Origin of the sequence: Bacillus norwichensis, from assembly GCF_014836955.1 — a bacterium.
GTDB classification, from domain to species: Bacteria; Bacillota; Bacilli; order Bacillales; family Bacillaceae_C; genus Siminovitchia; species Siminovitchia norwichensis.
The window spans coordinates 94,937-152,607 of record NZ_JACSPV010000004.1 but is presented as its reverse complement, the minus strand read 5'-3'; the positions used below and the strand labels follow the sequence as shown (position 1 = coordinate 152,607).

General features: G+C 40.9%; 54 protein-coding genes (1 of these 54 cut by a window edge). 42 read left to right on the top strand and 12 right to left on the bottom strand.

All coding sequences use genetic code 11. The features are described 5' to 3' along the window. The 14 genes from H9631_RS03945 to H9631_RS03880 all read left to right on the top strand — a co-directional run. Nucleotides 1–906 carry the 3' portion of a PLP-dependent aspartate aminotransferase family protein gene (locus H9631_RS03945; RefSeq protein WP_191810138.1) on the top strand. Its footprint begins 900 nt before the window's first position, so only the last 906 of its 1,806 coding nucleotides appear in the window; its start codon lies off the left edge, out of view; it ends in the stop codon at nucleotides 904–906. Between the two features lie 27 nt (nucleotides 907–933). After that, nucleotides 934–1,923, top strand: a complete 990-nt coding sequence (locus H9631_RS03940) for an aliphatic sulfonate ABC transporter substrate-binding protein (RefSeq protein ID WP_191810137.1) — start codon at nucleotides 934–936, stop codon at nucleotides 1,921–1,923. Between the two features lie 22 nt (nucleotides 1,924–1,945). Next, a complete protein-coding gene (locus H9631_RS03935) occupies nucleotides 1,946–2,791 on the top strand; it encodes an ABC transporter permease (RefSeq protein ID WP_191810135.1) in 846 nt (281 codons plus the stop codon). A 16-nt stretch (nucleotides 2,792–2,807) separates the two neighbouring features. Continuing rightward, nucleotides 2,808–3,557: an ABC transporter ATP-binding protein gene (locus tag H9631_RS03930; RefSeq protein WP_191810133.1), complete on the top strand. Its 750-nt coding sequence runs from the start codon at nucleotides 2,808–2,810 to the stop codon at nucleotides 3,555–3,557. Nucleotides 3,558–3,571: 14 nt separating this feature from the next. Continuing rightward, a complete protein-coding gene (gene acsA, locus H9631_RS03925; protein ID WP_191810131.1) occupies nucleotides 3,572–5,251 on the top strand; it encodes an acetate--CoA ligase in 1,680 nt (559 codons plus the stop codon). Between the two features lie 17 nt (nucleotides 5,252–5,268). After that, nucleotides 5,269–5,973, top strand: a complete 705-nt coding sequence (locus tag H9631_RS03920; RefSeq protein ID WP_225220837.1) for an isochorismatase family protein — start codon at nucleotides 5,269–5,271, stop codon at nucleotides 5,971–5,973. 17 nt (nucleotides 5,974–5,990) lie between these two features. Next, on the top strand, nucleotides 5,991–6,476 hold the full coding sequence (locus tag H9631_RS03915; RefSeq protein ID WP_191810129.1) for a GAF domain-containing protein: 486 nt from the start codon (nucleotides 5,991–5,993) through the stop codon (nucleotides 6,474–6,476). Between the two features lie 342 nt (nucleotides 6,477–6,818). Further along, nucleotides 6,819–7,103, top strand: coding sequence for a hypothetical protein (locus tag H9631_RS03910; RefSeq protein WP_191810127.1), 285 nt, complete (start codon nucleotides 6,819–6,821; stop codon nucleotides 7,101–7,103). A gap of 38 nt (nucleotides 7,104–7,141) precedes the next feature. After that, nucleotides 7,142–8,536, top strand: a complete 1,395-nt coding sequence (locus tag H9631_RS03905; protein ID WP_225220836.1) for an LLM class flavin-dependent oxidoreductase — start codon at nucleotides 7,142–7,144, stop codon at nucleotides 8,534–8,536. Nucleotides 8,537–8,830: 294 nt separating this feature from the next. Further along, entirely contained in the window at nucleotides 8,831–9,991 is a 1,161-nt protein-coding gene (locus H9631_RS03900) for an MFS transporter (RefSeq protein ID WP_191810125.1), read from the top strand. Nucleotides 9,992–10,515: 524 nt separating this feature from the next. Next, on the top strand, nucleotides 10,516–11,196 hold the full coding sequence (locus H9631_RS03895) for a response regulator transcription factor (RefSeq protein ID WP_191810123.1): 681 nt from the start codon (nucleotides 10,516–10,518) through the stop codon (nucleotides 11,194–11,196). Next, complete coding sequence (locus H9631_RS03890; RefSeq protein WP_225220835.1) at nucleotides 11,138–12,595, top strand: HAMP domain-containing sensor histidine kinase; 1,458 nt, start codon at nucleotides 11,138–11,140, stop codon at nucleotides 12,593–12,595. Before H9631_RS03895 ends, H9631_RS03890 begins: the two co-directional genes overlap by 59 nt. 282 nt (nucleotides 12,596–12,877) lie before the next feature. Continuing rightward, nucleotides 12,878–13,996 (top strand): S1C family serine protease, encoded by a 1,119-nt coding sequence (locus tag H9631_RS03885; RefSeq protein ID WP_191810121.1) that lies wholly within the window; start codon nucleotides 12,878–12,880, stop codon nucleotides 13,994–13,996. Between the two features lie 452 nt (nucleotides 13,997–14,448). Next, the gene (locus tag H9631_RS03880; protein ID WP_225220849.1) at nucleotides 14,449–15,744 is read left to right on the top strand and encodes a short-chain fatty acid transporter; all 1,296 of its coding nucleotides are present in this window, start codon (nucleotides 14,449–14,451) and stop codon (nucleotides 15,742–15,744) included. Nucleotides 15,745–15,908: 164 nt separating this feature from the next. Here the strand turns inward: H9631_RS03880 and H9631_RS03875 are convergent, their stop codons facing one another. Next, nucleotides 15,909–16,223, bottom strand: coding sequence for an AzlD domain-containing protein (locus H9631_RS03875; protein WP_191810119.1), 315 nt, complete (start codon nucleotides 16,221–16,223; stop codon nucleotides 15,909–15,911). Next, nucleotides 16,216–16,908 (bottom strand): AzlC family ABC transporter permease, encoded by a 693-nt coding sequence (locus H9631_RS03870; protein WP_191810117.1) that lies wholly within the window; start codon nucleotides 16,906–16,908, stop codon nucleotides 16,216–16,218. The genes H9631_RS03875 and H9631_RS03870 overlap by 8 nt, the downstream gene beginning before the upstream one ends. Before the next feature lie 106 nt (nucleotides 16,909–17,014). Here H9631_RS03870 and H9631_RS03865 point away from each other — a divergent pair, with 106 nt between their 5' ends. Next, on the top strand, nucleotides 17,015–17,575 hold the full coding sequence (locus H9631_RS03865) for a helix-turn-helix domain-containing protein (RefSeq protein WP_191810115.1): 561 nt from the start codon (nucleotides 17,015–17,017) through the stop codon (nucleotides 17,573–17,575). A gap of 4 nt (nucleotides 17,576–17,579) precedes the next feature. On the opposite strand, the gene H9631_RS03860 is transcribed toward H9631_RS03865, so the two are convergent. Then, a complete protein-coding gene (locus tag H9631_RS03860) occupies nucleotides 17,580–17,921 on the bottom strand; it encodes a DUF2294 domain-containing protein (RefSeq protein ID WP_191810114.1) in 342 nt (113 codons plus the stop codon). 228 nt (nucleotides 17,922–18,149) lie between these two features. Between H9631_RS03860 and fdhF the strand changes: the two genes are divergently transcribed. Both fdhF and H9631_RS03850 read left to right on the top strand, forming a co-directional pair. Further along, on the top strand, nucleotides 18,150–21,086 hold the full coding sequence (gene fdhF, locus H9631_RS03855) for a formate dehydrogenase subunit alpha (protein ID WP_191810112.1): 2,937 nt from the start codon (nucleotides 18,150–18,152) through the stop codon (nucleotides 21,084–21,086). A 5-nt stretch (nucleotides 21,087–21,091) separates the two neighbouring features. Beyond that, entirely contained in the window at nucleotides 21,092–21,592 is a 501-nt protein-coding gene (locus H9631_RS03850) for a DUF1641 domain-containing protein (protein WP_191810110.1), read from the top strand. Between the two features lie 151 nt (nucleotides 21,593–21,743). On the opposite strand, the gene H9631_RS03845 is transcribed toward H9631_RS03850, so the two are convergent. Together H9631_RS03845 and H9631_RS03840 are read right to left on the bottom strand one after the other, a co-directional pair. Then, nucleotides 21,744–22,259, bottom strand: coding sequence for a hypothetical protein (locus tag H9631_RS03845; protein ID WP_191810108.1), 516 nt, complete (start codon nucleotides 22,257–22,259; stop codon nucleotides 21,744–21,746). A gap of 32 nt (nucleotides 22,260–22,291) precedes the next feature. Then, on the bottom strand, nucleotides 22,292–23,398 hold the full coding sequence (locus H9631_RS03840) for a nitric oxide synthase oxygenase (RefSeq protein WP_191810106.1): 1,107 nt from the start codon (nucleotides 23,396–23,398) through the stop codon (nucleotides 22,292–22,294). Nucleotides 23,399–23,653: 255 nt separating this feature from the next. Here H9631_RS03840 and H9631_RS03835 point away from each other — a divergent pair, with 255 nt between their 5' ends. After that, nucleotides 23,654–24,082, top strand: a complete 429-nt coding sequence (locus H9631_RS03835) for a MarR family winged helix-turn-helix transcriptional regulator (RefSeq protein WP_191810104.1) — start codon at nucleotides 23,654–23,656, stop codon at nucleotides 24,080–24,082. A gap of 232 nt (nucleotides 24,083–24,314) precedes the next feature. Here H9631_RS03835 and H9631_RS03830 read toward each other — a convergent pair whose 3' ends face one another. Continuing rightward, the gene (locus tag H9631_RS03830; protein WP_191810102.1) at nucleotides 24,315–24,485 is read right to left on the bottom strand and encodes an aspartyl-phosphate phosphatase Spo0E family protein; all 171 of its coding nucleotides are present in this window, start codon (nucleotides 24,483–24,485) and stop codon (nucleotides 24,315–24,317) included. A gap of 278 nt (nucleotides 24,486–24,763) precedes the next feature. Between H9631_RS03830 and H9631_RS03825 the strand changes: the two genes are divergently transcribed. From H9631_RS03825 to H9631_RS03815, 3 genes are all read left to right on the top strand, one after another. After that, nucleotides 24,764–25,189 carry a GNAT family N-acetyltransferase gene (locus H9631_RS03825; protein WP_225220834.1) on the top strand — a complete coding sequence of 142 codons (426 nt, stop codon included), beginning with the start codon at nucleotides 24,764–24,766 and terminating at the stop codon, nucleotides 25,187–25,189. A gap of 102 nt (nucleotides 25,190–25,291) precedes the next feature. After that, nucleotides 25,292–25,807 (top strand): YbaK/EbsC family protein, encoded by a 516-nt coding sequence (locus tag H9631_RS03820; protein ID WP_191810100.1) that lies wholly within the window; start codon nucleotides 25,292–25,294, stop codon nucleotides 25,805–25,807. Nucleotides 25,808–26,468: 661 nt separating this feature from the next. After that, nucleotides 26,469–28,361 carry an ABC-F family ATP-binding cassette domain-containing protein gene (locus H9631_RS03815; RefSeq protein ID WP_191810098.1) on the top strand — a complete coding sequence of 631 codons (1,893 nt, stop codon included), beginning with the start codon at nucleotides 26,469–26,471 and terminating at the stop codon, nucleotides 28,359–28,361. A gap of 176 nt (nucleotides 28,362–28,537) precedes the next feature. Here H9631_RS03815 and H9631_RS03810 read toward each other — a convergent pair whose 3' ends face one another. Continuing rightward, nucleotides 28,538–29,872 carry a nucleobase:cation symporter-2 family protein gene (locus H9631_RS03810; RefSeq protein ID WP_191810097.1) on the bottom strand — a complete coding sequence of 445 codons (1,335 nt, stop codon included), beginning with the start codon at nucleotides 29,870–29,872 and terminating at the stop codon, nucleotides 28,538–28,540. Nucleotides 29,873–30,039: 167 nt separating this feature from the next. Here H9631_RS03810 and H9631_RS03805 point away from each other — a divergent pair, with 167 nt between their 5' ends. The 6 genes from H9631_RS03805 (at nucleotide 30,040) to H9631_RS03780 (ending at nucleotide 36,652) form a co-directional block, all read left to right on the top strand. Next, nucleotides 30,040–31,014 (top strand): aromatic ring-hydroxylating dioxygenase subunit alpha, encoded by a 975-nt coding sequence (locus tag H9631_RS03805; RefSeq protein WP_191810094.1) that lies wholly within the window; start codon nucleotides 30,040–30,042, stop codon nucleotides 31,012–31,014. A 455-nt stretch (nucleotides 31,015–31,469) separates the two neighbouring features. Further along, nucleotides 31,470–32,183 (top strand): class I SAM-dependent methyltransferase, encoded by a 714-nt coding sequence (locus tag H9631_RS03800; RefSeq protein WP_191810092.1) that lies wholly within the window; start codon nucleotides 31,470–31,472, stop codon nucleotides 32,181–32,183. Nucleotides 32,184–32,660: 477 nt separating this feature from the next. Further along, nucleotides 32,661–33,344, top strand: coding sequence for a response regulator transcription factor (locus H9631_RS03795; RefSeq protein WP_191810090.1), 684 nt, complete (start codon nucleotides 32,661–32,663; stop codon nucleotides 33,342–33,344). After that, nucleotides 33,337–34,431, top strand: a complete 1,095-nt coding sequence (locus H9631_RS03790; RefSeq protein WP_191810087.1) for a HAMP domain-containing sensor histidine kinase — start codon at nucleotides 33,337–33,339, stop codon at nucleotides 34,429–34,431. The genes H9631_RS03795 and H9631_RS03790 overlap by 8 nt, the downstream gene beginning before the upstream one ends. A 72-nt stretch (nucleotides 34,432–34,503) precedes the next feature. Then, complete coding sequence (locus tag H9631_RS03785; RefSeq protein ID WP_191810085.1) at nucleotides 34,504–35,340, top strand: M15 family metallopeptidase; 837 nt, start codon at nucleotides 34,504–34,506, stop codon at nucleotides 35,338–35,340. A 298-nt stretch (nucleotides 35,341–35,638) separates the two neighbouring features. Beyond that, nucleotides 35,639–36,652, top strand: coding sequence for an AI-2E family transporter (locus tag H9631_RS03780; protein WP_160707640.1), 1,014 nt, complete (start codon nucleotides 35,639–35,641; stop codon nucleotides 36,650–36,652). 427 nt (nucleotides 36,653–37,079) lie between these two features. On the opposite strand, the gene H9631_RS03775 is transcribed toward H9631_RS03780, so the two are convergent. After that, nucleotides 37,080–37,778: a universal stress protein gene (locus H9631_RS03775; RefSeq protein ID WP_160707601.1), complete on the bottom strand. Its 699-nt coding sequence runs from the start codon at nucleotides 37,776–37,778 to the stop codon at nucleotides 37,080–37,082. Nucleotides 37,779–38,500: 722 nt separating this feature from the next. On the opposite strand from H9631_RS03775, the gene H9631_RS03770 reads away from it, so the two are divergent. The 12 genes from H9631_RS03770 to H9631_RS03715 all read left to right on the top strand — a co-directional run bounded on the left by H9631_RS03770 (nucleotide 38,501) and on the right by H9631_RS03715 (nucleotide 50,730). Further along, nucleotides 38,501–40,912: a Na+/H+ antiporter subunit A gene (locus tag H9631_RS03770; RefSeq protein ID WP_160707599.1), complete on the top strand. Its 2,412-nt coding sequence runs from the start codon at nucleotides 38,501–38,503 to the stop codon at nucleotides 40,910–40,912. Further along, the gene (locus tag H9631_RS03765; protein ID WP_160707597.1) at nucleotides 40,899–41,321 is read left to right on the top strand and encodes a Na(+)/H(+) antiporter subunit B; all 423 of its coding nucleotides are present in this window, start codon (nucleotides 40,899–40,901) and stop codon (nucleotides 41,319–41,321) included. The genes H9631_RS03770 and H9631_RS03765 overlap by 14 nt, the downstream gene beginning before the upstream one ends. A 4-nt stretch (nucleotides 41,322–41,325) precedes the next feature. Continuing rightward, nucleotides 41,326–41,664, top strand: a complete 339-nt coding sequence (locus H9631_RS03760; RefSeq protein ID WP_160707595.1) for a Na(+)/H(+) antiporter subunit C — start codon at nucleotides 41,326–41,328, stop codon at nucleotides 41,662–41,664. Further along, nucleotides 41,657–43,141, top strand: coding sequence for a Na+/H+ antiporter subunit D (locus H9631_RS03755; protein ID WP_191810084.1), 1,485 nt, complete (start codon nucleotides 41,657–41,659; stop codon nucleotides 43,139–43,141). Before H9631_RS03760 ends, H9631_RS03755 begins: the two co-directional genes overlap by 8 nt. Before the next feature lie 28 nt (nucleotides 43,142–43,169). Next, entirely contained in the window at nucleotides 43,170–43,652 is a 483-nt protein-coding gene (locus H9631_RS03750; RefSeq protein ID WP_018706896.1) for a Na+/H+ antiporter subunit E, read from the top strand. Continuing rightward, on the top strand, nucleotides 43,652–43,936 hold the full coding sequence (locus H9631_RS03745; RefSeq protein WP_160707591.1) for a Na(+)/H(+) antiporter subunit F1: 285 nt from the start codon (nucleotides 43,652–43,654) through the stop codon (nucleotides 43,934–43,936). The genes H9631_RS03750 and H9631_RS03745 overlap by 1 nt, the downstream gene beginning before the upstream one ends. Continuing rightward, nucleotides 43,914–44,279: a Na+/H+ antiporter subunit G gene (locus H9631_RS03740; protein WP_160707589.1), complete on the top strand. Its 366-nt coding sequence runs from the start codon at nucleotides 43,914–43,916 to the stop codon at nucleotides 44,277–44,279. Before H9631_RS03745 ends, H9631_RS03740 begins: the two co-directional genes overlap by 23 nt. A gap of 525 nt (nucleotides 44,280–44,804) precedes the next feature. Next, a complete protein-coding gene (locus H9631_RS03735; protein ID WP_191810082.1) occupies nucleotides 44,805–46,403 on the top strand; it encodes an amidohydrolase in 1,599 nt (532 codons plus the stop codon). 728 nt (nucleotides 46,404–47,131) lie between these two features. After that, on the top strand, nucleotides 47,132–47,809 hold the full coding sequence (locus tag H9631_RS03730) for a PspA/IM30 family protein (protein ID WP_191810080.1): 678 nt from the start codon (nucleotides 47,132–47,134) through the stop codon (nucleotides 47,807–47,809). 97 nt (nucleotides 47,810–47,906) lie between these two features. Beyond that, entirely contained in the window at nucleotides 47,907–48,935 is a 1,029-nt protein-coding gene (locus H9631_RS03725) for a TFIIB-type zinc ribbon-containing protein (RefSeq protein WP_191810078.1), read from the top strand. Continuing rightward, nucleotides 48,929–49,729 carry a TPM domain-containing protein gene (locus tag H9631_RS03720; protein WP_191810076.1) on the top strand — a complete coding sequence of 267 codons (801 nt, stop codon included), beginning with the start codon at nucleotides 48,929–48,931 and terminating at the stop codon, nucleotides 49,727–49,729. The genes H9631_RS03725 and H9631_RS03720 overlap by 7 nt, the downstream gene beginning before the upstream one ends. 20 nt (nucleotides 49,730–49,749) lie before the next feature. Beyond that, the gene (locus H9631_RS03715; protein ID WP_191810074.1) at nucleotides 49,750–50,730 is read left to right on the top strand and encodes an SPFH domain-containing protein; all 981 of its coding nucleotides are present in this window, start codon (nucleotides 49,750–49,752) and stop codon (nucleotides 50,728–50,730) included. 57 nt (nucleotides 50,731–50,787) lie between these two features. Here H9631_RS03715 and isdG read toward each other — a convergent pair whose 3' ends face one another. From isdG to H9631_RS03695, 4 genes are read right to left on the bottom strand one after another with little or no spacing between them, the layout of a single operon-like run. Further along, the gene (gene isdG, locus H9631_RS03710; RefSeq protein WP_191810072.1) at nucleotides 50,788–51,111 is read right to left on the bottom strand and encodes a heme oxygenase; all 324 of its coding nucleotides are present in this window, start codon (nucleotides 51,109–51,111) and stop codon (nucleotides 50,788–50,790) included. A gap of 1 nt (nucleotide 51,112) precedes the next feature. Further along, entirely contained in the window at nucleotides 51,113–51,901 is a 789-nt protein-coding gene (locus H9631_RS03705; protein ID WP_191810070.1) for an ABC transporter ATP-binding protein, read from the bottom strand. After that, entirely contained in the window at nucleotides 51,901–52,902 is a 1,002-nt protein-coding gene (locus tag H9631_RS03700; RefSeq protein ID WP_191810068.1) for a FecCD family ABC transporter permease, read from the bottom strand. Before H9631_RS03700 ends, H9631_RS03705 begins: the two co-directional genes overlap by 1 nt. Continuing rightward, nucleotides 52,902–53,846 carry an ABC transporter substrate-binding protein gene (locus H9631_RS03695; protein WP_191810066.1) on the bottom strand — a complete coding sequence of 315 codons (945 nt, stop codon included), beginning with the start codon at nucleotides 53,844–53,846 and terminating at the stop codon, nucleotides 52,902–52,904. The genes H9631_RS03700 and H9631_RS03695 overlap by 1 nt, the downstream gene beginning before the upstream one ends. A 581-nt stretch (nucleotides 53,847–54,427) precedes the next feature. Here H9631_RS03695 and H9631_RS03690 point away from each other — a divergent pair. The 3 genes from H9631_RS03690 to H9631_RS03680 form a co-directional block, all read left to right on the top strand. Then, the gene (locus H9631_RS03690) at nucleotides 54,428–55,147 is read left to right on the top strand and encodes an NEAT domain-containing protein (protein WP_191810064.1); all 720 of its coding nucleotides are present in this window, start codon (nucleotides 54,428–54,430) and stop codon (nucleotides 55,145–55,147) included. After that, a complete protein-coding gene (isdC, locus tag H9631_RS03685; protein WP_191810062.1) occupies nucleotides 55,144–55,818 on the top strand; it encodes a heme uptake protein IsdC in 675 nt (224 codons plus the stop codon). The genes H9631_RS03690 and isdC overlap by 4 nt, the downstream gene beginning before the upstream one ends. A 30-nt stretch (nucleotides 55,819–55,848) precedes the next feature. Further along, nucleotides 55,849–57,671 (top strand): NEAT domain-containing protein (locus H9631_RS03680; protein ID WP_191810060.1); only part of this gene is annotated, 1,823 nt, incomplete at its 3' end.

The window sequence follows — 57,671 nt, the reverse complement described above, 5'->3', positions numbered from 1 at the left end:
CATAATGAAAATGCCGCCAAGCTTGCGGAATACCTTGAAAACCATCCAGCAGTGGAATGGGTCACCTATCCGGGACTCGAGAGCCATCCTTCACATGCTTTGGCAAAAAAAATATTCAATAATGGATTCGGCTCAATCATTGTTTTTGGCATCAAGGGTGGAAAAGAAGCTGGAAAAGATTTGATCAACAATGTTTCACTATGGTCACATGTAGCAAATGTTGGTGATGCAAAATCTCTCATCATTCACCCGGCTTCTACGACACACCAGCAATTGACGAAAGAACAACTGGCAGAAACAGGTGTAACCGAGTCACTCGTCCGTTTGTCAGTTGGAATTGAATCTTTGCGTGATATTCAGAACGATCTGGATCAGGCTCTGACCAAAGCAACTGGTATTGGTGAAGGAGAAGAGAAGTCTGTCCTGATCAATGATGAAGGCGTAATTCGCTGGGCACTGAACTCTGCTACTGAACTTGTATTGGAAAATGGACAGGAGATTACCCGCCAAAAGACTTTAGCTATTGTTGGATTAAGTGGGAAAGAAGCGAGGCCAAGCTATCGATTGGCCCGTAAGATGCAAAGGCTTGGTTATAAAGTGATCCCAGTCAATCCGAGGGAAACGGAAATCTTGGGTGAAAAAGCTTATCCGGATTTAAAAAGCGTTCCATATCCAATCGATGTAGTTCAAGTATTCAGGACTCCAGAAGCAGCGATTGGTGTCGCGAAAGAGTCAGCGGAAGTGAATCCAAAACCGAAAATCTTTTGGCTCCAGGAAGGTGTCATTTCTCCTGAAGCTGCAGAAATAGCAAGTGAAGCAGGAATTCCAGTCGTCTACAACAGATGTACGTATAAAGAAGCACAAAGATTACGCGGAAGCATTTCCACGTATGCATGTGAACTTTAAGGCTTTAGGAGAGGGAGAAAAACGACAATGAGAAAATTAAGATCAGTTTTGGCCATTGGCCTTTTGGGGATTGTTTTACTAATATCTGGTTGTTCTTCGAATGCTAAATCGGAAGGAAAGCCTGAAAAAATCAGACTGGATTATGCTTATTATTCGCCCGTAAGCTTGGTTTTGAAAAAATTCGGCTACTTGGAAGATGAGTTTAAAGACGATGGTATTGCAATCGAGTGGACATTAAGTCAGGGAAGCAATAAAGCCCTCGAATTTTTAAACAGCAACAGTGTCGATTTTGGATCAGCTGCTGGAGCGGCTACATTGATATCCAAAGCCAATGGAGCGCCGATCAAAAATGTATATATTGCCAACAAGCCGGAATGGACAGCACTTGTAAAAAGCAAGGATTCCAACATTCAATCAGTGAAGGATTTAAAAGGAAAAAAAGTTGCAGCAACTCTTGGAACTGATCCTTATATCTTTCTCCTTCGTGCTTTAGATAAAGAAGGTGTGGCAGTGGATGATGTGGAGATTGTAAATCTGCAGCATGGCGATGGAGCTACTTCACTGACAAACGGGTCAGTAGATGCGTGGGCTGGACTTGATCCTCATATGGCTCGCCTTGAAATCGAAACAGGTGCTGAATTATTTTACCGTAATCCCGATTTTAATACGTATGGATTTTTAAACGTAAGGGAAGATTTTGCCAAAAAGCATCCTGAATATGTACAGCGTGTCATCAAAGCCTACGAGAAAGCTAGGCAATGGATTCTTGATAATCCGGAAGAAGCAGTGAAGCTTCTAGGGGAAGAGGCAAGCATACCAGAAGACGTAGCGCGTATTCAGCTTGAACGCAATGATTTTACAGAGCCAGTGCCAGGTGATGTTCAACGTAAAGCATTAATCGAGGCAGGTAAAATTTTAGTAGAGAGTGATGTGATCGATTCAGGAGCTGATCTTGAAGAGTTAACGTCAAATCTCATTGACCCATCATTTGCAGAAAAAGAAATTGAAGGCAAATAAACTCAGGTAGGAGCGAAGTGAAATGGCAAAGCATGAAGGGGAGCTAGCATCCGTACTCGTTGCTGAAAGACCGGCAGATAAGAAAAAAGTCCGGACAGAGAAGAGAAATTTTCAGCCAATCATACTTGGAAGTTTACTGCCAATCATTCTTGTGGTTACGTGGGAGGCATTAAGCCGGCTGGGAGTATTTCCGTCTTACCAACTTCCAGCTCCGTCCACGATACTGGCGGCCATTCAAAAAATGGCGCAGGACGGTTCTTTGTGGGGGCACGTAGGCATCACAACCTACCGCGTATTTCTGGGATTCATATTAGGATCGGCTGTTGCAGTAGTTTTAGGTTCGTTTGTCGGTTTTTATAAAAAAGCTGAATACCTTTTTGATCCAATGATCCAAGCATTTCGTTCCATTCCTTCATTGGCTTGGGTTCCTTTATTCATTCTATGGATGGGAATTGGCGAACCCTCCAAAGTGACGATGATCGCAGTCGGAGTTTTTTTCCCAGTTTACTTAAATATTGTCAGCGGAATTGCAGGAGTTGACCGTAAGTTGATTGAGGTCGGAAAAATGTATGGATTAAGTACATTCCAATTAGTGACGAGGGTGATTTTGCCAGCATCTTTGCCATCTTTCCTAGTAGGTCTGCGCAGCGGTTTGGGTTTGGGCTGGATGTTCGTTGTTGCTTCAGAATTGATGGGTGCTAGTCAGGGCTTAGGGTACTTGCTTGTCCTTGGACAGAACACACTTTCACCGGAGACGATCATTGCTAGTATCATCTTATTCGCTATCATTGGCAAATTGACGGACTGGATTCTCAAAGTCATTGAAACACGTACATTGCATTGGCAAGATCGCCTTGTAAAGTCGTAATTCGGAGGGGAAAAAGATGGGCTTGGAATTGAAAAATGTCAGTCGGACATTCGCTGGAAAAACAGCGGTTCGGAATATCACTCTATCTGCAAAACCGGGTGAAATCATCGGAATACTAGGTACAAGTGGTTGTGGAAAGAGTACTCTATTACGGGCAATTTCCGGACTGGATGATGAGTATGATGGAGAAATAGCTATCAATGGCAAAACTTCAAAAGATGTTCATGATACAACAGGTTTCATTTTCCAGGAACCGCGCCTGTTTCCTTGGATCACTGTGTTGGAAAATGTCATTTTTGGATTGAAAGGCAAAAAGGAAGAAAAAATCAGCCTTGGAAAGCGATACTTGGAAAATGTCGGCTTAGGAGACTGCGAAAATCTGTATCCAAGGCAATTGTCAGGTGGGATGGCACAGCGTGTTGCTATCGCGCGCGCTCTTGTCACATCACCGGAAATCCTGTTGTTGGATGAACCATTCAGTGCATTAGATGCTTTTACAAAAATGCAATTGCAGGATTTGCTGCTTGATATTTGGAAGGAGCACAAAACGACAATCGTATTGGTTACACATGACATTGACGAAGCGACGTATTTATGTGATCGGATCGTTATCCTTCGAGGACAACCAGGGGAAATCGCCAAAGAACTGACAGTCGATGAAAGCCGGCCTAGATCGAGGGGGAGCAACGTATTAGCGGAACTGAAGACAGAGATATTGGAAAGCCTTGATTTGAATAAAGCGGGCAAGGCGCTGATCACATCGTAATAGGAGGATAGATAATGGCTGTTTTAGAAAGGGAAATAATAGCGCCGATTCCAGGTACGTACAATCTGGAAAACTATGATGCGCTACGACATACATTCTCATGGGAAGACGCAGCAAAAGAATTAAGTTTTACGAAGACTGGAAAATTGAATGCTGCCTATGAAACGATTGACCGGCATGTTGATGAAGGATATGGAAATAAGGTTGCCCTTCATTACGTAAACGGCGATGAAAGAAGATTGCTTACATTTCAAACAGTAAAGGACAAAACAGATCATTACGCAAGAGTTTTAAAAAGCCATGGGGTTAAAAAGGGAGACCGAGTGTTTGTATTCCTTCCGAAAACTCCGGAATGCTATATCTCCATTTTGGCGATTATTAAAATTGGGGCCATTGCAGGGCCTTTGTTCGAAGCTTTTATGGAAGATGCAGTCAAAGACCGGATTAATGATTGTAAAGGGACTGTACTAATCACAGACAATGAAATGGTGAAGCGGGTTCCACAGAATGACATACCTTCCCTGCAAACCATTTTAGATGTCGAAGAGATTGAAAATACAACTTTTGATGTTAAAAATGATGGTGAATTAGTTGAGTGGGTGGATCAGGAGGACGGGATGCTCATTCACTATACAAGCGGATCAACTGGCAAGCCAAAAGGTGTTTTGCACGCCCATCGTGTTGTGACTCATCATCATGCTTCAGGCAAATGGGTGCTTGATGTGAAGGACGAAGATGTATATTGGTGCACGTCTCATCCAGGATGGGTGACAGGTAGCGTTTATGGGCTGTTTGCACCATGGCTGAACCGGGCGACAATTGTGATTCAAGGGGGCCGGTTCAAGGCAGAAAACTGGTACCAGCTTATCCATGAATTAAAGGTAACGGTTTGGTATAGTGCACCGACAGCTTTCAGAATGCTGCTCTCACAAGGAGAAGTGATAAAAAACTTTGACCTTTCCTCTTTGCGCCACGTACTAAGTGTCGGAGAGCCATTAAATCCTGAAGTGATTTACTGGGCTTGGGAGCAATTAGGTGTCCGTATTCATGATACGTGGTGGATGACCGAAACAGGGGGACATTTGATCGTTAATTTGCCAGCTGAGACGATTAAACCAGGCTCAATGGGACGTCCATTCCCAGGCATTACTGTCGGCATTTTGGATGAAGAGGGTCAGGAACTGCCGAGAGGCTCTGTGGGACAGCTGGCTGTTCGTACACCTTGGCCTGGGTTGATGAAGGAAATTTGGGGAAATAAAGATAGATTTAATGCTTATTTTAAATATGATGGATGGTATGTTTCAGGCGACTTGGCTTATCAGGATGAAGAAGACTATGTGTTCTTTCAAAGTCGAGATGATGACATGATTAACTCAGCTGGAGAACGGATTGGACCTTTTGAAGTGGAAAGCAAATTGATTGAGCATCCTGCTGTCGCTGAAGCAGGAGTGATCGGAAAACCTGATCCTATTCGTGGTGAAGTAGTAAAAGCTTTTATTACCCTAAGACCTGGCTTTTCAGAATCAAAGGAGTTGCTCGAAGAAATCCGGATCTTTGTCAGAAACAATCTAGCCGCACATTCCGCGCCAAGGGAAATAGAAGTATTGGATGAGCTGCCTAAAACAGTGATCAGCGGGAAAATTTTACGCAGGCAATTAAAAGAGCTAGAGATAAATAGAACGAAGTCTTCTTAAAACGGGAGGAGATTGGATTGACTGTTATTGCTCAAACTGAAATTGGTGGGATTCACGCAATTCCAGAGCTTGCCCCTCAATGGAAAAAGCTGAACTTGGCGGAAATATTAAAAAGGAAAGCCGCATTCGTTTCTATTAGTCAGAATAAATGTCTCTATGAGCATAACGGTGCCCTTGGATATGAAAATCACCGTGAGCGTGGCAGTTTGCCTGCAACAATCAAAACATTGAAAGCTGCAAGAAAAGCAAGCAATTTTGTCTCGTTCAATTGGATCGGCTACAATATTTATCGTGGAAATGATCCGCAAAATATTTTTGATAAGGTTCAATATGAAACATGGGTCGAGGGCTTGAACGTCAATGAAGATAAGATCAACTGGGACAATGAATTGGTGGATGAATTGAAGGAATTGGTCGAGCCGGAGGATCTTCAATTTCATGAATGTGCACTGCAAACCGCTTTTATCGGGACACCGTTTCCCCTGGAATTAGTGCGAAAAAGAGTGGAAGTCATTGTATTTACAGGTGTTCATCTTGATTGGTGCATTGAAGGGAACGTTCGTTTGGCACGCGACAACGGCTATTTGCCTATTGTCATCGGCGATGCGACAGGATGCGAAAAGCCCGAACAGGAAGCAGCTGCCATGGAGCGAATCAACAATATTTTTGCCCCTGTCATTTCTTCTGATGACTTTGTGAAATATCTGGAACAACCGATTTGAAAGGAGGCTGAATGACTATGTTTCAAGTTAAAACATACTCTGGAAATAAACAAGAAGCCTATCAATTGCTTCTCAAGCAACTAAAGGCCCTTCTTGACGGAGAAACAGATGAAATAGCGCTATTATCCAATGCATCAGCACTATTGAACCAATTTTTGGATGAAGTCAATTGGGTTGGTTTTTATGTGTGGAAAGATGAAGAACTGGTCCTTGGGCCATTTCAGGGATTACCGGCATGCACAAGAATCACTTACGGAAAAGGTGTGTGCGGCACTGCTGTCAAAGAACAGACGACACAGCGAATAGCTGATGTCCATCAATTTCCAGGACATATTGCTTGCGATGCAGCAAGCAATTCCGAAATTGTAGTCCCCATTTTTGCGAATGGAAACATATATGGGGTGCTTGATATCGACAGCCCTATCACCGACCGATTTGATGAAATTGATCAAAAATACCTTGAGGAATTCGTAACAATTATTGAAGAACATCTAAAAGAATAATTTACATTAAAGAGCTGACTAGACCACTAGAGGCACTTTGTTTCATCTCATCAGATAGAACGAAGTGTCTTTTTTTATAAAATTTGTTGGGGATTGGGGATTGGAGGATTGTGCGAAATCTGAGGTTATTGTGCGAAAATCGGAATAATCGTGCGAAACCTGAGATAATCGAGCGAATTCCGCGATTATTGTGCGAATCCGGAAATAATTGAGCGAACTCTGGATAATGGTGCGAAACTCAGGAAAATCGAGTGAATTCCAAAATAATGGTGCGAAACCCTAGATAACCTTTCGCACCCCCAGGTTATCGCACGAAATCAGTTTTTAGATTGAGGTGATAGAGTGGGAATTCCAATTTTGAACAAAGAAATATTCAGTTTGCCTGATTTGCAATTTTACAGGTGGTGCGGTTTAAAGTATGGGATCAACCGTGGAATATATAATACGATCGAAGCGCTTCTTTTCGAAAAGGGCTATATCGATGTGTACGAACGCCGCTTTGCTTTAATCAAGTTTCTTGAATATTCCTTAAAGGAGGATCTATACGACGAAAAAGCTAAGGCGATCAAGTTTGGCCGTGGAAATTTAACGTTGTTGGTAAATGAATTTGTGGATGAGCGAGCTTAAAGAAATATGAATATTCAATGTAAAGGGGGGAATCTGGTTTGACGAAAAAAAGAATCTATTTGAATGCCTTCGAGATGAATTGCGTTGGGCATCAGTCGCCAGGTTTATGGAGACATCCGGAAGATCAGTCTGAGCGGTATAAAGATCTGGATTATTGGGTTGACCTTGCAAAGACTTTGGAAAAAGGGCGGTTTGACGGAATTTTTATCGCTGATGTAATCGGCATTTACGATGTATATGGTGATGATCAGGCGGTTGCCTTGAAGGAGGCAATACAGGTTCCGGTTAATGACCCGATGATGCTTGTTTCGGCAATGGCTTATGCGACAAAACATTTGGGCTTCGGCATTACTTGCTCTACAACATTCGAACATCCTTATACTTTTGCCCGACGAATGTCGACGCTGGATCATTTGACAAAAGGACGGATTGCTTGGAATATTGTCACTTCTTATTTGGAAAGCGGCACCAAAAATATTGAAATTGGTGATAAGTTCCAGCATAGCGAACGCTATGCTATTGCTGATGAGTATATGGAAGTTTGCTATAAATTATGGGAAGGAAGCTGGGAGGAAGACGCTGTCAATAGGGACAGAAATCGAGGTGTCTTTACTGATCCAGAAAAAGTGCATGGAATAGAGCATCAGGGAAAATATTTTAATGTTCCAGGGATCCATTTATGTGAACCGTCTCCACAGAGGACACCTGTTTTATATCAGGCAGGCGGCTCTCCTACTGGCAGAAATTTTGCAGCAAAGCATGCGGAATGTACCTTTATTACAGGTCCAGCCAAGGGTCCGATTGCTTCATATGTAAAAAATGTTAGGGAGCTCGTTCAAAATGAAGGCAGAGATCCGCAAAGTATAAAAATATTTGCGCAGATGACGCCGATTGTGGGTCGGACACCTGAAGAGGCTCAAAGAAAATATGAAGAGCTCACAAAGTATATTAGCTATGACGGAGCGTTAACATTGATAGGGGGATGGACTGGCGTTGACTTTTCGGTGTATCATCCTGATGACGAAATAGAATATATTGAAACGAAAGCTATTAAGTCAAAGCTGAAAATGCTTACTGAATCCAGTCATGATAAAAAATGGACGGTTCGCGAGCTAGCGAATTTTGTAGGTGTAGGAGGAATGGGTCCGGTTGTTGTTGGGACACCTGAACAAATTGCAGATACATTGGAAGAATGGGTAGAGGAAACAGATATTGATGGCTTCAATCTCGCATATGCACAGGCACCTGGAACTTTCAAAGACTTTGCTGAACTGGTTTCTCCTGAATTGCAAAAACGGGGAGTTTTGAAGAAAGAATACACGGAGGGGACATTTCGAGAAAAGTTGTTTGGGATAGGGAAGGCACGATTACCGAAAGAACATTCGGGTGCAGAATACCGCAGAGCAGATTTGCCTGTTTCAGATATTCAATAAACTAATTTAGGGCTTCGCGGATGCGAAGCTCCTATTTTTTGCGCAGGCTGTTAACTTCATTCAGCAAAAGTGTCCTACTTCTGAAAAAGAAAATTGGTATTCCGTTCAGTGGGGGCAAACCCCGTCTGAAAAAAGTTAAAATCATCAACGGATACCACAAATTTTCAGAGCGAATTTATCGCTCAATAAAATCTGGGCGCAAAAATGCAAGGCGCATTCGATAAATATTGACTTGGATATGGTTAACAGATTATATTGTTTGATATATCTCCATACATAGGAGGAGAGGATAAGATGAATAAGTCTAATATGACGTTAACCATATTGCTGGGCAACCTCTTTATTGCCTTTTTAGGAATCGGTTTGGTCATTCCTGTATTACCAACAATCATGAACGAATTGAACTTATCGGGCTCCGTTGTTGGAAATCTTGTTGCAGCGTTTGCTATTATGCAGCTTATTGTATCTCCAATTGCTGGACGCTGGGTTGATAAGTTTGGGCGGAAAAAAATGATTGTGTATGGTCTGTTGATTTTCAGCCTCTCCGAATTATTATTTGGGCTTGGTAAAACAGTGGAAGTCCTATTTGTTTCTCGATTTCTCGGTGGTATCAGCGCAGCTTTTGTAATGCCAGCTGTAACAGCATTCATTGCAGATATCACGACAATGGACACACGCCCAAAAGCGCTTGGCTATATGTCAGCTGCCATTTCAACGGGGTTTATCATTGGGCCTGGCCTAGGGGGATTTTTAGCTGAAATTGGATCTCGCGTCCCTTTTTTCACCGCCGCAGGGTTTGCGTTATTTGCAGCAGTTCTATCCATTATTACGCTTCGGGAACCGGGACGGGATCATGAAGATGTAGGGACGGGGCAAAAAGCAGGCATCAAACGTATTTTTATACCGAAGTATTTTTTTGCTTTTATGATAATTTTGATCACATCATTTGGCTTAGCTGTATTCGAGTCGCTGTTTTCTTTATTTGTTGATCACAAATTCGCTTTTACTCCAAAGGATATTGCGATTGTTATTACGGGTGGAGCCATCATAGGGGCTATTGCCCAGGTTATCTTTTTTGACCGATTAACAAAATATCTGGGAGAAATCGGTCTGATTCGTTATTGCCTGATTCTTTCGGTAGTCCTTGTGTTTTTAATGACTACTGTAAACTCGTATTATCATATTCTTTTGGTCACTTTTATCATCTTTGTTGGTTTCGATCTGATTCGGCCGGCGGTCACATCTTATTTATCAAAAATCGCTGGCAATGAACAAGGCTTTGTAGGTGGCATGAACTCGATGTTTACGAGTATCGGCAATGTTTTGGGGCCCGTCATTGGCGGCTTTCTATTCGATATCGATTTGGATTATCCTTATTATTTTTCATCCATCTTTTTATTGGCTGGGGTTGCCCTCTCGCTTGCTTGGAAAAAGCCAACCACATTGAAAGGCTGACCGGACTCTTTATTTGATTGTCCGGCCAGCTTTTTTTCACCTATTCAGCAGAAGTCTCCCACTTCTTTAAGTGGTGAGATCAAAGCAGATTGGGATTTCATCAGTGGGGATTTCAAACCCTGGCTGAATAAAGTTAAAGCCACCGCGGATGCCACTGATTTTCGGGGGGAAGTTATCGCTCGATAAAATATGGGCAAAAATATGCAAGGCGCATTTGATAAAAAGTAAGAAATTATAAAAGATTAGCTGAAATTTCAGTTAGCTGGGACAGGCATGACATCGCGATTTGGGCCTGCAGATGCTAATGTAAGCGAAGCGACAGGATTTCGCAGCTTGAGCTAGCCGGCGTACACGAAGTAAAACGAAGGTTGTCTCACTCTGAGCTAATTGGTAGTGTCACCAAAGCCGCACGGCTCGGCGCAGAGACAAAGTCAAATCGCCCTGGGCTTTTCGCAACTTGACATCTGACTGACATCTTTTCATGATAAAGTGAGTAGCAGTATTTTTCTCAAAGGGTGACGAATATGACAACAATTTTAATCGTCGAAGATGAGTATCCCATCAACCAAGTGTTGAAGGTTTATTTAAGAAAAGCAGGTTTCCAAACTGAATCTGTTGCAAGTGGAACAGATGCGTTGAAGCAATTTGAGGTAGTCAAGCCTACGCTAGTATTGCTTGATGTCATGCTTCCTGGTTTGAGCGGTTGGGAAGTTTTACAGGAAATCAGGAGGAAAAGTGATTGTCCCGTTATTATGTTGACGGCTCTCGGAGAAGTAAATTACAGGCTCGATGGTTTAAATAAAGGTGCCGATGATTATATTTCCAAACCGTTTGTAGGGGAAGAGGTTGTCGCAAGAGTTAAAGCCGTTTTGCGCAGGTCTGAGAAAAAGGAACCTTCTATCAAACAGTACGGAGGATTAGAAATCGATTTTCAAGGTCATCGTGTGATATTGAATGGTGAAGAAGTCCACTTGACTCCACGGGACTTATCACTGTTGCTTTTTCTTGCAGAGCATCCAAATCAAACATTCACAAGAGATCAGCTCATTGAAAAGATTTGGGGATGGGATTATGAAGGAAGCGACCGTGCAGTGGATTTGTCGATTAAGAGGCTGAGAAAGTCTCTGAAAGGGTGGCCTGCAAAAGATGGAAAAATCCGGACACTCCGGGGATTGGGGTATCAACTCAGTGTCCAGCATGAGTAAGAGGAAAATATCGCTGCAGCGGTATTGGACAACACGGTATTTACTTACGATTTTAATCGGGTTGGTGATAATGGCAGTCATTTCAGCTTTATGGATTCGACATACGACATTGGAAAACCGACTGAATATGCTAGAGTTTATGGCTGAAGAAACCGCAAACCGGTTGGTGACCAACGAGGAACCGGTTATCCCTCCATTGAATGAAATTCCCGGTTTATTCTCGGAGCGTGGACGCTTGTTGAATATGGAGAGCAATCCTACTATATATGTTGCTGATCCAGCAGGGACCATCTTAGCTAGTAACCGCCAACAGAGCTCTTTAAAACAGTTTGATGCATCCTTGCTAGATAGCACAAAAGCAGTGATCAAGCTTTCGGAAAAAGGGTATGCACCGTTCTATGTAGTAAAAAAGCCGATTGAGTTTGAATCTATGCGGCTTGGCTGGGTTGTCATCACAGAAACGGAAGCAAACCTGTCAAAGGTGAACCAGGAATATCAGCAGCTTACTATTATGATTGTCAGTCTGGCTCTTATTGGCTGGGGAGCGGTTTATATTTTATCAAGGAAGTTATCCAAACCGATTAAGAAAGTATCAAAAGCTGCTGAACAGGTGAGGAAAGGGAACTATCAAGTGGACCTCCCGAATGACGCAAAGGCAGAAGAAGTCGACGAATTGATCCGTTCCTTTAAAGAAATGTCACAGCAATTGCAGAAGCTTGAATCCCTTCGTACAGAATTACTTGCAGGAGTTACTCACGAATTAAAGACACCGGTCACTTCTATTACGGGTCTTTTACAGGCTATTGATGATGAAGTGGTAAGCGGTGAAGAGGCCAGAGAGTTTTTGAAGATATCTTTAAAAGAAACAGCCAAAATGAGAACGATGGTAGAGGATTTACTTGCTTTCAATTCATTTGCAGCTAATGCTGTTCCTTTAACAATGGAGAAGCATTCTATCAACGAGCTTGTTAAAGATTCCATCTACCAGTGGGAGGCAGGGCAGGCGGTTGAAGGACTTACCGTTGAAGTTAAGCCTCTCCAAGACGATGCTGGTGTGCGGGTGGATGCTGTCCGGCTGCAGCAAATCTTGACAAATCTTTTGAACAACGCACGGCAGGCGATTGCCTTTCCGGGGAAAATTAAGGTGACTATCACAGAGTCCCAGGATGAGCTTATGATTGATATTGAAGATACAGGGACGGGAATCTCTGAGAAGGAACAGTCTCTCATTTTTGAAAGGTTCTATCGAGGTCATGAGAAAAAATATAAGGTAGGTGGCCTTGGACTTGGATTGCCTTACAGTAAAATGATGGCTCAGGCAATGAGTGGAGATTTAGATTTGATCGAAAGCACGTCTTTAGGAACGACATTTCGGATCAGCTTGCCGAAAATTGATTAACTGCCGTAGGATACGGCAGTTTTTTTGTTAGTAAATTAAAGTAATGCTGCGTCCAGCTCCAGCGCCTATCGACTAGCAGACTTCGTGCCTCCTCCTACGATAAGTCAACATCGGCTCCTTCGTCGCCGTGTTTCCTTTATCTCGTTGGAGTCACTCCAGTCTGTACGTCGATGAACAGGCGCTTGCGCTTTTGTTCTTGGAGAAAAAGATCTGACATCTGTCTGACATACTGATCCCTTATAGTTCTATATAAGAAGCAGACGATGAAAGGGTGAAAGAAATATGATTAAACGTTTCTTATCAATGCTTTCCGCAGGTGTTATCGGTTCGGTTATTACTTTGGCTTCAGTCCAGTATTTTGATACTAACCAAACGAAAACAGAGCCGTTATCCGAAACTGCGGAGAATATCGATGTTCAAAAGGTAGCAGCAAGTTCAAATTCAATTTCTGACATCGTTGAGCAGTCATCTAAAGCCATCGTAGGTGTGGTCAATAAGAAAAATCAGAGTGATGGATTTCAACCTTCGGAAGCTGTGACGTCAGGAACGGGATCAGGTGTTATTTATAAAAAAACAAATAAAGAAGCTTTTATTCTGACAAATAATCATGTAATTGAAGGTGCTGGGCAGATTGATATTTCTCTATATAATGGAAAAGTGGTCGAAGCAGAGTTGATTGGAACAGACCCTTTAACTGATATTGCTGTACTTAAAATGAAGGGGAACTATGACATCGACCCCATTAAAATCGGTGATTCTGATGCTCTGCGTGCCGGTGATCAGGTTATTGCTATCGGAAATCCGCTGGGGCTTGATCTGTCAAGAACAGTGACACAGGGAATTGTTAGTGCGGTCAATCGGACGATTGAGGTGACAACTTCAGCAGGAGATTGGGATCTTGATGTTATACAGACAGATGCCGCCATCAACCCTGGAAATAGTGGCGGGGCTTTGATCAACGCATCTGGAGAGCTTATTGGGATCAACAGCTTGAAAATTTCTGAAAGTGGTGTAGAAGGACTGGGATTCGCCATTCCAATTAATGAAGTTACAAGCATCGCCAAGCAAATCATTAAAGATGGTCAGGTTGTCAGGCCATATTTGGGAGTAAGTGTCATCGGTCTAGATAAAATCCCGCCATTTTATTTGAAGGATATTCCGGAAAAAGTAAAAGAAGGTGTGATGGTCGCTTCAGTTGATGAGAACTCAGAAATCGCAAAAGCAGGGATCAAAGTCCAAGATATCATTGTTTCTATCAATGGGGAATCGTTAAAGGATGAAGGAGAACTGCGAAAGTTTTTATATACAAAACTTTCAGTTGGTGATCAGGTAACGTTGAAAGTTTTTCGTGATGGAAAAGAACAGACCTTTACTGTGAGACTAGCCAGCAATAAAAGATAGAGAAGAGCCTGGAAAGTGGTTTATACAACACTCTCCGGGCTCTTTTTTAGTTTCTCTGAATGAAGCTTGTTTAACTCCATTCAGAAGAAGTCTCCCACTTCTGTTTCTGTAAGGGGTGGGATGAATGCATATTGGTATTTCATTCAAAACTCCAGATGAATAAAGTTAAAACCACCGGTGGGTGCCACAGACTTTCAGAGGAAATGTATCGGGTGGAGCTCGACAAAATTTGGGCGTAAATGGGTCTTGGCGTATTTGATAATGGAATGTGCACTATTCCCTCTTCAAATCGTATTTACGAGCGTTCACTTTTCATATATCGCTTTCTCGGTAGCCTCCTCTTATTCAATAAACCGTATAATGTTTGTCTGCGCTGAATAATATGGTAGAAAACAGTGGAGAAAAAGGAGAGGATAACGATTTTAAAATCACTCACTAACTTTTTCGACCGGATGGTGCAGCGTTTTTTACCGGATGCTTTTTTGTTCGCTATTATTTTGACACTTGTCGTCTTATTGATGGGCCTCCTTTTTACAGATAGCACACCCGTTCAAATGGTCGAATATTGGGGCAGTGGTTTTTGGGATTTGCTTGCTTTTGCGATGCAGATGTCTATGATCGTTGTAACAGGCTATGTGTTAGCGAACACATCAATTGTTAAAAAGGGGTTAGCGAGGATCAGCACCCTTGCTAGCACGCCTGGGCAAGCAATTATGTTGGTTACGTTTATTGCGGCAATTGCTTCTTTGATTAATTATGGGTTCGGTCTTGTCGTTGGTGCTTTACTGGCAATACAAGTTGCCAAACGGGTTAAATCCTTGGATTATCGTCTATTAGTCGCAAGTGCGTACAGCGGTTTTTTAGTTTGGCATGGGGGTTTATCAGGTTCGATCCCTTTGCTGATTGCTACGCCCGATCACTTTTTGGAAGAAACGATGGGAACTATTCCGATAACAGAGACTTTATTCAGCGGTTTTAACCTGTTTATCGTGGCTATTTTAGTTATTACGCTACCTTTATTGAATCGGATGATGCTGAAGTCTAGGGATGGCCTGGAAATTTCCACAGCCAAAAATTGGGAGATTGATTCGTTCGAAGATCAAGAAACCGAGCCAGTCGAAAACATAACCTTTTCAGGTAGATTGGAAAATAGCCAGATTATTTCGCTCTTAATCGGCTTATTGGGACTTTCCTTTATCGTTTATTACTTTATCAAAAATGATTTCGACCTTAATATAAATATAGTCAACTTTATTATGCTTTTCCTTGGCATTCTTCTGCACCGGACACCAAGGCGCTTTTTAGCAAGCGTCAATAATGCAGTAAAAAATGTTGGCGGGATTATCGTGCAATTTCCGTTCTATGCGGGGATCATGGGAATGATGGTTTCTTCAGGATTATCTGAAAGCATGTCACTCTGGTTTGTCAGCATTTCGACTGAATTTACTTATCCGCTATTTACATTTATCAGTGCTGGCATTGTGAACTTTTTCGTTCCATCTGGGGGCGGACAATGGGCTGTGCAAGGCCCGATTATGATCCCGGCAGGAATTAAAATCGGCGTTGAATCAGCCAAGACGGCGATGGCTGTTGCATGGGGAGATGCGTGGACAAATATGATCCAGCCGTTCTGGGCACTGCCATTGCTTGCGATAGCCGGGCTTAAAGTCCGCGACATTATGGGATTCTGTGTCATCATTTTACTATACAGCTTTTTCCCAATCGCTATCGGTCTATTATTCTTTTAAAAGGGATCCTCATGGGGCCCTTTTAATATTTGAGCTTAGATTTTTTTATCGGCAGCAAGTCACGTTAAGTTTGTTGAATTGTAGGTTTCACAATCTATCGACAGAAAGACTCCTACCTATAAGGCTCTAAAACGCCTAATCTCTAACTTCATGCAGGGAGTGTTTCAAAAGAAATACCGCATTAACAACCCAGAGACAATCCCGATAATGACTGAGGGCAGAAACATTTTTGATAGCTTTATGGTGATAGCAGCCGCTAGGCATCCAAAAAGGACAGGGAGTGAAACAGATGGATGACCGTTTGTCGTTGTTAACATTTGATTAATAATCAATGCTGTCATAATAGCAATTGGAACATAGCTGAAGTATAGGCGCAAAGTCGGATTCATTTCTTTACCCGCCATAAGTTCCAAGCCGATCATCCTTGATAAAAATGTAGAAATGGCTAGTAAGCCAATGAGTATCCAATCGTTAAGCATGGCGCATCCTCCTTGCTACATATAAGCCTGCCAGTGGTGCTAAAACACCTGTGATAACAACCTTTAAATCATTACCAGGCCAAAGGTATTCCAGCAAAATCACAATAACTGCAGCGGCGAAAGCAGTGGTGATAATCGGTCTTCCCTTTAACGAAGGGATGAGCAGGGCTGCAAAAGTGACCGGGAAAGCTAAGTCGAGGCCAAACCTCAAGGGGTCAACCTGGTCACCGATGAATGCTCCGAAATAGGAAGAAAGAAGCCAAGACAAATAAAATGTGGCGGAGATTACCCCAAAGTAGAGGGGATCAGGTCCATACTTTTTGAATCTAGCGCTCCCCAGGACAAAAGGTTCATCCGATACACCGAAGGCTAACAGCCATCTCCACTTCTTTTTGGCAGGGGCAAGACCTTCGGCGAGAGCTGCTCCGTATAATAGGTTTCGTAAATTTAGTAAAATGGAAGTGAAAAGGACACTCGGCAATGCAGCCCCCGCTGCCAGCATGGCAACAGTCACCAATTGGACTGACCCTGAAAAAACTAGCGCGGACATGGTCACAGTAGCAGCCATACTAAAATTAGCTTGGTTTGCGAGTACCCCATAAGATAATCCATACGCGGCAATGGCGATGGCTAATGGAAGAGCTTCAATGAAACCAGTTTTGATTGTATGCTTAAATTCACCCAAATTTCAGTCCTCCTTGTTTAATAGAATTATTGAATTGTATAATTAAATTAACTTTTGGTATATTATAATATATAATAAGTAAAAAAAGAAGCTTGGAGGAGAAAGAATGGCTAAAGATTATCCTGAAGATGCAGGGAAGAAAATAGGAGCGAACTTGAGGCAGTTCCGGCTTAGTAAGGAATTGAGTATAGAGGCTTTGGCCAAACAAGTCGGTGTCAGTAAATTAACATTGATTAAAATAGAGCAGGGAGAGGCAAACCCTACATTGTCTGTTATCTGGAAAATTGCCAGCGGCTTAGATATTCCAATCACTTCACTCTTGGCGATTGAATCGGATGTTGCTATTGCAAGAACAACAGATGGGCTAAAATTAAAAAGTTCAGACGAAGTGTTTATCGCTGAACCTTTGTTTCGTTCTCACGGGTTTGAATTATATCGAGGATACCTGAAGCCACATAGTGAATATGTGTCGGAAGCACATCAGTCAGGGGTGATGGAATTTGTGACAGTAATGTCTGGACAACTAAGTGTGGAAGTGGATGGAGATGTACTTCATTTGGAAGCGTACGATTCTATTCGTTTTAAGGGAGATCGACTTCATAAATACGCAAATCCATCTTCTGACTTAACGATTTTGCATTTTGTCATTTCTTATAACCATCTCTGAAACGTTAAATTTTTTGGTCGAAAATAAACACAGATACAGCGATGTCTTCATCCACTTTTAAATCGGAAAATAAATGTACAAGCTTGGCGCCGACAAGTTCTTCCAGGCCCTCTGGAGGGGACTCTTTATATAAATCTTGTATCATGCGTGTTCTGGCGATTAGAATCATTTCCTTGCCATCGGGGGTGTCAGCAATAAATCTTTCAGTAGGTGTTAAGTTTCCATAGAGAGTGGAAATGGCCATATGATCTACGAACGTAGTCTCGATCCGATCCGGTCCTTTTCCAAAAAGGTCTTTCCGCAGCTTTCTAATGATATTATTGAATTCGTGAATCTTTTTAGACATTCTCATCATCACCTCTTATTGATTACTCTGATAAAAACAACTATACTATATAGAAAGAAATGGTGTTGTTGCATGCCCTGCAACCATACTATTTATTGTTTATCATAGTGTTGGATTGGTTGTTTAGCAAGGTCTGTTAAAAAACTATTCCACCATGAAAAAATCGCCTGTAGGCCAGGTGTTTTTCATGGTGGATTTTTTATTTTGAAAGTGGAGGTGCACAATTAGATGATTAAGATCAACGGATCCAGTTATGATTTTCAAGAAGGTAAAACCATTCTTGAAATCATCAATGAAAATCAAATTCCTCACCCGCAAATTTGCCATCTGCCAGAAGTTGACCCAATTCAAACGTGTGACACCTGTATTGTGGAGGTTGATGGGCGTCTTGTGCGTTCCTGTGCGACGCCGGCAGCCCAAGGGATGGATGTATCTCTATCCTCGCCAAGTGCAAAAGCAGCGCAAACGGAAGCGATGGACAGGATTCTTCATAACCATCTTCTTTATTGCACCGTATGTGACAACAATAACGGGAACTGTAGAATCCATAACACTGTTGATCTGATGCAAATCGAACATCAGAAATATCCGTATGAACCAAAAGTTCCGGTAGAACAGGTTGACTACTCACACCCTTTTTACCGATATGATCCAAACCAGTGTATTACCTGTGGTCAGTGTGTTGAAGTGTGCCAAAATCTTCAGGTGAATGAGACGTTGTCAATCGACTGGGAAAGAGAGCGGCCTATGGTTCTTTGGGATGGAGGCTCAAGCATTAATGACTCGTCCTGTGTGGGATGCGGGCATTGTGTTACTGTATGCCCGTGCAATGCACTGATGGAAAAATCAATGCTTGGAGAAGCGGGGTTCATGACAGGGTTAGAGAATGATTTGCTCACTCCGATGATTGATCTGGTTAAAGAGGTCGAACCGGATTACGGCAGTATCTTGGCTGTGTCGGAGGTTGAAGCGGCTATGCGTGACACTCGGATGAAAAAGACGAAGACAGTCTGTACATTTTGCGGTGTCGGTTGTTCATATGAAGTGTGGACAAAAGGCCGCAAGATTCTAAAAATCCAGCCCGTCTCCGAAGCTCCGGTGAATGCTATTTCCACCTGTGTCAAAGGAAAATTTGGATGGGATTTTGTAAACAGTGAAGAACGGATCACTACTCCGCTAATTCGCAAAGACGATGCTTTTGTTGAAGCGACATGGGAAGAGGCATTGGATCTTGTTGTGAAGAATCTTGGCTCTATAAGAGAAAAGCACGGAAAAAATGGAGTGGGATTTATTTCTTCTTCCAAGATTACAAACGAGGAAAATTATGTGATCCAAAAATTGGCTCGCCAAGTGTTTGGAACGAACAATGTTGATAACTGTTCGCGCTATTGCCAATCTCCTGCGACAGATGGCTTGTTTCGGACAGTAGGTATGGGCGGTGATGCTGGTACAATTAAGGATATCGCGAAAGCCGGCTTAGTGATCATTGTCGGGGCGAATCCTGCAGAAGGACACCCGGTTCTTGCCACACGGGTGAAACGAGCCCACAAGCTGCATGGACAGAAGCTGATTGTTGCAGACTTGCGGAAAAATGAAATGGCCGAGCGCTCCGATATTTTTATCAGTCCAAAACAGGGAACCGACCAAGTATGGCTGATGGCGGTCACGAAATATATTATTGATCAGGGCTGGCATGATCAATCTTTTATCGATGAAAACGTGCATCACTTCGGAGAATTCAAAGAAATTCTCGAAAAATATACGCTGGACTACACTGAGAAAATCACAGGCGTGTCAAAAGAAACCTTAATTCATATAGCAGAGATGGTCCGTGATGCTGACGGTACTTGTGTGCTCTGGGGAATGGGAGTCACCCAAAATACAGGAGGCTCCGACACTTCAGCGGCCATATCGAATTTATTGTTGGCTACTGGAAATTATCGCCGTCCAGGAGCAGGTGCTTATCCACTCAGGGGACATAACAATGTGCAGGGAGCTTGCGACATGGGAACTCTTCCAGGATGGCTTCCAGGCTATCAGCATGTGACGGATGATATGGCCCGTAAGAAATTTGAAAAAGCATACGGGGTGGAAATTGAAGGCAATCCGGGCCTTGATAATATCCAAATGCTTCAGTCCATCGATGAGGGTAAAATGAAGGCAATGTATGTGGTTGGAGAGGATATGGCACTTGTTGATTCGAATGCGAACCATGTAGGTGATATGCTATCCAAACTAGATTTTTTGGTTGTTCAGGATATTTTCTTTTCGAGGACTGCGCAGTATGCCGATGTGATTTTACCGGCAGTTCCATCATTGGAAAAGGACGGAACTTTTACCAATACAGAAAGACGCGTACAGCGATTGTATCAGGCACTGCCAGAGCTGGGGCAGGCGAAAGCGGACTGGCGAATTGTTCAGGAGATAGCTAACCGGCTTGGAGCCGATTGGAACTACAGCCATCCAAGTGAAATATTTGCAGAGATGGCCAGCCTATCACCATTATTTGCTCAAGCTGATTACAGTGTCATTGAAGGCTGGAACAGTTTCTTATGGGGGAGCTTGAAAGGGGAGAGCACACCTCTTTTATATGTAGATGGCTTTAATTTCCCTGATAAAAAAGCGCGTTTTGCTTTATCCGATTGGGTGGAACCTGTACAGTTCCCTGAAGAATATGATTTGCACATTAACAACGGACGAATGCTCGAACATTTTCATGAAGGTAATTTAACGAATAAGTCAGATGGAATCCAGTCAAAGGTGCCGGAGATTTTCGTAGAAGTGTCTCCTGAGCTTGCTAAGGAGAGAGGCGTACAAAGCGGTTCATTAGTCCGGCTTGTTTCTCCGTATGGTGCATTGAGGCTGCCGGCGCTCGTGACAGGCCGCGTCAAAGGCAAAGAACTGTTTTTACCGATGAACTCGGTTAATAAAGAATCGGCTATTAACTTCTTGACTGGGCCTGCGACCGACCAGCGTACCAATACACCTGCGTACAAGCAGACGATGGTTCGGATGGAAGTGATCCAGAAAGAAGGAAAGAATCCGATGCCGAGTACGAACCATCGCAATAAAAAACGCCATCCGCAAAATGGAGTAGAGGTCCAGCGAAAATGGAAGCGTGAAGGGTATGTACATCTAACCGATGAATTCGAGAAGGTGAGGTAAGATCAATGGCGACTCCAGTTACGACGATCAAGAAAAAGAAGAAAACTGAAGAAGAAACCCGCCAAGAAAAGTTGGCAGAGCTCCAGTCATTGATTGCCGACCAGGAACAGGCGCTCAATAAGATTCTTGAAATTACCGGCGAGTTGGAAGATATAGGTGTCTTGGATGCTTTGCAGGCAATGGTGAAGGCCAAGGAGGACATAGCTAAAATAGCTCTTGCACAGGTGTCCCGCGAGCCTTTTACCAATTTGATTAATCATGTGATCAATACATCTAATGCTATTTCCGCGATTGACCCTGAAGTAACTGCCAAGCTGGCTGATGGCATCCAGTCCGGTCTGCGTGAAGCTGAGGCGGACAACGACAATCTAAAGGTAGGCGTCTTTCAATTGATGAAAGCACTAAATGATCCCGACATCAACAGAGCTATAAAGTTTGGGATGAATTTTTTAAAGGGAATGGGGAAGGAATTAGGAGATTCTAAGAAAAACGAAAGCGCCTTGTGACTTGCTCGCTTGCCACTAGCCTGTCCGTTGAAGCTGGACTAGAATAAATGTTTCCATAACAAGTTATACTTTTATTATTCACAAGGAAGAAAGTTTGAGAGAAATAGTATAGGCCCATTCCGGAGGAAGTTTGTATCCTTCGGTAATGGGCCTATTGTTTATTAAAATCATTTACATATGCAGGATACACTTTTTTTACAATGATGACCAGATTAATAACAAAAATTACACCATAAAAAATCCGAATCACGATGTGGGGAAGACCCAATCCTTGAGAGATACCATTAATATCACCGCCAAAACCTAAAGAAAGCAACGATATATATAGTGGATCAATCAGCATAAAAATAAATGTAACAAAATATAGCATTGATTTGATTGTTTTATTCGCTAAACCTAATATTTTCGGCATGTACAGATAGAGTAGATAACCTATAATGATTGTTGCCAGACTACTTAACCCTGAAAAAGATGCCAAAGTGAGTCCACTGATTGTTAAAGGCTCGGTTATTTGTATTTCAACGCCAAAAATGCCCATGAATCGGATGCTCTCAAATATTCCAAGATAATGAGCTTGAAGCACATGCAATCCCTCGTGAATAATTAAGTACAGAAGCATCCCGACAGCCATAAATAAATACCTGTTCAAAATGCTTTTCTTTTGCATTGATGGGCATACCCCCAGTGTTCTGGGGAGTATTAATTTTCCCCAGGATCGTCCTGATAAAAGTAATTCGGACTGATGATATCATTATTATAGGACTGATGGAAAATATGAGTAGTGGCAGGTGATAACGGAGGAATGAGCCAAGTCCAATCACCTGTGACAGCTCTACCATTTTCCAACTCGCTTTTCTCAAAGTTTTTAAATTGTTTTGCAGCGGTATGATGGTCAACAAGCGTTATACCGGCTTGATGGTAAGAGTGGAGCACTGCAATATTCAATTCAACCAACGCTTTATCGACCCAGAGCGAAAGGTTAGATTTTGTATCTAAGCCCATCAGCTTTGCGATTTCGGGCAACAAATTATATCGATCCTGATCAGCCAGATTTCTGGCTCCAATTTCAGTCTCCATATACCATCCGTTAAATGGAGCCATGGGGTAGTCAATGCCTCCTATTTCTAGACGCATACTAGAAATGATAGGAACGGCATACCATTTGACACCAAGATGGTCGAACCCCTCCAAATTTGGGTGGGTAATATCCACTTCCTTAATGAATTCTTTCGGGATTTCAAACAGCTTAGGCTCTTTACCATTTTCTTGGATGACGAGAGGAAGAACATCATAGGGTGTTTGATCACTGCGCCACCCCATCTGTTTACACATCTTCGTGAGCTTAATGGATGATGAATCGCCGACTACTTTATCCTCTTTTTCATATCCAGCGTAGCGGATTAGTTGATGGTTCCAAATTCTAATCGGGTCATTTCCATCTTTTCGTGGTGCAAAAATGGTGATGGCAGGGCGAATTTTGCCTTCATTTGTTGCATAATGAATATGATTTAATAACTTCTCAAAGGCTGCTTCGGCAGTCATGGTGTCTCGCGCATCAAAAACATCCAGTGTATGCCAAAGTAAGCGCCCAATACAGCGATTGCTGTTGCGCCAAGCCATTTTAGCTCCATGCGTTAATTCAAAGCTTTTATGGGTGTATGTACCTGTATTTAAAATTTCTTCCTGTATCTCCTCAATGCGGCTCATTTGCTCTTCTTTTGTCAAATTAAGCTCATTGTAACAAGTGTGAATGAATTTGGTTGCTTCTATAAGCAATGCTGTATCATTTTTAGTAGATAAAGCCATTATGATCAACTCCGTACTATTAATGTACCATTGATAGGGATGAAAACTCTGATAAAATGAGCCGATTTGTTGAACCTTTTTTTAAAAAAAGATGGAAAAGGAGGAAGATGTTAAGAGGAAACAATATTGAAGGGGCAATCTCAGAAGAGTGCCGGTAAAGTATCTAGCCCTTATTGACAATTGAAGCTGATTGTTTTATAAGTTTGATAAACCAAACTATAAAAGGGATGTTCATTAAATATACGGGGTGAGTCGATGAAAGAGTATCTAAAAGTTATTGAACAAATAAATGAGACATTTGATCAGTTCAAGATATTGGTTGCTCAAGAACTAAAAGAAGCCCAACATCTGAAAAGCTTTGATTTAACCCCGCAGCAGGAAATAATGATGTTTTATATCATTCGAAATCAGCCGGTGACGTCCAACGACATTGCTGCTTATTTAAATATTTCCAAAAGTGCGGTCAGTCAGGTTATCCCAAAATTGGAAGAAAAACAAATGATTAATCGTCATGTGAACCCAGCCAATCGTAGGGAGATTTATATTACTCTTGGTTCTCGGGGACAAGAATATTTACAGCTCCTCAACCATATTGATGAGCTGCTTGTAAGGAAATATTATTCAAAGGTGACGTTAGAAGAGCTTAGAGACGTACACGCTATATTAAACAAAATAGTTGAGTAGTGGGCTGAGCTGGAAAAGAAGTTGCAACACTAAAGAGTTTGAATAACCGCCCGATTTTATTTGATTTACAGAAAAAAAGATGCCTCCCCTTTTCTTAAGTTTTGAAGAACAATAGACTCATGATAGCAGAGTTGATTTATAGTATTTCTTTAGGCTTGATGGTAACTACACAAAAGTATTACTTCCTATGTTTGATGGACCAAGGTCATTGCAGGAGGGAAAGGTGTATTTATTAAGATGTTAACTGGTATTTGTTTAACGCATTATCTAGCTTTTGGCTTAATTCGATCGTCTTTTGATTAGTTAATCCTTTAGTAGAGCCGTAGATCATCATTTCTTTTCTAAGTGAGTAGATTTCGTCTAGCAAAGTTTGTTTTCGTTTGTTGTTAGTCGTTTTCTCCATCATATTAATTCTCCTTAGTAGTTTTTGTATCTGTGCAGCTGGGGAATTATTAGTAAAGCTACACAGGAAAACCAAAAAAAATGGAGATCAAAGCTAGAGGTGAGATCCCTCCCGGCGTTGATAGGATGTATTGATTATACCATATGTTGTTATTATAAATCTACATATATACAACATATAGATGTGTAATTTTAAGATTTTTCCGGATTTTCCTAAAGTTTTATAATGATTGAGCCTATTCTGATAAAATAGAAGTGCGAAAGAGAGGAATCTGCCAATTGATAACAATAGAAGAACTTTGTACAGAAGAAGAGGTTGTGAAAATTTTCCCGCTCATGAAAGACTTGCGGCCATTTTTGGATGAAGAGCGTTTCCGTGAGATTTGGCGTGCAATGCAACCGGATGGATACAGGATTTATGCGATGTATGATGGTGGAGAAATTGTTGCTTTCACTGGTATTCAAATTCGCACCAATATGTATTATTTCCGTCATGTATTCGTGCACGAGCTTGTGACGAGGTCGGATATCCGTTCGAAAGGGTACGGAAAGCAGCTGCTCACATTTGTCCATGAGTGGGGGCGTGAGCATGGCTGTGTGACGGTTGCTTTGGAGTCGGCTGTATCACGAGAGGACGCACATCGTTTTTATGAAGATAAGATGGAATATGACCGTTTTTGCTACTCGTTTAAAAAGGCTCTCTAATAAAGGGGTTTTGTTCCGTTAATATGAATATAGACTCGGAAAATGGTGAAAGTGGATTAGGGAAGAACAAAATAATATAGAAAAAAAGAAAGGATGAAAGACTTGTCACTTGAAAGTGTCAAAGCTCATTTCAAAAAATGGAATTATGAAGATCGGATAATGGAGTTTGAATCATCAAGTGCCACTGTGGAACAGGCGGCGGAAACAATAGGAGTCATTCCGGCACGGATCGCTAAGACTCTTTCTTTCAGAGGAGAGGAAGATCAGGCGATTCTGGTTGTTGCTGCTGGCGATGCCAAGGTTGACAATAAAAAATTCCGGCATTTATTTAATTTTAAAGCTCGGATGCTTACCCCGGATGAGGTATTGGAACAGACAGGACATGCCATTGGCGGCGTTTGCCCTTTTGGATTGGCGAATGATTTAAAAGTATATTTAGATGTTTCCCTAAAGCGCTTTGAAAGCGTGTTTCCCGCATGTGGAAGCACAAATTCAGCCATCGAGCTTTCGTGTCAAGAGTTGTATGAGTACTCTTCTGCTGTCACATGGGTAGATGTATGCAAAGGCTGGGAGGAAGAAAAGGAGCAAAAGTCAGGCGCAATCAGCAGTCAGTCTTGATTCAAAACGGAGGTTCCTCATTTTAACTTCATTCAGCAGAAGTCTCCTATTTCAGTTCAGTGGAGTTTCGAACCCTGGTTGAATAAAGTGAAAGCCTCTGGCAGATGCCACAGATTTTTAGAGCAGAGCTTGATAGAATCTGGGCGCAAATACGCCAAGGCGCATTTGATTATGGTTGAGGAACCTCTAATTTATTGTTGTAAATTTGTGTAGGTAAGATAACTGTTGTAAAAGTTAAAGATTCATCAAGACATTGGGAGTCTAATCTAGTTCGCCCCCTCAATTATTATAAACTTTCCTTCAACTACTTCCCATAATTCCAACCATACAAAGCAGAATCTCTGAATTTGAATTATAATAAATTATGAGGCGTTAAAGGGTTTTTACCGTGATGTGTGCATTTCAGACCTCTCAGATGTAATAAATTTTAACTTCATTAGGCAAAAGTCTTCGGCTTTGTAAGTGGCGAGATGAAAGCTTATTGGCGTTGCATTCAGTGGGGTTTCAAACCCTGGGTGCAAATACGCCAAGACGCATTTGATGAAGAAGTTACATCTGAATAATAAAGACGGTTTTCTATCAGTTTGATCTTATATATTTAGGCACGAAGCCGGGAGCAGGCAGGGTGTCGGCAGAATAACATTTGAAAGGGGCTGGCATAATGCTGACTGTTGAGGATTTACATAAATCTTATGGAGATAAGGTTTTGTTTGAAGGTATTAACTGCATCATTCGTGATCGTGAACGGATTGGATTAATCGGCGTGAATGGAACGGGGAAATCAAGCTTTTTGAAAATTGTCGCTGGAATTGAGAGTCCAGATCAAGGGGAAATCAATCATGCCAAGGATTACCGGATTGAGTATCTGGCTCAGGATCCGGAGTTTGACTCTGACCTGACGGTTATAGAACAAATCTATTATGGAGAAGCGGAAATTATGAAAGCGATGCGCCAATATGAACAGGCGCTTCAAAAGCTAGAATATGAGCCGGAAAGTGAAAGGGCGCAGGAGCAATTGTTTTCCATGCAGCAGAAAATGGATGAGTTGGAAGCGTGGGATGCCAGTGCTCAGGCAAAAACGATCCTATCTAAGCTGGGTATCCGACATTTTGATCAAAAAGTGAGTTCATTATCCGGTGGTCAAAAAAAGCGGGTGGCCATTGCAAAAGCATTGATACAGCCAGCAAATCTGTTGATCCTTGACGAGCCAACGAACCACCTTGACAATATTACAATTGAATGGCTGGAAAAGTATTTGGCAAGCTATCCTGGTGCCTTGCTGCTTGTCACGCATGACCGCTATTTCCTTAACCGTGTAACGAACAGGATCTACGAGTTAGATAATGGAGAGTTATATTCGTATGAAGGAAATTATGAATTTTTTCTTGAGAAAAAAGCGGAACGTGAAGCGGAGGAGCGATCAAACCAGCAGAAACACGCCAATACATTACGGAGAGAGTTAGCATGGCTTCGACGCGGGGCTCAGGCCCGTTCTACGAAACAAAAGGCTCGGATTGACCGGGTCGAACAAATGCAGGATCGCAAATTCAATATAAGAAAAGAAGAAGCAGCTTTCCAAGTTGGAACGAGCAGGCTTGGAAAAAAGGTCATTGAACTGAAGGGTGTTGGAAAGAGCATTGGTGGCAATATGCTGATCCATTCTTTTAATTATCTGCTCAAGCCGGGCGATAAGATTGGAATGATTGGTCCCAATGGTGTTGGAAAAACGACACTTTTGAATATTATGGCGAAGCGGATTGTCCCGGATGCCGGAGAAGTTGAAACGGGTGAGACTGTAAAAATCGGATACTATACCCAAGGTGATGAGGAACTGGACGGCGACCAGCGCGTCATTGATTACATTAAAGATACAGCAAGCGTCATTCATACGAAAAACGGGGAAGCTATTACAGCGGAGCAGATGCTGGAACGGTTTCTATTCCCGCGCCCGTCCCAATGGACATATATACGAAAACTTTCTGGAGGAGAAAAGCGAAGGCTTTATTTGCTAAAAGTATTAATGACAGAACCGAATGTCTTATTTTTGGATGAGCCGACAAATGATTTGGATACCCAGACGCTTGGTGTATTGGAAGATTACCTCGAAAATTTCCCTGGGGTCATCATCTCGGTATCGCATGACCGTTATTTCCTTGACCGGGTTGTCGATCGTTTGCTTGTCTTCAAAGGTGCAGGCATTATTGATGAATTTTATGGGAATTACAGTGAATTTTTAGATTCAGCTTCTGAGGAGCCAAAACTTGAAACGAGTAAAATACAAGCTACGGTCAAGCAGAAGCCAACTAGTAAAAAGCCTGCGAAGCTCAGTTATAAAGATCAAAAGGAATGGGAAATCATCGAAGATGAGATAGCCAGACTCGAAGAACAGATTGAAGAGATCGGTGAAAAGATAGTGGAAGCCGGCAGTGATTCTGAAAAAGTACAGGAACTGTTTACTCGACAACAGGAAGTCGAAACCGCATTGGAGCAGAAGATGGAGCGGTGGGAGGAGCTTTCTCTGCTGATTGAAGAATTGGCACAAAGTGATGTATAGAGAAACCAGAAAAATGGAGAAAAGCGGCGGAACCCCCGATATATGAAGGAAGAAGATGTCCAGAGAGATATGTGCCCGTTAAAAACACTTACCTTAGCAGCTCAAATGCAAAATCAGTCGAAGAAAACAAAATACTCGTTTTCTTCGACTGAATCATTTAAGGGGCTTTATCATAATTAAACAGCTTCTTTTGTCTGATTGGCCCCATTTCTTTTGTCTGGGATCAATAAGTTCAATAATACCGTTGCAAGTGCTCCAACAGTGATTCCGGATGAAAGGATGTAGTTCGCCCAATCTGGAACAGCATACAGGACTTCCTTCGGCAAGATCGTTACTGCAATCGTGAGTAAAATCGGTACACCAATCACAATCATATTACGGTCATCGATATTAATTGGCTGGATGACTTTCATACCATTCGTCACAATAGCTACACAAACAATGCCAAAAATCCCATTGATGACCGGCTCAGGAATACAGGTGATGGCTGTTGAAAGCTTTGGAATCAATCCAAGACAGACAAGAATGAGCCCGCTCATCAGTACAACCATGCGGCTTGCAACACCGGTGATGGCGAGAAGTCCGGCATTGGAAGAGTATCCTGTCAGTGGTGTGCTTCCGAATAAAGATCCGATAAGACAGCCGAGCCCTTCGCCGACAGATGCCCGGTTCAGACGTTTTTCGTCCAGTTCCTTACCAGTGACAGAGGAGACTACGAACCAAGTTCCGGTTGTTTCCATTAATATAATAAAATAAACAAATATCATTGTAATAATAGCGCTCATATCAAAAACAGGTTTTCCAAATGGAAAGAACGTTGGAAGGGCGAACCAGCTTGCTTCTTTTACCGGAGAAAAATCAATATTTCCAAAGAAACTAGCGGTAATCGTTCCAACAACAATAGCTACTATGACCGACACAAGTCGGAAAAAAGTTCCCATGCCAGGCAGCCTGCGACCAAGAAGCATACAAATAACTAGAACGCCAGCGGAAACTGCAGCTATAGTGGTATTTTCACCTATATGGCCTTCTGCAAGGAAAATATTATTAAGTCCGATTGGCATCAAAGCGATTCCTACTATAATAATAACTGTTCCTCCAACTAAAGGAGGAATGATTTTTCTTACCGTTTTTGCGAATACTTTTAATGGATAACCCAAGATTGTAATGAGGATAGCTCCTGGAATCAAGCTTCCTGCGATAGCCCCAAGCCCAAGTTTGCTGCCGACTGCGGCAATTGCACCGATCGGTACATATGAAGGACCTTGGACAACAGGCAGTTTGATTCCAGCTCCTGTTTGGATTAATGTCGCCAATCCGGTTGCCAAAAAACACATTTGCACAAAGAAAGAAGTGTTTTCGGCACTTAATGAGAGAAGGCCAGCTATGATGATAGGTGCTATATATAAATCCATTGCAAGTACATGCTGAAGTCCGAGGACAAAAGCCTTGGGATAACTTACTTTATCATCAACACCGATAATGATGCTGCTTTCCGACTTATTTTCCATTGTATCGCTCCCTAATTCTATTTTGATTACTAATTATATATAAAAATGATTAGCTTGTATATGGTAAAAGCGAACATTAACACAATTTATACACAATTAGTTCGTGTTTAACTGCCATTTTTTATTAAAATAAGATTTAAGATATGCATTTTAGGAGGACTTGAAACATGTTGCAGGATAAAGTGCTGCAGGAGGACTGGCTTGTCGCCTGCCGATCAACAGATGTAAAAGAAAAACCAATTCAAATCATGTTAATGGGAGAGCGTCTGGCAATCTTTAGAAATAGCAAAGGTGTTCATGCTTTCAAAGATCTTTGTATCCATCGGGGAGCAGCCTTGTCATTGGGAGAGGTCAAAAATGATTGTCTCGTTTGTCCTTACCATGCGTGGGAATTTGATGAGAGTGGTGATTGTGTCAAAATTCCACAGTTGCCTGAAGGAAAGTCGATTCCGAAGAAAGCAAAAGTTATTCGCTATTCCTGTATAGAGAGATATGGATTTATCTGGGTTAATATTGCTGGAAATCAACCAGACATTTTTCCATATCCTGAAATGGATGGCACAGAATTCCGCAATGTCATTTGGGGGCCGCAAGAAGTGCAGGCCAAACCACCGCGTATTATCGAAAACTTTCTTGATGTCGGTCATTTGGCTGTAGTACACCAAGGATATTTAGGAACGGAAACACATCGTGAAATAGAAAATTACAAGGTAAACCATAAAGATGGCCGCATTTACTCTGATGAGATTGCTATTTTCCAACCGGACCCTGACGGATCAGGCCAGGAAAAATATGTGTATTACACTTACGAAATCCTGCGACCTTTCACTGTGCGATTTACCAAACGGGACCGTGAAAATGAGACACTCATGACCATTCTGCTTACTGTTCGTCCAGTAGATGAAGAAACTTCCATTGCCTATGGCATTTTATCATTCAATTATGAAACAGGATTGTCTGATGAGGAAATCACGACGTTCCAGGATGAAATTTTCTCTCAAGATAAACCGATTGTTCAAAACCAAAAACCGGAAGAACTTCCGCTAGATTTGCAGGTCGAACTCTCCCTAGTTTCAGACCGTGTGAGCATTGCCTATAGACAGTACTTGAAGGAACTGGGAGTTATATTGGGAACTGCATAAAGTTGAAGAAGCTCCTGCTACGTTTGTGGCGGGAGTTTTTTGGATTAAGTTTCAAAAAATCCTCGTCTATATTGTTTGCTAACTCATCGTTTAATAGAATATGATGGATTCTCATTTCTGGTGGATAAATAAATATTCAATCTGGATCGGTTCCCATGGATAGGATTTGCGGTTATAGCGTTTGTATGGTCTGGATTTGATAAAATGACATTTATTTTTGGATGTAGTTGGATGTTGATTGGGATAATCATAGGAGCTATTAAATCAAAAGGTTATAAGGAATTGCCTCCTACATTATAAAAAAATGCAGAAAAATATTGCTGCTGAATGATAAACAGTTTTTTGGGAATCAGAACTCCTTTAGTGTGCTAAAGGGGTCTGACCCCAATTTTGGAGGCATTTGCCGCCTTTTTGAATACCATATAGGAGACTTTAAACAAAAGGCGGTAATGCAGGTGGAAAGCACATATTTGAATTGCTTGGCCTTGTTCGGGGTTGGAGGTGCCCATCCTGGAGGGCTGAATCTTACAAGAAGAATGTTATCGAAGGAAAAAATGGATGCATCCACGAAAGTACTAGATGTCGGTTGTGGAACGGGACAGACATCAGCATTAATTTCAAAACAGTATCAATGTCAAGTCACAGCGTTGGATTACAATAAAATGATGTTAGAGAAAGCCAAAAAAAGATTTCAATCGATGAATCTTCAAATCGAAACTCAGTATGGAACTGCAGAAAACCTTCCTTTTAAAAATGGCTCTTTTGATCTTCTTCTTTCTGAATCCGTCACTGCATTCACAGATATCTCGAAAACAATTCCAGAATATAAGCGGGTTTTGAAGCCAAACGGCGTTTTATTGGCCATTGAAATGATGCGTGAAACAGATATTTCTGAAAAGCAAATGAAGGAAATATTAGACTTTTATGGAGTAAGGCAATTGCTTAGTGAGCAAGAGTGGCTTGCCCATTTTGAAAAAGTCGGCTTTGAAAAAATCGAAGTGGAAAAAGTTGAGCTCCACCCCGATATTCAAAAAATGGACGTTTCCAATGATTATTCTCTTTCAAAGGATATAGATCCTTCATTTTATAAAATCTTTGAGAAACATCATCACTTATCCATTCTTTATAAGGATATTTTGGGCTGTCGTATATTTAGGTGTAGTCTATAGTTTGCGAAGAACTTCCTATATGCTGGGAGTTGCTTTTTGGAAATTTTAAAGTTCGTTAGCGCTTCTACTATTTAATTAATAAAGAAGGCGTTATTTAAACTTTTAGAGCTCGTGCTTTAAGTAAAAGAGCTTTTAAGGGCTCAGTCCTATCAAATGAAAAAGCAGATGACTCTCTGGAAGATTAATAGCAATAATAGACTCGAAAGGGAAGTGCCGTGAAGCTGGGTTAAAATGAGTGTAAAGGTATATGGAAACATTCGAGAATTTACAACAGGAATGAAGTGCCTTCAGGGTGCTTCATTTTTTGTTAGAAAAAATAGAAGTATAAAGAAGTGAAGTTATCTAGTGCTGGATAAGGATTAGGTCAAATGCAGTGATGGCTGAGAACTGCAACAGTGTAAATTTGAGTAAAAAATAAAATTATACATGTGCTAATATGGGGAAAGAAAGTTTAATTTTCAAGGCGGTGACGGGCAAGTGACTACAATTTTAGTGGCTGATGATGATAAGGAGATTGCGGACTTGGTGTCCTTGCATATGAAAAAAGAAGGTTATCAGCCTATTACTGTTTTTAATGGTATTGAAGCGCTAAAAGTCATACAATCTCAAAATGTTGACTTAGCTATATTGGATATTATGATGCCAGAAATGGATGGATATGAGGTCGTGCAGAAAATAAGGGAGCAAAATCATCTGCCAGTGATTTTTTTGAGTGCCAAGGCATCGGACTTGGATAAAATTACTGGCCTTGTCATGGGAGCAGATGATTATATGGTAAAGCCATTCAATCCGATGGAACTGGTAGCTCGGGTAAATGCTCAGCTTAGGCGTTCAAAACTGATAGAACATTCCATGGGGAAAAATGAACTCATTACTGGCGGCTTGGTTTTGAATTCAGATGAACGGACAGTAAAGCTGTATGGTGAACTCATCGAACTAACACCCAAGGAGTTCGATATTCTATATCTGTTGGCGAGCTACCCAAATAAAGTGTTCAGTACAGAAAATATATTTCGAAATGTTTGGGGAGAAGCCTATTATGGAAGCAGCAACACGGTTATGGTACATATTCGTGGACTAAGAAAGAAGTTGAAAGAGAATCAAAACAAAAACAAGTTCATCAAAACTGTTTGGGGAATTGGGTATAAGTTTAATGGGTAAATTTCTTCAAAGCTTTCGAACTCAAATGATCATCCGTCTTTGCATGAGTATGGCTGCCGCTGGAGGTCTTACATATGCACTGTATAGAATTCTTCAGTTTTATTATCAATCAGAGGTGAAGGCGGAGGATTCTCTTGCACAAATTCGTAGAATGATAGCTGCTATAGGGGATATTAATTTTTTTCTTCTCATTTTTGTACCACTTTCAGTTGTGTTTTTCTTTTTTCTAACAAAGTCTTATAGTTCCTTTTTTAAGGAAATTTCTACAGGAATTCATCAGCTTGCTAATGGAGATTTTAATACTCAGATACAGATTAGAACGAATGATGAACTCGGCGATATTGCGGGGGATGTTAACAGAGCAGGAGAAAAGTTGAAGGAGTCATTAGAGAGAGGGGACTTTGCGGAGAGCAGCAAAGATCAATTGATTGTCAATTTGGCCCATGATTTACGTACACCTCTAACCTCCGTATTAGGCTACTTGGATCTGATTTTAAAGGAAAATAATCTAACTGAAGACCAAATCAAGCACTATTTGAAAGTCGCTCATACCAAGTCTACTCGACTGGAAAAACTCATTGATGAACTGTTTGAAGTTTCGCGGATGAATTACGGGATGTTAAAAATGGAAGAGGAAGCATTAGATCTCGGCGAATTGCTATTACAATTAAAAGAGGAGTTTTACCCCGTATTTGAAAAAGGACGATTAACAGCCAGAATGGATACTGTACCTGGATTACATATAAATGGGGATGGAGAAATGCTAGCGAGGGTATTTGAAAATCTTTTTTCAAATGCAGTGCGTTACGGTACTGACGGTGAATTTATTGACATTAAGGGGCATGTCGAAAATGAGTATGCTGTCGTGGAAGTGATTAACTATGGGAATTATATCACTCCGGAAAGCTTAGACCATATTTTTGATGTCTTCTATACAGGTGACAGATCTCGATCTGTTAATGATGGCGGCACGGGGCTTGGTCTGTTCATTGCTAAAAATATCGTCGAGCAGCATCAAGGCACCATTACTGCTAAAAGTGATCTAGTCCAAACTATGTTTGTAGTACGCCTTCCTTTAAAAACTTAAGAAAAACTTAATAATATCTTTTCGTTTTCTTAAATAATCTTTCCTACGATGGACTTGTAGGAGGACGATTATATGAAAAAAGCAGTTTTAACTATTTTATTGTTACTTTTAATCATTGCAAAATACATATATTCACAACCAAAGATTGATATTAGGGAGCCGAATGAAAAATTTTTGGGGTCCACCATATCGATTGAAAAGGGACAAATTTACTCAGGGCATCTATTATTGATCAATCAGGGCTATCCTGTGCAGGACTCCGGAATCATGAAGGACATCATTCATTTATCCGACAATACCTTTTTAGTACAAGGGTATAGTTTGTTACAGCCAGATATACGATTGTCCGAACATGTTGCGAATGAATTTTCAAAGATGATCAAAGCCGCCGCGAAAGATGGCATCGATGATTTTATGATAAATAGTGGGTATCGAACCTTTGAAGAACAAGAACAACTTTACTTGGAGATGGGGACAGAATATGCAATGCCCGCAGGCTTCAGCGAACATAATGCAGGGTTATCTTTGGATATTGGTTCATCCAAAATGAAGATGGAAAACGCGCGTGAAGGAAAGTGGCTGGAAAAGAACGCATGGAAGTATGGATTTATCCTGCGTTACCCTAAGAAAAAAGCAGCAATTACAGGAATACAATATGAGCCATGGCATTTCCGATACGTTGGTTTACCGCATAGCGCTGTCATCCATCAGAAAGATCTTGTCTTGGAACAATACCTGAAGTATATAAAAAAGAAAAAAACTATAATGGTTCATTTAAATGGGGAGGAGTACGAGGTATCCTATTATCATTTAGCGGATCAAGCCTCCATTGATGTGGAGGTTGGCAATACGTATGAGGTATCGGGGGATAATATGAGCGGTGTCATTGTTACCAGTTGGGAGCTGTGAATCTTTTATCCGGAAACATGTTAACATCAATAGCACCTAACAATTGTCTTGGTCTACTTCACCGATAATTGATACATCTGAACGTTATCACTCAAACGACAATAGAAGCATAATTCCATCAGCACCTTTAATTGAAGCCCCACATTATTACTATCAATTAAAGGGTCCAGCCAAAACGGACAATTATTCGATGATTTTATAATTTTATTTCAAATTCCATTTAATTTTTCTTGTAATCCTTTGCTTAAGTAGGTGATAATTAATAATAGAAGATTTACAGCAAGGGGAAATGTATTTGATGGATGTAGCAGCCTTTTTTCAGAAAAAGGGAGTAAAACGTATTATCATCTTCGCGCTGATTGTTCTAATTCTATATAGCTTGAGAAGTATGATTAATTTGATTTTGCTGACCTTTATTTTTTCATATTTAATGAATCGTCTTATAGAATTTACAGCCAAACGGATTCCTGTCCATAGGCGGGTGCTTGTACTGATTATGTATGTAGCAATAGTAGGTATACTTACGTATGGGCTGGTAACATATTTCCCTATTATCACCGCGGAAATTAGCCAGCTGATTGTACAGATCACTGCATTTTACTCGCAGCCTCATGACAATGCCATTTTAAGTTTTATTGAGACAATCATATCTAAAAATCAGATTGCGGCTTATTTGGAAAATGGGTTATCGTTTTTGGTGAAATCTTTTACAGATATCAGTAAGACGAGCGTCCAAGTGATTATTGCTTTAATATTGAGTCTCTTTTTCTTATTGGAAAAACCTCGTTTGAAGGAATTTACGGCCAAATTTAAGTCGAGTAAGTTGGCACCGTTCTATTATGAAATTGAGTTTTTTGGAAAGAAATTCACTCGTACATTTGGGAAAGTAATTGAGGCACAATTTGTCATCGCTCTTGTCAACACGCTTTTGACGATCATTGCGCTGACTATTATGGGCTTTCCACAACTATTTGTTTTAGCGATTATGGTTTTCTTCCTCGGCCTTATCCCGGTGGCTGGGGTTATCATTTCCCTCATTCCACTTTGTATGATTGCTTACACAATCGGCGGTTTTATCAAAGTTCTTTATGTTGTGATTGCTATAATGATTATTCATGCGGTGGAAGCTTATATACTGAATCCGAAATTGATGTCGGCGAAAACCGATTTGCCAGTATTCTACACGTTCATCGTTTTGATATTCTCGCAAAATTTCTTCGGTGTGTGGGGACTGATCATTGGAATTCCTGTATTCGTATTCTTGCTGGATGTTCTAGAGGTGACGAATAAGGAACAAGGGGTCAAGCTATAGCCGAAAAAAGAAAGGTCTACAGTAAAATAAACTGTAGGCCTTTCTTTTTTAGAGTGAAGAAAATATAAAATTAGATACTTTGTTCGAATTAAGAATTAAAATGTCTAACTGCGACGCACAGGAAGTGCTAGTGCAAGCGAGCCGACAGGACGTCGCGGTCTGAGCCTGCCGACGCACAGGAAGTGCTAGTGCAAGCGAACCGACAGGACTTAAAGTGCCAACGTTCGCCACAGGGACGTGGCACTTTAAGTCCATCGGTGCAAGGAACAAGTCACGCGGAGTTTATTCAGTAAGATGTGCTCCTGCGGCACAGCTTCAAGGATGCTTTTCATGATGTAATTGAATGAGCAGCTCCTTAGGAATACCCACGGTAAAATTCCCTTTGTGCTTGTCGCCAAGGCTGTGCACCTTTCCCTTTTCTTATGCTTTACTTTTTTTGATTTTTTTCACCATAAAACTTGACGTTTCTCGGTGTTTTCATCGGCTCGGTAATTTTATTATCATGGACTTGAACTTGGTATGTTTTCCCGTGGTACACATACTTAAATATTCCATTATTAAAATCAGTGCCAATCTCTTTATAAAAAATACCTTCGTAGCAAATTTCTCTCATGCAGGAAAAACTTAGAACATAGTCATCTCCTTCTTTGAGAAGGAAGCATCGTACACCACCCTCAAAAGCGGAATCTTCCTCTGTTTGCACAGTGCGGTCGAAAGATACGATATGAATATCAATGAAGGACATCACTCTCAAAAGGACGTTGACAAAGGAGCCTTTTGTTATTTCTTCCCATCTGTTTTGTGCAGTTTGCCCGATGATAATTTGGGTGATATTGTTTTTATGCGCAACCTCTGCAATGGCTTGAGCAGCAGGACGCGTTTCATTATCCATGAGTATGAAATCCTCTGCACCCAATTCCTCGGACAACTCTGTCCACCTATCAATATACCCAGATTTTTCTGCATCGAATTCATCATATGGAAGCGGATCAACAGTCAAAATATAGAATGGACAATCCAGCATGTTTGCCATTTTAGCTCCACGCTTGATCAACCGTTCTCCATTTGGACCATAATACACGCAAACAAGAATACTCTCGTCCATACGACCCCTTCTATTTTTCACGACAATATTCACCTCTACATCACATTTATGGCTGATAGCGAAAGTTAATCTGTTTATCCAAAGTGTAATTTTTAAGATGTACTTAGCTTTCTTTCACCTGAATTATTGGAAATGGCCTTTTTATTTTCTGCCCGCTCAATTCTGAAAAGTGCAGACGCTTGATGTTTAGTGTATAATTTAAAAAGAAAAGCTCACACAAATCACCTACAGTGACGTTTCGCAGTTCCTCAAAATAAGTTTTTTTTAAATTACATCACATGGTTTAAAACAGCAGGTCTCCAATATTAAAAGATTCCAAAGGGAATTTCATACTCAATCAGTAAAGATTGAATACCTCTCATTCCTTTAATGATAAAAAAATCCAACTTTGAAGGGCAACTGCCACACATGGTGCTTTGAAGAGGCCCCTAGCTTTATCCAAAAGCATTTAAACATGCTCAGTCTATGCAAATTTTATGAAGCTTATAGAAAGAATAAATACTGCTTTCTGGAATTTGTTTGCACTAATTGAGGAACACGCGTTTTTTTAGAGAGCCTTATGGATTCTCATTATCCCGTTTGCAGAGGTAAGAGTCAAGAGATGAAAGGAGTTTTCTATGTTAATGAGAAATTAAAAGTATTGTATGAATTCCATGTTGTATTTGTATAGTACAAAATAATGTAAAGTATAGATAAATTTTCGACAGCAAGTGCAAATTGCGCGATGAAAGTGAGGTCTGGTTTTGGTAACTTTGAATCTGATCATCATGATCCCTTTTCTGGCTGCCGTTCTGATTCCTGTATTATATAAGAGAAAAGCTCCTATACATATAGGCTGGTCTGTGTTCTTGGTTCCGGTAGCTTTGTTTGTAACACTTGCCCGTTATATTCCTTCCGTGGCAAAAGGAGAAACCTATTCATATTCGATAAGGTGGATCCCTTCTTTTGATATTAACTTTACTACATATCTTGATGGACTTAGCATGATTTTTGGACTTTTGATCACTGGTATTGGAAGCCTAGTTATCCTCTATTCAATTTACTATTTATCCTCAGAAGAATCTTTAAAGCACTTTTATATTTACTTGCTGCTGTTTATGGGCAGCATGCTTGGTGTAGTTTTTTCAGATAATTTAATGGTTTTATATGTTTTTTGGGAACTTACAAGTATTTCATCATTCCTGCTCATTGCTTTCTGGTTTCACAGAAAGAGATCAAGATATGGCGCACAAAAAGCCATGTTGATAACTGTATGCGGCGGGTTGGCCATGCTTACCAGCTTTATCATGATTTATTTGATGACTGGTACGATGAGTATGAGAGAGATTTTAACGGCTGTTGATATTCATCATCCGTTGTTTACTCCTGCCTTGGTCCTATTGTTGATAGGTGCCTTCACAAAATCAGCTCAGTTTCCTTTCCATATTTGGTTGCCGGATGCAATGGAGGCGCCCACGCCAGTTAGTGCTTACTTGCATTCAGCCACGATGGTCAAAGCGGGTATTTATTTAGTTGCCCGGTTTACGCCTGTTTTCGGTGGAGAGGAACTTTGGTTCTTGCTCGTGACGGGGATAGGTCTTATAACGCTATTTTGGGGGTCCTTCTCGGCCGTTCGCCAAACTGATTTAAAAGCTTTATTGGCATACTCTACGATTAGTCAACTGGGATTAATCATGAGTCTGCTTGGAATTGGATCAATTTCCTTGAGTTTGGATTCGGATGTAAAGACAATTATATATACACAGGCGACTTTTGCAGGACTGTTCCATCTGATCAACCATTCTACATTTAAGGGAGCCTTGTTTATGGTTGTGGGCATTGTTGACCATGAGGTTGGAACAAGGGATATACGACGGTTAGGCGGATTGATGTCTTTTATGCCTGTTTCGTTTACGATCGCAATCATTGGTAGTTTTTCAATGGCTGGTTTGCCGCCTTTTAATGGTTTCCTAAGTAAAGAAATGTTCTTTACTGCTATTTTAAGCATAACCAGTTTGGATTTTTTTTCACTGGAATCTTGGGGTTTTCTTATTCCCGTGATTGCATGGACAGCCAGTGTTTTAACATTTGTTTACAGCATGATTATCGTTTTTAAAACCTTCTTAGGAAAAAAACATATTGACGTTGGAGAACGCGAAGTACACGAAGCACCTGCTGGTATGCTGATTCCACCAGGTATTTTAGCCCTGTTAGTTTTGGTTATTTTCTTTTATCCGAATATGGTAGGCGACTTTTTGTTACGTCCGGCTATGCTTGGTATTTTTCCTATGCTGGCGGATACCGGTGAATTAAGTCATTCAATATCTATTTGGCATGGTTTTAATACAGAGATTTTTATGACTATCGGTGTGATTGCTTTCGGAGCTCTACTTTATCGATACATGAAAAGGTGGAAAGGAGTTTTTAAGCTTTTTCCAACTTCATGGTCATTTGACACTCTTTATAACAATACTCTGCTAAGGCTGGAGAGTAGTTCTACTGCCTTTACTAGATTTTATATGACTGGAGCTCTCCAAGATTATTTCCGATATATTTATCTCTTTTTCATATTAGCCATTGGGGGAACTTTATTTATGACAGGAGCTTTTTCTATTGACCAGATACAATATGCACCTGTCCGCTTATATGAGTGGGTTCTTGTTCTAGTTATGCTGGCTGCAGGCATCGCTATCCCGTTTGTCACAACAAGGGTGACAGCCATGCTGTTGAATGGGGTCCTAGGCTATGGAATCGCCGCGTTGTTTGTTATCTTCCGTGCCCCAGATTTAGCCCTAACGCAAATTGTCGTTGAGACAGTTACAACTGTATTGTTTTTGCTTTGTTTCTATTTCTTGCCTAAGTGGGAAAGAGGGATGGATAAGTCAACTCCGAGGGTGAAGTCGATCAATCTGCTTATCTCGATTTCGGTAGGTGCGATTTTTGTCATGACGGCACTTTCCGTTCAAAGCGGTAAATTATTCAATACCATTTCCGGCTTTTTTGAAAAAGCAGATGAGTTAACAGGCGGAAAGAATATTGTCAATGCGATTTTGGGAGATTTTCGTGCTTTCGATACAATGCTTGAAGTTGTTGTTCTTTTCATAGCAGGAATCGGCGTATTTACATTGACAAAGTTAAAATTGGGGAAAGGGAGAGAAAACATTGAAGATCAATGATGTCATCCTAGAGACAGTAACGAAGATCGTCGTATTCATTATATTGACTGTCGCCGTGTATTTGTTTTTCTCTGGACATAACAGTCCCGGAGGCGGTTTTATCGGTGGCCTTGTCCTTGCCTCAGCCTTTGTCCTGCTGCTTCTTGCCTTTGATATAGAAACAATCCAGAAGGGAATCCCTTTTGACTTCAAGCGGGTTGCAGCCTTAGGAGTGTTTATTGCGGTAACAACTGGATTAGGTGCCATTGTTTTTGGGCAACCTTTTTTGACCCAGGCTTTTTCCGCTTTTAACCTTCCTTATTTTGGAGAAACTGAATTGGCAACGATCACTCTTTTTGAAGCAGGCGTTGCCTTGGCGGTTGTTGGTGTGGTTGTTTCGATCATTCTAAGTATAAGTGAGGATGTTTAAGTTTATGGAAATATTAATCACTATTTTGTCTGGCGTGCTTGTTACAGTGGCAACCTATTTAATACTTTCCAAGAATCTTTTGCGTGTCATATTGGGATCGGCTATTTTATCTCATGCCGTTCACCTTCTTTTGATGGTAATGGGCGGATTGAAAAAAGGAACAGTGCCGCTATTGGGTGAACAGCCAAATACATATACGGATTCACTTCCGCAGGCTCTTATTTTAACAGCTATCGTCATTAGTTTTGCTGTCACTGCAGTTTTTCTTGTCTTGGCTTACAGGGTGTACCAAGAAACAGGGATTTCTCGACAGGCTTTGTTAAGAGGTACGGAGGATGAATAATATCATTGTCTTTCCGATGGTTCTTCCCCTTTTGACCGGGATTTTTCTTGTTTTTCTCCGAAAATACATACGATTGCAGCGTTGGATAAGTATAGGAGTCATGGTCTTCGTAGCAGGCCTCAGCGTATACATTTTGAATCTTATTCAGGCCGAGGGAATTCTCCGTCTTGATTTTGGCGGATGGCAACCTCCTTTTGGCATCTTGTTCGTGGCAGATTCTTTCTCGGTACTGCTTGTGTTGACGGCAAGTATTGTTACCGCAATTTGTCTGTTATATGCTTTCTTTTCCATTGACCGTGCCAGAGAAGAAATGTTTTTTTACCCATTTGTTCTTTTTATGGTTGCAGGTGTAAACGGCTCATTTTTAACTGGAGACATTTTCAATCTGTTTGTATGCTTTGAAGTCATGTTGCTCGCCTCATATATATTGATATCTCTTGGGGGGACGAAGATTCAATTAAAGGAATCGGTAATTTATGTAGCGATAAATGTTCTTTCTTCTTGGTTTTTCCTAGTGGCTGTTGCCTATCTGTATGGTACAGTAGGAACCTTGAACATGGCTCATTTATCCCAGCGTATTGCTGAATCCGGGCAAACACCGATTCTTACCGTTATTAGTATATTATTTTTACTTGTATTTGCTTTGAAAGCAGGAATGCTGCTTTACTTTTGGCTGCCGGGATCTTACAGCGCCCCTCCGACAGCTGTGGCTGCCTTATTTGGAGCATTACTAACCAAGGTCGGAATTTATTCCATGTTTCGTCTATTTTCACTTGTTTTTTATCACGAACCGCAGATCACCCACACATTGATTGGAATCATGGCAGGATTGACATTGATAGGCGGCAGTCTGGGAGCAATCGCATATAGGGATATTCGATTGATTATTTCTTATAACGTCATCATTGGGGCAGGGGTTATTCTTGTCGGGCTTGCTATTTCAACACCTTCTGCTATAGAAGGGTCCATCTTTTATCTCATTCATGATATGGTTTCAAAAGCCTTATTATTTTTGCTGGCAGGCACGATGATCGCTCTTACTGGCCACGCAAAAATGAACAGGGTGAGCGGTCTTATTCGCAATTATCCAGTATTGGGTTGGCTGTTTTTCATTGTCATGCTGTCTCTTGCTGGTATTCCACCATTAAGCGGGTTCCTGGGAAAAGTCCTGATTAGTCAGGGAGCAATTGAATCGGGTTCTTATCTACTGCTTGCCCTTTCACTGATATCGAGTCTTTTTGTGCTGTATTCACTATTACGCATTTTTAAGCAGTGCTTTTGGGGAGAAACGACAATCAGTGAGGATGGAGAGGTTCCACTTAGAAAAGGCATGTTGATTCCCAGCGTATTGCTTGCTGCTGCATCAGTTGGACTAGGCTTGGGGTCAGAACTGATAGTTGGGTATGTTCGGGATGCTGCTTTTACTCTTTCGAATCCAAATATTTATATCGAGGGTGTGTTGATTCAGGATGAATAATGATATGCGTAAAAGGGGAGGAATGCAAATGCCTGCTCAATTTATACTTAATTTATTCATCGCTTTTTTATGGATGGTTTTAAATGATGAGGATGAGTTAAGGTTTTCTACATTTTTCATCGGCTTCTTGGCAGGAATCGTGATTGTTTTTCTTATGCACCGCTTTTTTGGACAGCAGTTCTATCTGCAGCGTTTTTATTATGTTATAAAATTGATTTGTATTTTTAATTGGGAACTGTTTCTATCTGCATTTTTGGTGATGAAGCATATTGTCAGCCGAAAAGTGGATGTGAAACCGGGGATATTTTCATATAAAACCGAATTGAAAACCGATTGGGAAGTAACCACACTTGCTATGCTTTTGACTTTGACCCCGGGATCGGTTGTGATGGAGGTTTCACCAGAAGGGAATGTGTTCTACATTCATGCGCTGGATATAGAGCGGTACAAAGATACGTTATTACGATCTTTAGGCAAATTTGAAAAAGCAATTATGGAGGTAACTCGATAATGATTGAAATGATGCTGACTACAGCTCTTGTTCTTTTTGCTTTAGCGATAGCTATCGCTCTTTATCGCATCATCAGCGGTCCATCTATTCCTGATCGGGTTGTTGCAATGGATATGATTGTCGTAAATCTTATTTCTGGAATTGCTGTCGTTTCCGTTTTACTTAAAACAAAAGCATTTCTTGAAGTAATTCTTATTTTGGGCATCCTTGCATTTATCAGTACTATTGCACTCTCAAAATTTATCGAGAGAGGTGTTATCATTGAACGTAAGCGAGATGGATGAATTTATTGGAGCATTTCTTATTTTGATTGGAGGAATTATTTCGGTCATTAGTGCAATGGGCATCATTCGGTTTCCGGACGTTTATACAAGAGCTCATGCAGCAACAAAAAGTACTACCTTGGGTGTACTGCTCTCTCTTGTTGGAGCTTTCATTTACATTTGGATGACCGAAAATTATATCAGTGTTCGGCTAGTGTTAGGGATTGTATTTGTATTTATCACTGCTCCGGTATCGGGACATCTGATTATCCGTGCTGCTTATCGGTCAAAAGTAAATATGACCGAGGATACGGTCGAGGATGAATTGAAGGCGATTTTAGATAAACAAACAGAAGTTCATTAATGGTATAAATAGTCCCATTGTAATTATGCAATGGGCTTTTTGCTCTTGAGTAAGAAAGAATAAAATCAGATGAAATGTTTAGTTCGAATTAAGCTTCTCTGTGTCTAACTACGCCGTACAGGAAGTACAAGTGTAAGCGAAGCGACAGGACGTCGCGATTTGAGCTTGCTGCTCCTGCTCAAGTGTCACCGAAGCCACAGGATGTGGCAGCTTAAGGTGACCAAGGATCAAGTCACGCGGCAGTTTACTTAGGAAGAAAGTGCTCCTGGGCACAGCTTATTCAAGGTAGAATTCTCTCGTCGCAAGGCAACATGAAGCAACTCAAGGAAACTTTTTACGATATAATTGAAATTAGCAGCTTTGCTCCTGCGGCTGAGAGACTGCCTCATCAAAACTCGCCTTGTCCTTTTCTTGATTGTGATGAAAACGCATTATTGAACAGATAGATGCTAATTTTTTGATAAAATGAAAATATGTTAATGCTTCCCCTACATAGGGACTCTTACGCTGCTTGGAGGAATGTTCATGTCAAAGACAATTTATACAAATGGCAAAATATATACGCTGGATAGAAATCATCCAATTGTAGAATCCGTCGTTGTTGAAAATGGAGAAATTATGGATTTGGGCTCGAGTGAAGATATGATTTTGCAATGGGGAAGAAATGGTTCGAACATTATTGATTTGCAAGGAAAGATGGCCTCACCTGGGCTCATTGATAGCCATCTTCATTTGTCAGGAGGCGCTTTTCAGTTTTTGGATCTGAATTTGATTGGTGTTGCATCCAAAAGGGAGATGTTAGAAAAAATCAGGGAAAGGGCAAATATCACTCCGCCCGGAAAGTGGCTGTCAGGACTCGGATTTGATGAGAATCTTTTTGATGATGGTGGGATACCGACAATTCAAGAATTAGACGAGGTGGCACCGCATTGCCCGCTTTTTATCAAAAGGGTTTGTCACCATGCTTTCATTGTAAACAGCCGAGCTCTTGAAATGATAAGCTATCATCCGTCCATGGTGGCCCCACCTGGAGGAAGTATTGTTCTTGATCCTGATACGAAGAAGCCTACAGGACTTTTACTCGAGTCAGCTTCCACGTTGATTACAGATCGCATGCCAGAAAAAACGTACGGCGAATTGAAGCATGGTTTAGGGTTGGCGATGGAACATGCCATGAAACATGGATTGACAAGTGTCCATACGAATGACCCTCGTTATTTGGGCGGTCTGGATCAAACCTACAAAATGTATGATGAATTGATTAATCAGGAGAAGAAAGGCTTGCGTTGTAATCTTTTGATTGATCATCCTTTTCTTAATCGGTTAATAGAAAGAAGAATGCATACAGGTTATGGGAATGAGTCATTGCAGATTGGAGCTATCAAAATCTTTGCGGATGGGGCATTTGGTGGAAGGACAGCGTTGCTCTCCGAGCCATATCAGGATGCGCCAGGCGAATATGGCGAAGCGATACATAATCAAGAAACTCTTTTCCAAATGGTTAAAGCAGCGAGAGATCATTTGATGCCGGTCGCTGTTCATACAATCGGCGATCAAGCAGTGGAAAATGTGTTGCAGGTGCTTGATCAATTTCCAAGCGTAAAGTATCGAGATCGCATTATTCATGTATCGCTGCTAAGAGAAGATCTCATCCAGCGTTTGGCAAAACCAACGCTAGTGGCTGATATCCAGCCAAGATTTGTTGTTGGGGATTATCCGTGGATACAGGACAGGCTCGGTAAACAGAGGATTAGATATTTATACGCGTGGAAGTCATTACTAACTGCTGGAGTGACTTGCGCAGGAGGTTCAGATTCCCCAGTGGAACCGATTGAACCTCTGTTGGGAATTCATGCGGCTATTACACAGAGACATCCGACGGAAACTCATCGTGGATGGAATGAACAAGAAAAACTGTCTATGCAGGAGGCTCTAGAAATATTTACGATAGGAGGCGCCCATGCAACGAATGAAGAAGGCAGAAAAGGAACAATTACGCGTGGGAAATTGGCTGATATGACGGTTTATTCACGAGACTTGTTTGAAATAGACCATCCGGATGAACTGTTGGATACTGAGATTGAGATGACGATTATTGGTGGGGAGATTTTTTATAGGAAGTGATAAGGAGTGGTGTTTCCGGTAATGGGGATATGTGCACTGAACCGCCCATTAACTAGTAAGAGTAAAATTATCAAAGTTTATATAAGCGGCTCTATCCCATGTTTTACAGGACTAAGCCGCTTAATCTTATTGAAATGGATATAACTACCAATTGCCTGTCGCAACTCTTCAGAACTCCTATACTTTTTTAATAGTATTTATCTGATTTTAGTTCGTCTGGAAAAGCCCCCTATAGGATCAATGCCTTCTCACTCTATAAAGATAGACCGATATGGTGGCAACATAGCTGAAAGGAATTAGCCCGTTTTTTTATTCGGAAAAAGTAAACTTGGGATTGGGCATTATGTTCTTGATTCTTGGAGTTGCATTATTATTTGCTTCATACCTTTACAACAAGGAGAGGAAATAAAATAAATAGGTAGTGTCCCAGGTATTTCTCGTTTTTATCATTTCCTCTCAAGCACTCCGCACTTTTTTCACATCTTTCAATGTTTAAACTTGAACTTTTTAGGAAAAAGGTTTTACTCCATTGCATAAAATAATTGTTGAGCTTTTTATAAACATAATTGAACAGCAACTGTTCTCCTTTTAACATATTAAGAAATCAACCGTCCATTCGAAATTAACCAGAAGCTTATCAACTTTTTATTGTTTTTTTGCGTCTGATGAATCTTTTTCCTCACCTATTCAGTATATATGTTTAGAAAATAATTTAAGGGGTGGCTGTATTGGGTATTTTAGCAAGATTCAAAGAAATCATGTCGAGTAATATCAATGCATTATTGGACAAAGCGGAGAATCCCGAAAAAATGATTGATCAGTATATGAGAAATCTTAACAGCGACTTGGGGAAGGTTAAGTCTGAAACGGCTTCAGTGATGGCGGAAGAGCAGCGTTCGAAAAGAGCGTTGAATGAATGCTTAGCGGAGATTGAGAAGATGCAGAACTATGCGGTTAAAGCTTTGGAAGCGGGCAATGAGGAAGACGCGCGGAAGTTTCTGGAGAAGAAGGCCTCTTTGGCTGAAAAAGAAGCGGAATTACAGCAGGCATATAGTTTAGCAGCTTCCAATGCAGCACAGATGAGAGAGATGCATGACAAGCTTGTTTCTGATATTGGTGAGCTAGAGGCGCGCAGAACGATGATTAAAAGTAAGATGGCTGTTGCGAAAACGCAGGAAAGACTCAATAAGATCGGTTCTTCAGTCTCTGGAGCTAGCCGCTCCATGTCGGCTTTTAATAGAATGGAAGAGAAAGTGGAGAAGGCTCTTGATGAGGCGAATGCCATGGCAGAATTGAATGCAGCTCCGAAAGATGACATCAAAGATTTGACAGCTAAATATGATAGTAAACAGGATGTTGAGGATGAGTTGGCAGCTCTGAGAGAGCAAATCAAGAATAAAGAGTAGGGCAGCGCTCATTAAACAAATAACCGACTTACAGATAGAGCTGTAGCCTAGGCTGCAGCTCTCAAACTGTTGTGTGTGACAAAAAGGGGGGACCTCATTGGTCATTCACTATAAATGCCCGAATTGCGGTGATGACATGGCTTTTGACAGCGAATCAGGAATGCTGACCTGTCAAAGCTGTGGAAGACAAGATCAAATTGAAGATTTTTCGGAGGATTTGAAGTCACCTGTTTTATTAGAGGATGAAGCAAAGGAATATCATTGTGAAAACTGCGGTGCGGCTTTGATTACAGAGGCGGAGACCGCTGCGACAACTTGCAGCTTTTGCGGAGCTGGTGTAGTTTTACAGGAAAGATTGTCTGGTGTCCTTGCTCCAGCTAAGGTGATTCCTTTTACCATCAGTAAGGAAGAAGCGATGCAAGCTTTTAAAAAATGGTGCAGAAATGGCCGCCTTACTCCAAAAGGCTTCATGTCAGCAGACAGAATCAAGGAAATTACAGGAATGTATGTCCCATTTTGGCTTTATGATTTAAAGACGAAGGCAAAGATTAAAGCGGTTGGGACGAAGGTGAGGAAATACACAAGAGGAGACTATGAATACACTGAAACTCAGTATTTTGACGTCTATCGGGATATTGACCTTTCGTATGTCAAGGTCCCTGTTGATGCATCCGAAAAAATGGATGACAAAATCATGGATAAACTGGAGCCGTTTCCCTACAACCAATTAAAGGATTTCAAGACGCCCTATTTAGCAGGGTATATTGCGGAGAAATATAATTATGATGATAAAGCGCTCTATCCGCGTGTTGAATCCAAAATAAAGAATTTCATAGAGTCGTATATCCGCTCAACGATATCAGGATATTCTTCCGTCAGTTATCAAGATAAGCATATCAATACGAAGAAAGTCCGCAGTGATTATGTTCTTCTACCTGTGTGGATGGTCTACTATGATTATGATAAAACGGAGCATACCTTTGCGATGAACGGCCAAACCGGGAAGGTGGTTGGAAAGCCGCCCATCAGCTTTCAGAAGGTGGCGGCCTGGTTCGGAGGGATCGCCGCAACTTCATTCATCACACTTAAATTGGTTGCGCTGATCATGGGAGGTGGCCTATGGTGAGAGGCGGATTTCTTACAAAAACGCTGGTATTATTGGGTTTCTTTTTTCTATTGCCTTTTGCTTTTGCATCCGCTGACTCTTCTGCAAAGCAAAGAATCTATGATAATGCTGGACTTCTAAGTGACAATGAGGTTCAAGAGCTTGAAGCATTAGCCGAAAAGCATAGTGTTAAGAGGAATACGGATTTCATTATATTAACGAGCAATAACGAAGAGAACAAAGATGTTGAGCGCATGATGCAGGATTTTTACGATGACAAAGCTCCGGGTTATGACAAACCGCATGGGAACACAGTAATTTTGACACTTGATATGAAAAAACGGGATGTGTATGTGGCAGGTTTTTATCGAGGAAAAACCTATTTAGATGATCATCGTGCAACGCTTGTCCGTGAAAAAATCACCAGGAATCTATCAAAGGGAAACTATGACAAGGCTTTTGAATCTTTTATAAAGATTTCATCCAAATATATGGGTATCAGGCCGGATGTGGATCCGGATAATATATTTTTCAATCTATGGTTTCAAATCATTGTATCGCTTGCCATTGCCGGAGCATTTGTTGGAATCATGGCCTTTAATACAGGCGGAAAAGTGACGGTAGGTGCGGGGACATATCAAGATAGTGATAATACAAGAGTGAATCATAGAAGAGACCAGTACATCCGCACAACTACAACCAAACGACGAAAGCCATCCAACCAAAACAGTGGGCGCGGCTTTAGCGGCGGTGGTGGCGGCGGAGGCGTCACAAGAGGCGGGCACTCCCACAGTGGCAGCAGAGGGAAATTCTAGTTCGAAAGGAATGACACAAGATGAGCTTTTTTAAAAATCAATTTGCCAATGTAGTTGAATGGGAAGAATTCAGAGATGATATGATCTTTTGGAAATGGAATAACCGCGAAATTAAAAAAGGAAGCCGGCTCATCATTCAGCCGGGGCAGGATGCCATTTTTATCAATAATGGAAAAATCGAAGGAATTTTTCAAGAAGAAGGAGACTATAACGTCGAGTCTCAGATTATTCCATTTTTATCGACTTTAAAAGGATTCAAGTTTGGCTTTAACAGCGGTATGCGGGTAGAAGTGCTGTTCGTCAATACGAAGGAATTTACAGTGAAGTGGGGAACGAAGAATGCCATTAATATTCCTTCGCCGCAGCTTCCTGGCGGCATTCCTGTTCGGGCAAACGGTACATTCAACTTTAAAGTGAACGATTATATTGCTTTGATTGATAAAATCGCCGGGGTAAAAAACAGTTATCTTGTGGAAGACGTGAAGATCAGGATCACTTCCATTTTGGATCAATTGCTCATGAAGTGGATTTCCAAAGAAGGAAAAGACATGTTCAATCTCCAGGCTAATGCTTTTGAGATTGCTCAGGGAATCAAAACAGATCTTGATATGCAAATTTTAGACAGCGGAATGACCATCACAGGGTTCAACGTCATGAGCTTTAATTATCCGCAAGAAATTCAGGATATGATTACGAAAAATGCTTCACATGGTATGATTGGCGATTTGCAGCGTTACCAGCAGGTATCCATGACAGACGGCATCGCTTCTGGAAAGGTGAAGGGTGGCGGAACTGCAGCGGATATGGCCGGAATGATGATGGGAATGGGCATGGCTGGTCAAATGATGAAAAATATGAATGAAGCAGCCCAACAAGAAACCCCAAATCAGTCCGGGACATCTGCGTCCAATGGAGGAAAGATTCCGAACTTCTGTCCGAATTGCGGAGAGAAAACGAGCGGAGGGAATTTCTGCTCAAACTGTGGACAGAAACTGGTGTAATATAATAAGGGGTCAGACCCCCTTTAGTATACTAAAGGGGGTCTGACCCCAATTTCATTACGCTGTAACAATCGGGTTTCTGACGATTTTTACTTCGTAGAAAGAGATTTTATTATCAATGATGTAATCAGGTCTTCCGCCCGGATCACGGGAATGCGCTTCACGAAAGGCATCACTCTTTGTCCAGGCTGTAAAATCGTCTTTGGATTCCCAACGGGTGCTGATTGTTACTTCGTCGTAATCTTTTGTATTTTCATTGAAAAGAACTTCTAAACCTAAAAACCCTTCCATATACTCGATTTTTCCAACTTTATTAAATCTGTCAATCAACCGCTGTCCTTCACCTTTTTTAATGTGATTTGTATTTGTTACAATAACCATTTTAATTCCTCCTTAAATTTTTTATTTTAGGTATGATAATTGGAAAATCTCCATCAAACTGTACATCTGCATCTAAGCCATAAATATCTTTCAGAAATTGGGAATCCAATATGGATTCTGGACTCCCCATGGCTTGAATCTGACCATTTTTAACCGCTATTAAATGATGGCTGTAGGCTGCCGCCTGCTGAAGATCATGGAGGACCATCACAATCGTCATTTGGTAATTTTCATTAATGTGACGCAGCATCTCCATCAATTCAAACTGATGGGCTATATCCAAAAAGGTGGTTGGTTCATCCAAAATCAAAATATCTGTTGATTGTGCTAATGCCATCGCGATCCGGGCTCTTTGACGCTCTCCTCCAGAAAGTGTGTGAATCAAACGATTCCCATATTTTTTTGTCCCCGTCATTACAAGGGCCCTGTCTATGATCTCTTCATCCTTTTGGGTCAATCGGTGTTCAAAGACCTTTTTATAGGGTGATCGTCCATAAGCTACTAGTTCTTTAACAGTTAAATCTGGTAGACCTTCTTTAGACTGTGGCAACATGGAAACCGTCTGGGAAAATTTTTTCAAAGAATATTGATTCGCTTGCTTATCATAGATATAAATCTCTCCGGAAGTTTGTTTTGTTAATCGTGTGATTAATTTTAAAATCGTAGACTTTCCAGAGCCATTTGGTCCCACAATGGAGGTGATCTTTCCGGTTGGAATGGAACAAGATATATCCTTTAGGTGGAAATGCCCAATATCCAATTCCATTTCTTTTGTTTGAATAGCTGTCATTATGCGATTCTCCGTTTCCTTAATAAGAATAGAAAGAACGGTGCTCCCAATGAAGCGAGCAATATCCCGACTGGAAGTTCAGTCGGATCAAACCACGAGCGCGCGGCAGTATCTGCAAAAACGACAAGTGACGCTCCCCAGAAAATAGATAATGGCAGTAAAAAGCGGTAGTCATCACCGATGATGATACGAACGATATGTGGGATGACGAGTCCAACAAAACCAACCAACCCGGCCACACTAACTCCGATACCTGCCAAAAATGAAGCTAAAACAATCAGTAGAAATCTTTGAATTTCCACTCTTTGTCCAAGCAACTGTGCTGTATCATCCCCTAAAAGCAGGAGGTTGGCCGGCTTGATGGCCAAGAAGCACAATAATATTCCCGCAGCGGCATAGGGGGACATAAATTCAAAATGATGCCAGCCTTTACCGCTCAAATCACCGGCCAGCCATGGTAAAACGGCTTGAACGCGGTCGCTGTATACAAGCATGACTCCGCTGGTGACTGCACCGAGTAAAGCATTGACCGCAACTCCAGCCAAAATGATTTTGACAGGGGATGTACCTTGATCCCAAGCTAGAAAATAAATCACCATAGAGGTAATCAGTGCTCCAAGGAAAGCTGTTAACGGCAATAAATAAGTTAATTGCGGCAGGACAATCATTGTGATGACTGCTGCCAATCCCCCGCCTGCTGAGACTCCGATAATTCCTGGATCGGCAAGTGGGTTTTTCATGACACCTTGCAGTAAGGCGCCGGATGCAGCTAAACATCCGCCTACGAAAATACCGATTAGTACTCTCGGAAGCCTGACATCCAAAAGAATCTTCTCATGAATGCTCTCTCCATTCCCTGTTATGGCCTGCCACATTTCTAACAGGCTGATTTGAACAGATCCATCAGTTAGTCCGTACAAACAGGCAAGTAAAAGCAAGACAGGCGTAGCCATGAGTGCATATTTTTTTCTTCGTTGTCTTTTATGTATGGAAGTGTTCATTATTTCATCTCTTTAAAAATCTTTTGAAGAAACTCAAGTGACTCAGTTACCCGTGTTCCTGGATTTGTGCCGAAAAGATCGGATGGCAAGATGATAAAGCGTTCATTTTTCACTGCATCCAAGTCCTTCCAACCTGCATTTTTCTTCATTTCTTTTATAAAGCTGTCTTTCACTTCTTCAGGATTACCATGGCTCATGAGTAAAATGATTTCCGGGTTAGACTCTATGATTCTCTCAGTATTCAACTGAGCGTACTGTGGGTAGCTGTCCAATCCTGGATAGTCGCTGGCAATGTTTTCTCCACCTGCCATTTCTAACAGATTCCCGCTTAATGAATTAGGCAATGCAGCCATGTTTGTACCTGGTGCACCATAAACTAGTAACACTCTCGGTTTTTCTTCAGACAGCTCTGATTGGATTTCTTCAACTTTATGGTCAATATCAGCGATGATTTCCTTAGATTTGTCTTCTTTTTCGAGTATCTCACCCAATAGACCTATTTGCTTTTTTATATCATCTACAGAATTTGCTCCGGTTAAGATGACTTTTGCCCCAGTTCCTTCAATAGCAGGAACATCCTTTAAGTTCATTGGATAGCCTCCCAGTACTACGTCAGGTTGAAGGGCAGTAATTTTTTCGATATCAATAGAGTGAGTGGAGCCTACTTCCTCAGCATTTTCAGCTTCTTTCACAGCAATTGTCCCTTTTGAATTAGGTCTGCCAACAACCTCATCTCCGAGTGCATAAACAATATCCATATCACCGTTAGACAGGGCAACAATTCTTTCAGGAACATGTTCAAAGGAGACTGTCCGATCTGCAAAATCTGTCACTGAAATGGCCACTGAGCTAGGTTTCCCACTATCTTCTTTGCTTTGACTTTGAGCACAGCCTAGTAATAGACAGGGCAGAATGATCATGCTTAAAAGCATTTTTCTTTTCATGATAAAATCCTCCGTGAAAAATCAAATGAGAATGAAAATCAATTGACACTTATCATAATGAAAATGATTCTCAATGTCAATAAAGAGATTACAAAAAAATTAAAATTCTAAAAAGTACTGATGAATAAGTAATAATAATTTTGTAATCCTTTAGTCATATTTTTTTAATAAAGATTTAAAAATGAGTTTGACAATTTTATAAAATTGAGTATGATAGATTCGAAGCACAAAAATGAGAATGATTATCAATTGAATTTATATAACTTGGGGGTGTTTCACTGAATATAGTAACAACTGCAGTTTTTTTATGAAATTATAGAAAAAAGGGAGGTTATTTTTTTTAACTCAAAATGATAATGATTTTCAATTTCATTATATGTGGGACTGCTGATTTTATGAAAATAAAATAAAGCTTGGAGGTATCAGACAGTTCCCCCTGATGTAAGCAACCGCACCTTTGTCACTCATTAAAAAAATCAATAATGGTATGAAGAGTAAGGACCTCTTTTTTTACCATCAATTGATAATGAATTTCAATATCACATATCGCATATAAATCTCAGAGGAGTGAGGGGGAAAAAGTGAGAAATAATATTAGAAAAATTGCTGTTACATTCATCATTGTTGTCTTATTGGGAATCGTTTTTTTGCGACCAGAAAGCAGTTTTGCAGCAAATGACCTAGATTCATTAGAAGATGGAGTCTACTCACTTGATTATGTCATTTTACATGCAGAAACAGAATCCGTTTCCATCGCCAATGACTATTTTGAAAAACCAGCATTTTTAATTGTAAAAGGTGATGAGCACTACATACGTTTCGAGTTGAATCACAGTGAATGGACGAAGGAATTACAATCTCCTTTAGGAGATTCGTTTGTTGATGTTCATGTAATCAGTGAGGATAAAGAAAAAAACACAAGAATCGTACAGTTTAAAGTAGATCGAGATTTGAAAGAACCGGTTGAGTTTAAGATGCATGTTCTCATTGAATCGATGGATCCAGTATATGATCATCGTTATACTGTAAGATTTAGTTTTGATTTAGAGAGTTTGAAAGAGTTAGAGGAAAAAGAAATTGAAAAATTAGAAATAAAAGAAACTGATTTTGTCGATCAGGAACAGAAGACCGAAGCTGCAGAAGCTAAGGATAATACTAATAGCGAAGCGAAATCCGACAGTGAAACAAAATACAATACCGTTTTAATTAGTGTAACGATTACTGTGGTTGTTTTATTGGCTCTTTTTATCCTAATCATTTGGAGAAATAAAAATAAGAAAGATAAGGAGAATGTAAAATGACAAAATTTAAAAAACTAGTCATCCCTCTATTATTGGCTGTATTCGCCCTTACATTCAACATCAATAGTGCATCGGCAGCGACTTATGCCGATGGAGAGTACACTTTACCATTTACTGTTTTAAAAGGTGATAGTGACGAGAGGTCCATGACGAATGACTATTTATCTTCCCCTGGAAAGTTGATTGTAAAAGACGGTAAAAACTTTGTTCAATTGACTCTGAAAAATAGTTCTTGGTGGAAAGAGTTTAAAGTGGGTTCACAAGATGTCACGGTAATTAGTGAGGGAAATGACACAAGAGTAGTTCAATTCGAAGTTCAAGATTTAAATGCGATTACTAATGCGAAAATACATGTCATCGTACCAAATATTGACTATGACAATAAATATGATATTCGTTTTCAGTTTGATGCATCAGGTATCCCTAGTTCTGGAAACGATGCAACTAATAATGAACAAAACCAAAACACAGGTGACCAAAATAAAGGCAATGCCGGTGACCAAAATCAAAACAATTCTGGCAATCAAAACCAAAGTAATGATAATTCAACAGATGGAAGCAAAAAAATTGAAAAAAATCCACCGACAGGTGACGAAGCCCCTATTTTATTGCTTACTGTAGTTCTACTTGCTTCAGGTTTTGTCGTTTATCGTAGAGTACGTGTTAGATAACGAGCAGTAACGTATGAAAGGGTGCATACAATGAAAAGAATTCTTTCGATAATGTTAATTTTTGCTTTAACATTACTATCGATATTTCCTTCGGTGCCTTCTGTTTTTGCAGAAGCTAAAGAAGATGACGTATATGCCGATGGGGAATATAGTCTGCCTTTTGAAGTATGGAAAGATAATGCAGATAGTCCTTCTGTAGCAGATGGATATTTTAAAAAACCAGCTAAACTGACGGTTGCAAATGGCGAGTATACGGTCCAGGCAACATTGAATAACAGTTCATGGTGGCAGTTTTTAAAGGTGCAATCAGGTAATGATTTTGTTGATGTGACCACAGTTAGTGATGAAAATGATACAAGAATTGTTCAATTTAAGGTGGATGATCTTAATCAAATCTTAAATGCCAAAGTACATATTATCGTGACAGGAATTCCTGGGCTTGAATACGATAATAAGTATGACATTCGTTTTAAGTTTGATCCGAGTGGAATCCCATTAGCTTCTCAACCAGGAGAAAATGAGAATGGTGAGGAAGGGGAGAATCTGAATAACGGTCAAACACCTGAGGAAGGTTCAGGATCTGAAGATGGACAGCAAGAAAACGGTGGAGATGAGCAGGATCCAGGAAAAGAGGACGGCTCTACTGAGGAAAACGGTGGGGATGAACAAGCTCCAGGAAAAGAAGATGGCTCTACTGAGGAAAACGATGGAGATGAGCAGGATCCAGGAAAAGAGGATGGCTCTACTGAGGAAAACGGTGGAGATGAACAAGCTCCAGGAAAAGAAGATGGCTCTACTGAGGAAAATGGTGGAGATGAGCATGAACCAGGAAAAGAAGATGGCTCTACTGAGGAAAATGGTGGAGATGAGCATGAACCAGGAAAAGGTGATGGATCTACCGAAGAAAATGAGGATGGGGAAAAAGCAGATCCGGAAACCATTACGCCGGAAGATGGAAATTACACGATTGATCTTAATGCCTTGCATGCTACAGAGGATAAAGCATCTGGCATGGCAAAATATATTGAAAAGACAGGTTCACTGGCAGTAAAAGGTGGAAAAACCCTTCTGACGCTTACGTTAACAGATCATAAGGTAGTTACTGGTTTCCAAGTGGAAGGAAAGCAGCCAGTAAAAGAAGAAGTAGATGAAGCGAACAATACTAGATCTGTTACGTATGAGCTTGAACAGCTATCAACGATGATGAATGCGCGAGTGCAGTATACGGTAGGTGCTCATAACGGTGACCAACCGCTTCGTCTTCAATTTAACAAGGACAGCATTACAAAAGCAGATGAAGAAGAGGAAAATGGAGATACCGATCACCCGAAATATGCAGATGGGGTTTATACACTGCCATTTGTCGTATGGAAAGAGCTTGTGGATGAGCAATCTGTAGCGGATGATTATTTCGAGAAGCCAGCAAAACTAACCATTGAAAATGGAAAGTATACTGTCCAAGCTGAATTAAAGAACAGTTCATGGTGGCAGTATTTCAAAGTTCAATCTGGTAATGATTTTATTGATGTTACTGAAGTAAGTATAGATAAAGAGAAGGATACAAAGGTTGTTGAGTTTGAAGTATCTGATCTTGATCAAATCCTAAATGCCAAAGTTCATATTATTGTTCCATTTATTAATTACGATAATAAGTATGACATTCGCTTTAAATTTGATCCGAGCGAAATGGAACTCCAAAATGTGGAGAATAAGCCAGAGCCGATAACTTTGGAAGATGGAAATTACACGATAGATCTTGAGGCTTTGCATGCTAAAGAAGATAAGCCATCTGGTATGGCAAGATACATTGAAAAAACAGCATCCCTGGCAGTAAAAGATGGAAAAACCCTTCT

Excerpts from the sequence above, each read along its gene's own strand:
- H9631_RS03940 (WP_191810137.1), top strand. The coding sequence starts at position 934 with ATGAGAAAATTAAGATCAGTTTTGGCCATTGGCCTTTTGGGGATTGTT.
- H9631_RS03935 (WP_191810135.1), top strand. The coding sequence starts at position 1,946 with ATGGCAAAGCATGAAGGGGAGCTAGCATCCGTACTCGTTGCTGAAAGA.
- H9631_RS03930 (WP_191810133.1), top strand. The coding sequence starts at position 2,808 with ATGGGCTTGGAATTGAAAAATGTCAGTCGGACATTCGCTGGAAAAACA.
- acsA (WP_191810131.1), top strand. The coding sequence starts at position 3,572 with ATGGCTGTTTTAGAAAGGGAAATAATAGCGCCGATTCCAGGTACGTAC.
- H9631_RS03915 (WP_191810129.1), top strand. The coding sequence starts at position 5,991 with ATGTTTCAAGTTAAAACATACTCTGGAAATAAACAAGAAGCCTATCAA.
- H9631_RS03900 (WP_191810125.1), top strand. The coding sequence starts at position 8,831 with ATGAATAAGTCTAATATGACGTTAACCATATTGCTGGGCAACCTCTTT.
- H9631_RS03895 (WP_191810123.1), top strand. The coding sequence starts at position 10,516 with ATGACAACAATTTTAATCGTCGAAGATGAGTATCCCATCAACCAAGTG.
- H9631_RS03890 (WP_225220835.1), top strand. The coding sequence starts at position 11,138 with ATGGAAAAATCCGGACACTCCGGGGATTGGGGTATCAACTCAGTGTCC.
- H9631_RS03885 (WP_191810121.1), top strand. The coding sequence starts at position 12,878 with ATGATTAAACGTTTCTTATCAATGCTTTCCGCAGGTGTTATCGGTTCG.
- H9631_RS03880 (WP_225220849.1), top strand. The coding sequence starts at position 14,449 with ATGGTGCAGCGTTTTTTACCGGATGCTTTTTTGTTCGCTATTATTTTG.
- H9631_RS03875 (WP_191810119.1), bottom strand. The coding sequence starts at position 16,223 with ATGCTTAACGATTGGATACTCATTGGCTTACTAGCCATTTCTACATTT.
- H9631_RS03865 (WP_191810115.1), top strand. The coding sequence starts at position 17,015 with ATGGCTAAAGATTATCCTGAAGATGCAGGGAAGAAAATAGGAGCGAAC.
- H9631_RS03860 (WP_191810114.1), bottom strand. The coding sequence starts at position 17,921 with ATGTCTAAAAAGATTCACGAATTCAATAATATCATTAGAAAGCTGCGG.
- fdhF (WP_191810112.1), top strand. The coding sequence starts at position 18,150 with ATGATTAAGATCAACGGATCCAGTTATGATTTTCAAGAAGGTAAAACC.
- H9631_RS03850 (WP_191810110.1), top strand. The coding sequence starts at position 21,092 with ATGGCGACTCCAGTTACGACGATCAAGAAAAAGAAGAAAACTGAAGAA.
- H9631_RS03845 (WP_191810108.1), bottom strand. The coding sequence starts at position 22,259 with ATGCAAAAGAAAAGCATTTTGAACAGGTATTTATTTATGGCTGTCGGG.
- H9631_RS03840 (WP_191810106.1), bottom strand. The coding sequence starts at position 23,398 with ATGGCTTTATCTACTAAAAATGATACAGCATTGCTTATAGAAGCAACC.
- H9631_RS03835 (WP_191810104.1), top strand. The coding sequence starts at position 23,654 with ATGAAAGAGTATCTAAAAGTTATTGAACAAATAAATGAGACATTTGAT.
- H9631_RS03830 (WP_191810102.1), bottom strand. The coding sequence starts at position 24,485 with ATGGAGAAAACGACTAACAACAAACGAAAACAAACTTTGCTAGACGAA.
- H9631_RS03815 (WP_191810098.1), top strand. The coding sequence starts at position 26,469 with ATGCTGACTGTTGAGGATTTACATAAATCTTATGGAGATAAGGTTTTG.
- H9631_RS03810 (WP_191810097.1), bottom strand. The coding sequence starts at position 29,872 with ATGGAAAATAAGTCGGAAAGCAGCATCATTATCGGTGTTGATGATAAA.
- H9631_RS03805 (WP_191810094.1), top strand. The coding sequence starts at position 30,040 with ATGTTGCAGGATAAAGTGCTGCAGGAGGACTGGCTTGTCGCCTGCCGA.
- H9631_RS03790 (WP_191810087.1), top strand. The coding sequence starts at position 33,337 with ATGGGTAAATTTCTTCAAAGCTTTCGAACTCAAATGATCATCCGTCTT.
- H9631_RS03785 (WP_191810085.1), top strand. The coding sequence starts at position 34,504 with ATGAAAAAAGCAGTTTTAACTATTTTATTGTTACTTTTAATCATTGCA.
- H9631_RS03780 (WP_160707640.1), top strand. The coding sequence starts at position 35,639 with ATGGATGTAGCAGCCTTTTTTCAGAAAAAGGGAGTAAAACGTATTATC.
- H9631_RS03760 (WP_160707595.1), top strand. The coding sequence starts at position 41,326 with ATGGAAATATTAATCACTATTTTGTCTGGCGTGCTTGTTACAGTGGCA.
- H9631_RS03755 (WP_191810084.1), top strand. The coding sequence starts at position 41,657 with ATGAATAATATCATTGTCTTTCCGATGGTTCTTCCCCTTTTGACCGGG.
- H9631_RS03750 (WP_018706896.1), top strand. The coding sequence starts at position 43,170 with ATGCCTGCTCAATTTATACTTAATTTATTCATCGCTTTTTTATGGATG.
- H9631_RS03745 (WP_160707591.1), top strand. The coding sequence starts at position 43,652 with ATGATTGAAATGATGCTGACTACAGCTCTTGTTCTTTTTGCTTTAGCG.
- H9631_RS03735 (WP_191810082.1), top strand. The coding sequence starts at position 44,805 with ATGTCAAAGACAATTTATACAAATGGCAAAATATATACGCTGGATAGA.
- H9631_RS03720 (WP_191810076.1), top strand. The coding sequence starts at position 48,929 with ATGGTGAGAGGCGGATTTCTTACAAAAACGCTGGTATTATTGGGTTTC.
- H9631_RS03715 (WP_191810074.1), top strand. The coding sequence starts at position 49,750 with ATGAGCTTTTTTAAAAATCAATTTGCCAATGTAGTTGAATGGGAAGAA.
- isdG (WP_191810072.1), bottom strand. The coding sequence starts at position 51,111 with ATGGTTATTGTAACAAATACAAATCACATTAAAAAAGGTGAAGGACAG.
- H9631_RS03705 (WP_191810070.1), bottom strand. The coding sequence starts at position 51,901 with ATGACAGCTATTCAAACAAAAGAAATGGAATTGGATATTGGGCATTTC.
- H9631_RS03700 (WP_191810068.1), bottom strand. The coding sequence starts at position 52,902 with ATGAACACTTCCATACATAAAAGACAACGAAGAAAAAAATATGCACTC.
- H9631_RS03695 (WP_191810066.1), bottom strand. The coding sequence starts at position 53,846 with ATGAAAAGAAAAATGCTTTTAAGCATGATCATTCTGCCCTGTCTATTA.
- isdC (WP_191810062.1), top strand. The coding sequence starts at position 55,144 with ATGACAAAATTTAAAAAACTAGTCATCCCTCTATTATTGGCTGTATTC.